The sequence below is a fragment of the Bacillus sp. AFS029637 genome, assembly GCF_002584985.1.
Classification (GTDB): domain Bacteria; phylum Bacillota; class Bacilli; order Bacillales; family Bacillaceae_G; genus Bacillus_A.
The window spans coordinates 229859-286526 of record NZ_NUPZ01000023.1; the positions used below are offsets into that span (position 1 = coordinate 229859).

A 56668-nucleotide genomic window follows, 5' to 3' on the forward strand; every position below is an offset into this window, starting at 1 on the left:
AGCATTAAATATAGCGGCAGATTTTTATACATCAATTTTCCGTGGTACACCACTTGTATTGCAATTAATGATTATTTATTTCGGTGTTCCGCAAATGATTGGATATGAAATGCCAGCCTTTTTAGCAGCGGTACTTGCATTTAGTTTAAATTCAGGTGCATATATGTCAGAAGTAATTCGTGCCGGCATTCAAGCGGTTGATAAAGGACAAACAGAAGCGGCTATGGCTTTAGGAATTCCTTACGGGAAAATGATGAGAAACATTATTTTTCCTCAAGCTTTAAAAAATATATTACCAGCACTTGTAAATGAGTTTGCGACTCTTACGAAAGAATCGGCTGTAGTAACTGTAATTGGAGCAACAGATTTAATGCGCCGCGCTTACATTGTAGGTGGTGAAACGTTTAAATATCTTGAGCCATTACTTTTTGTTGGACTGATTTATTATATGTTAGTTATTATTCTTACATTAGTCGGGAAAGCCATTGAAGGGAGAATGAAAAAAAGTGATTAAAATTGAAAACCTTCATAAATCATTTGGGAAAAATGAAGTATTAAAAGGAATTACAACAACGATTGAAAAAGGAGAAGTTGTTGCAATTATCGGACCGTCCGGATCAGGGAAATCAACATTTTTACGTTGTATGAATGTGTTAGAGGCACCGACAAATGGTCACATTTGGATTGGAACGCAAGAAGTAACGAATCCGAAAACAAATATAATGCATGTTCGTGAAAATGTCGGAATGGTATTTCAGCATTTCCACCTATTCCCTCACATGACTGTATTAGAAAATATTACGTATGCGCCTATTCAGGTGAAAGGTGTAACGAAACAAGAGGCTGAAAAGAAAGCAGAGAAACTTTTAGAAAAAGTAGGATTATTAGATAAAAAAGATACGTATCCGAATCGCCTTTCAGGAGGACAAAAGCAACGTGTAGCAATTGCAAGAGCGTTAGCGATGGAACCGGAAGTTATGCTGTTTGATGAACCAACATCAGCGCTAGATCCAGAGATGGTGAAAGAAGTGTTAGAAGTTATGAAATCATTAGTGACGACAGGAATGACAATGGCGATTGTTACACATGAAATGGGATTCGCAAAAGAAGTAGCAGATCGTGTGCTCTTTTTAGATGGTGGAAAGCTTGTAGAAGATAGTGCACCAGCAGAATTTTTTGCAGCACCGAAAAGTGAACGTGCGCAACAATTTTTACAAAAGATATTGTAATTTGAAAAGGTTATGTGAATAATAAGCGGAAAAGGATGACATTGTGTCATCCTTTTTTTATACTAACTGTAAATACATTTATACATATAGGGGTAATGATATGTTTAAAATTGGATATCGTACAGTCAAAACAGCGCTTGGAACAGGGGCAGCGGTTTTTCTTGCTCAGTTATTAGGATTAGAATTTTATAGTTCAGCGGGTATTTTAGTTATATTATGTGTACAAAATACGAAGCGTAAATCACTTCAAGTATCGTTACATCGTTTTTTAGCTTGTGTATTATCAATGGCATTCGCGTTTTGTATTTTTGAAACAATTGGTTATACACCACTTGCAATTAGTGTATTATTACTTACATTTATCCCGACTGCAGTTATGTTTAAAATTCAAGAAGGGATTGTCACGAGCTCAGTTATTGTCATGCATCTATATTCATTGAAACACATTACATGGCTTATAGTTGGAAATGAAATTGCTATATTAACGATAGGGATTAGCGTGGCGCTATTAGTGAATATGTATATGCCAAGCAGTGAAAATAAGCTAAGAGAGTATCAGGATACGATAGAAAGTAATTTTAAAACAATTTTGTTTGAAATGGTTGTTTATTTACGAAATAGAGAAAGTAGTTGGAGTGGGGCAGAACTCATCGAAACCGAGAACATGCTAAATGAAGCGAGAGATTTATCGTTTAAGAAACTTGAGAATGCATTTATGCGAGAAGATAACTATTACTATCGTTATTTCAATATGCGCATGCAACAATTTGAAATTTTGGAGCGGATGATACCATTAGCTGCGTCATTATCTTGGACGTATGAACAAGCTGATATGATTGCAGACGTAATTGAAAATATAGGGAATTCTATTCGTCCTGAAAGTACAGGGGTCATTTCGTTAAGACAACTTCAAGAAATGCGAGAAGTATTTAGAGAAATGCCTTTACCAGTTACACGAGAAGAATTTGAAATACGTGCAAAACTCGTTCAACTTGTTTATGAGATGGAGCAATATTTACTCATTAAAAGTCGTTTTAAGGGAAAGGATAATATAAAAGAACTTATATAGAAGGTAGGAATTATTTATGCCGTATCTTCTCTCTTTCATATTATGCCTATCTTTATCGCCGATTTGGCCTCTTGGTGATAATCCGCGTGCCGGGGACCCTTTCATTATTGTAAATAAAGCGACAAATAAATTAGCTTATATTGATGACGGTAAGATTCAAAAAGTTTTCCCAGTTGCTACGGGAAAAACGAATGAATTAACACCAGAAGGAACTTTTGATATTGTAATGAAAGCGAAGGATCCATATTATATTGCAAAGGATATTCCAGGTGGCTCACCTAAAAATCCACTTGGATCAAGGTGGATGGGATTTAATGCAAGAGGTACTGATGGGAGTAAATATGGAATACATGGAACAAACCAACCAAGTTCAATTGGAAAGTATATTTCACAAGGATGTATAAGAATGAAGAAAAATGATGTGGAGTATTTATTTGATCGTATTCCAATTGGAACGAAAGTATGGATTGTGAAATCGAAAAAATCATTTCAGCAATTGGCTAAAGAAAAAGGAGCCATTGCATATGAAAAAGTCAACGAAAAGGTTGGCTTTTTCTTTTGCAGTAAGTTGTCTTGACATGTGTACATAACCGTGCGTTAATGAAGATATAGAAAGATAAAAAAAGAAAAAGGGGTTGCTCATATGTACTTGAATCCAAAAATTTCGTATATGCAGTTTTTTATTGGTTTTCTATTTGTGATTACATTCATATTAGCAACTTTTAATATATGTTCTTACGTTGTAGCGATTGTATTGATGGCACTGCTTAACCTTACATTTGTTATTGGGGCCTTTCAGCAGAAACAGTATACGAGTTTTGTAATAGCATTAGTAATGTCATTTTCCTTTAGTATTGTAGCAATTGTGATTTATACAAAATAAACCATCTCGATTTCGAGATGGTTTATTTTGTCATGGATGAAAAGTAAAAAAAGGACGAACACGTCGTCCTTTTTACCAAAACATACTCGCGCCAGCAAGTAATGTTGTTACAAGCATAGAAATTAGCATTATATAAACCATAACTTTTTGAGCTTTTTTATGCATCATTATACCTCCTTGCAAATCAGTACTATTTCATTGTAACGAGAAATGAAAGTATGGACAAGGGAGAGAAAGGACAAAATTCGGGAAGGGGTTGCAATATATAACAGGAAATTAGCGTATGTGTAGAGAATATATTAAAAGATGGATGGTTAATTTTTTGTTACGCAGGCTGAAGAATGGAGATACGATGATGAAAATATATGAGACAAACCGTTTACATTTAAGGGAAATTGATGAGTCGTATGCGGAAAAAGTTCTTCAATATTACGACAGAAACCGTGAATTTTTAAAAGCTTGGGAAGAGTATAGACCAGAGGATTTTTTTACATTAGATTATCAAAAGAAAAGGTTACAAAAGGATAGAAAAGAGTTTGCAGCAGGAAAGATTATTAGGCTATGGATTTTTAAAAAGGGTGATAATACGAAAATAATTGGTTGTATTTCATTTAATTTAATCGTTCGTGGTATTTATCAATCTTGTGTACTCAGTTACAAATTAGATAAAGAAGAGCTGAATAAAGGCTATACGACAGAAGCGCTTAGAAAAGCAATTCAAGTTGCTTTTAAGGAATCACATTTACATCGTATAGAAGCGCCGATTATGCCACGTAATTTAGCATCTATACAAGTAGTGACGAAGATAGGCTTTCAATATGAGGGCGTATCTAGGAAAATGTTAATGGTAAATGGCGTGTGGGAAGATCATATGCGCTGGGTATTGTTAAATGAGTAATAGGAAGCAGATGGTTATCTAGACATATAAACCATCTGTTTTTTGTCTTGTATTTCGAAACTTTTGCGAAATTCTGTTATAATTAGTAGTGTTACATACATAATGGTAGTGCAGGAGGCGCAGTCTTATGATTAATCAAGAACGTTTAGTAAATGAATTTATGGAATTAGTACAAGTAGATTCTGAAACGAAATTTGAAGCAGAAATCTGCAAAGTACTAACAGAGAAATTTACAGCTTTAGGTGTAGAAGTATTTGAAGATGACACAATGGCTGTAACTGGTCATGGTGCAGGAAACTTAATTTGTACTTTACCAGCAACAAAAGATGGTGTTGATACAATTTACTTTACTTCTCATATGGATACAGTAGTTCCTGGTAATGGTATTAAGCCTTCTATTAAAGATGGATATATCGTATCAGATGGTACTACAATTTTAGGTGCGGATGATAAAGCAGGATTAGCATCAATGTTTGAAGCAATTCGTGTTTTAAAAGAGAAAAACATCCCTCATGGTAAAATTGAATTTATTATTACAGTTGGAGAAGAATCTGGTCTTGTTGGTGCAAAAGCGTTAGACCGTGAGCGTATTACAGCGAAGTATGGTTACGCATTAGATAGCGATGGAAAAGTTGGTGAAATTGTTGTTGCAGCTCCAACACAAGCGAAAGTGAACGCAATTATTCGCGGGAAAACAGCTCACGCTGGTGTAGCACCAGAAAAAGGTGTATCGGCAATTACTATCGCTGCGAAAGCAATTGCAAAGATGCCACTTGGTCGCATTGACTCTGAAACGACTGCAAATATTGGCCGTTTTGAAGGTGGTACACAAACGAATATCGTTTGCGATCACGTACAAATCTTTGCAGAAGCTCGTTCTTTAATTAATGAGAAAATGGAAGTACAAGTTGCGAAGATGAAAGAAGCATTTGAAACAACTGCAAAAGAAATGGGCGGTCAAGCAGACGTTGAAGTAAACGTTATGTACCCAGGATTTAAATTCGCTGATGGCGACCACGTTGTAGAAGTTGCAAAACGTGCAGCTGAAAAAATTGGACGTACACCTTCTTTACACCAAAGTGGTGGCGGAAGTGATGCAAACGTAATTGCTGGACACGGTATCCCAACAGTTAACTTGGCAGTTGGTTACGAAGAAATTCATACAACAAACGAGAAGATTCCTGTTGAAGAGTTAGCAAAAACAGCAGAATTAGTTGTTGCGATTATTGAAGAAGTGGCGAAATAATAAACAAAAAAAGCGTGTAAATCACAATTGATTTACACGCTTTTTATTTTGATTCAATTGCTTTTACAAGACGGATAAACCAGTATAGGAAAATCCATGGCAGTATATCAGTTGTTGCAATGCCCAGTAGACTTGGAAGGATCCCTGCTGCGTTAATATCAAAAATAGGGAGTAATAAATAATTAATTAAGATGATTAATATAATAATGAGAAATATATAGTTAAGTTTACGGTTTGATTTCATAATCAATCACCCCTTTTACAAAAATATCCATAACTCGTATTAAGTATAGCAAAAATAAGGATAAAAAGAATAAGTAATTATTATATTGTACATGAATTTGATATAATAAAGGAACGAATGTTCTTTGGAGGAGGTGAATACTATGCGAGAAATGTATCCGAAAAATGGTCGTGTTATTTTGCATGTAGATATGAATTGTTTTTTCGCAGCTGTTGAAATTGCTCATGACGCTTCATTACAAGGAAAGCCATTAGCGGTTGCCGGAAATGAAAAAGAGAGAAAAGGAATTATCATAACATGTAGTTACGAGGCGAGAGAATATGGAATTCATACGACGATGCCTCTTTGGGAAGCGAAAAGGTTATGCCCACAATTAGTTGTAAGGCGCCCTAATTTTACATTGTATCGCGAAGCTTCATTTCAAATGTTCCAAATACTGTCCCGTTTTACAGAGAAAATACAACCAGTTTCTATAGATGAAGGGTATTTAGATATTACAGAGTGTTATGCGCTCGGTTCACCTCTTGAAATAGCAAAGATGATTCAGCAGGTGTTATTAACAGAGTTACAACTTCCATGTAGTATTGGAATCGCCCCAAATCTTTTCCTAGCAAAAACGGCCTCTGATATGAAAAAACCTCTTGGCATTACGGTACTTCGAAAACGTGATATCCCAGAAATGATTTGGCCACTTTCAGTTGAAGCAATGCATGGAATTGGACAGAAGACAGCTGAAAAATTAAATGACATTCATATACTAACAATTGAACAGTTGGCAAAGGGAGACGAGCATATCATTCGCGCTAAAATTGGAAAACATGGTGTTGATTTACAAAGGCGTGCAAAAGGCATAGATGATAGGGAAGTTGATCCGAGTCAAATGGGACAACATAAAAGCGTTGGTAATTCGACGACTTTTTCAAAGGATATGGATGAAGAGAAAGAATTACTTGATATGTTAGAACGTTTATCAAAATCAGTGAGTAAAAGATTACAAAAGCGAACTCTTGTCAGCTATAACATTCAAATTACGATTAAATACCATGATAGACGGACGGTAACACGGAGTAAACAATTGAAAAATGCAATTTGGGAAGAACGAGATATTTTTCAAGCAGCCTCCCGTTTATGGAAGCAACATTGGGATGGGGATTCCGTTCGTTTACTAGGTGTTACAGCTACTGAAATAGAGTGGAAGACAGAATCGGTGAAACAATTAGATTTGTTTTCGTTTGAAGAGGATGCAAAAAAAGAACCGCTACTTGCTGTTATTGATCAAATTAATGATAAGTATGGGACACCGCTTTTACAGCGAGGTAGTCAACTATTACGTAAGCAAGAGAAGTCGTTTCAACAAAAATTAGAAAATAAGTTTATGTAGAAGGTATTATGAATATAAAACCTTCTTTTTTTAGATAGAACAGAGAATCCAGCCATGGGTAGAGGTGGTCAGATTCTTTTTTAGCCTCATACCAAGTTAAAACAAAAAGATTGAAAGCGTGTGGATATAAATAAAAAGCACTGCATGTAACCAGTGCTTTTTATTATAAATTACGAGATTGTAACATTTTCAAAAATAACAATTTCTGAACTAGTTGTTGTTGAAACGCGCTGTGCGTAATATGTTAAAGCTGAAGAAATATAAGCTGGTAACGTCTCACTTGTATGTGATGTTGTATATTCATGGATTAATTCTTTTAAAGTCGTCCATTCTAATTGTGCTGGGTGATCAGACACGAAAGAACTTACCCAGCGATCAAATGAAGATGAAAAATCAGTTTGTAAACGAAATACTTCTTTCATAATAAAACGCTCCCTTAAAATGTAGTATATTTATTTTAGCATAAAAAGCGAATGATTGATAAGTTTTTTGGTGTAACGTTCGTGTTATATAGTTGTCTAGATGGTTGGTTATGTAAATTCAATTTGCCATTTGAAATAACATTTCGTAAGATGAGAGATAGATTATATAAAGAGCTGGAGGAAAGAAAGTGGAATTTGTATTTTTAGGAACTGGTGCAGGTGTTCCTTCAAAAGGAAGGAATGTTTCAGCAATTGCTTTGCAGTTGTTAGAAGAACGAGGACAGACTTGGTTATTTGACTGTGGTGAAGCGACGCAACATCAAATATTACATACATCTGTACGTCCACGCCGCATTGAAAAAATATTTATTACCCATTTACATGGTGATCATATTTTTGGATTGCCTGGTTTATTAGGTAGTCGTTCGTTTCAAGGTGGGACTACACCTTTAACAGTATATGGACCAAAAGGAATTAAGCAATTTATTGAAGTAGCATTATCAGTAAGTACGACACATGTAAAATACCCACTTGAAATTGTTGAGATAACAGAAGAAGGTACAGTATTTGAAGATAATGAATTTCATGTGGAAATGAAAAGATTGTCACATGGTATTGAATGTTTTGGGTATCGTATTGTAGAGAAAGATATACAAGGTGCCCTTTTAGTAGAGAAATTGCTGGAAATGGGTGTGAAACCAGGTCCACTCTTTAAACGTTTAAAAGATGGAGAAGTAGTTGAATTAGAAAATGGTACAATGCTAAATGGAAAAGATTTTATCGGTCCACCTCAAAAAGGGAGAATTATTACTATTTTAGGTGATACACGATATTGCGAAGCGAGTAGAGAGCTGGCACAAGACGCAGACGTACTTGTTCACGAGGCAACTTTTGCGGCAGAGGATGAGCAACAAGCATATGATTATTTTCATTCTACATCTAAGCAAGCTGCGAGTATTGCACTTCAGGCAAATGCGAAAAGATTAATATTGACTCATATTAGTTCTCGTTATCAAGGAGATACATATAAGGAATTGTTGAAAGAGGCAAGAGAGCTATTTTCTAATACCGAAATAGCAATGGATTTGAAATCATTTCCAGTAGAAAGGTAATAATTTCAATAAAAAAATGGTAACTTATGTTTACCATTTTTTTCATTTTCAAAAAAATTAGTAAGCAACTGTTATCATTTTATAATTATATTTGTATAACACAGAATTTTATAATGCTTTGAATATACAGGGTGAAAATACGAAATATCGGTTGTTTAGAAAAACTGTTATATAAGTAGATGTACGTACAAGTGATACAAAGAAGAAAAGAAGGATTTTATTCAGAAACTTTAAAATTCAATAAAAGTAAGCGTTTTATAAAAAACAAGCTATAATGAGGGCACATTATAATTTATTTGGAATACCATTTTTAAAAGAGCTTGGACAATCAGTGGGTGACCCAGGAGGAGTAGCTGGTGAAAATTTAGTTGCATTTAGCGATAGGTATATCTCCTGTTTATGCTATGATTGTAGAGGTTTCTGTGTTAAACTTTGGATTGCTACCAGGCTTAATTGCTGGTTATCTTATATCATTTTAAATGAAAATAATGCTATATTTCGTATGTATTATGGTATCAGGTATTATTTCAGGATATATTGGTTCACTTTTATTTGAAAAATATCCAATTCGTATAGCGGAGCAAATTCGTGGTATGGCTGGAAAAGCAATAGATGCGGTAGCTTAATAGAATAGTAAAAAATTTTCATAGAGGTTTAGGGGGAGTTATGATGAAGTATCGCTCGGTATTTGATATTATTGGTCCAGTTATGATTGGTCCATCAAGTTCACATACAGCAGGGGCAGCAAGAATGGGGCAAGTTGCTCGCCAGCTGTTTCGTCATGAGCCAGAGAGAGTTAGCATTTCATTATACGGATCATTTGCAAAAACGTATCGTGGGCACGGTACGGATGTAGCGTTAATTGGTGGAATACTTGGATTTGAAACAGATGATTTACGCATTCCAGATGCACTAGACATTGCAAAAGAGCGCGAAATTGAAGTTGAATTCATTGAAGAAGATGCAAATGCACCTCATCCAAATACAGCGAGAATTCGTTTGTATAAAGGAGAGGAAGAAATTGAAGTTGTTGCATGTTCTATTGGTGGTGGTAAGATCGAGGTTGTAGAGTTAAACGGCTTTGATCTGCAATTATCAGGAACAAGCCCAGCACTTCTTATTGTAAATAACGATCGCTTTGGTGCTATTGCAGCAGTAGCTTCAATCCTTGCGAAACATGAGATTAACATTAGTACAATGAGTGTTTCTCGTAAAGAAAAAGGAAGAAGAGCGCTTATGGTCATCGAAACAGATGAGTTGTTAGCAGATGAAGTGATTAAAGAGATAAATGAGCAACAAAATATTTGTCAAGTAACTATTATGGAATAATTGCAGGGGGGACTCACCATGTTTCGGAACGCAGCGGAACTAGTGGCGCAAGCTAAAGAACAAAATGTAAAAATCGCAGAAATTATGATTCAATGTGAAATGGAAACAAGAAGTATTTCACGTGAAGAAGTAATTGCTGGTATGGAAAAGAACTTAGTCGTGATGGAGCAAGCAGTAGAACGAGGTATTCGCGGTGTGAAATCACCGACTGGTTTAACTGGTGGAGATGCTGTAAAAGTTCAAGCGTATATGAAGAGTGGAAAAGGCTTATCTGGAGATACGATTTTGGACGCAGTGAGTAAAGCTGTTGCAACAAATGAAGTAAACGCAGCGATGGGAATTATTTGTGCAACACCAACAGCAGGGTCTGCTGGAACAGTGCCAGGTGTACTGTTTGCACTGAAAGAAAAATTACAGCCTACACGTGAAGAGATGATTGAATTTTTATTTACAGCAGGAGCTTTCGGTATGGTTGTTGCGAATAACGCTTGTATTTCTGGTGCAGCGGGAGGATGCCAAGCTGAAGTTGGTTCAGCAAGTGGAATGGCAGCTGCAGCAGCAGTTGAGATGGCTGGTGGAACACAAGATCAAGCAGCTACAGCGATGGCCATTTCATTAAAGAACATGCTTGGTTTAGTATGCGATCCTGTTGCAGGCCTTGTAGAAGTACCTTGTGTAAAACGTAATGCAGCGGGCGCTTCCAATGCTATGATTTCAGCTGATTTAGCATTAGCTGGTGTAACGAGTACAATTCCATGTGATGAAGTAATTGAGGCAATGTTTAGAATCGGACAAACGATGCCAGTAGCACTTCGTGAAACAGCTGAAGGTGGACTTGCAGCAACACCGACTGGTCGCCGTCTGCAAGAAGAGATCTTTGGGAAGATTAATGACTAAAAATATATGATTATAAAAAAATGGAGCTCAAGTAAGATTGAGCTCCATTTTTTATTTTTCTTTTGTTAGTTGTTCTAATGTTTCCCCAAGATTATGTGATCGTTGCGCTGCTTGTGTAATACAAGAAATAAGTGCTTGTTGAAATTTATGTTCTTGTAATACTTCAATACCTGCTTCGGTCGTTCCACCAGGAGAAGTAATTTCCTTTCGCAAAATAGAAGGGTGTTTTTCACTCGCTTTTAGCATTTCAGCAGCACCAATCATCGTCTGAAGAATAAGTGACTTTGCAACATCTTCTTTTAAACCGATTTTTTTTGCGGCTTCTTCCATCGCTTCTACTACGTAATAAATATAAGCAGGCCCACTTCCAGATAACGCAGTGACAGCATGCATATCTTCTTCCTCTACAACAGAGACGAGACCGATCGTTTCAAATAAAGCTATGGCAGTCTGAATATGTTCCGTTGTTGCATGTTTGGAAGGTGAGATGGCAGTAGCTGATTTTAAAATAGCTGCAGATGTATTTGGCATTGCACGAATAATCGGAACGTTTTTTTGAAGTAGGTTTCTAATCGAGTGAGTAGAAACGCCTGCTAATAACGAAATAATAAGCAGATCATTATGTATATACTCTTTAAAAGGGATAAGCGCTTCTGCAACATCCTTTGGCTTCATTGCTAGAAAAAGAATATTGGCATCAGTAAGTAGTTCTTTTTTATTATGTGTACCTTTGACGCCGTATTTTGTATGTAGCTCCTGTAACCTTGTCTCGTTAGAACGATTACTTACGGTAATTTGTTCGCCTTTAACAACATTTGCTTGTACCAAGCCACCAATAATCGCTTCGGCAATGGAGCCTGCACCGAGAAAGGAAATATTTTGAATAGACATGATGTTCCTCCTTTAAATTTGGTTAGAGATTCTTATAAATGTACATACATTCGGTTTATTATAGAAAACACCTCTTTTTATCTGAAAATAATGACAAATTAATAAGGAAGTTGTAAACTGAAGAGGTATTCATTTTTGAACCGGAAAGAGACAGGGGGGCTAAGCATGACGGCGATTCACCGATTGGAGATTCCTGTGCCATTTGCAGTTGAAACTGTGAATGTGTTTGTAGTTGAGGGGGAGACGTTAACGTTAATTGATACAGGGACGAATACAGAAGGGGCAAGAAGTGCGTTAAAAAGTCAATTAGGTGCATTAGGGTATACGATAGAAGATATTAAAACAGTAGTGATTACACATCATCATGCGGATCATTGTGGGCTGTTAAATATATTCTCTGAGGAAACAAATATTATTGGACACCCTTGGAATGAGCCTTGGATCACACAAAATCCACAATTTTTAAAGTGGTATCATAAGTTTTTTAAAGAGACAGCCTTGCAGTTCGGCGTTCCAGCAGCATTTTTGAAAGATGAGGAATTATTGACGACAAAGACACTTAAATATTCTTGTAATAGATCGTTAACGCATACTGTGAGAGAAGGAGATCGTATCGATTCTTTACCTGGGTTTACAGTAATTGAAACGCCAGGTCATGCTTCTACTCATATTTCTTTATATAGAGAATCAGATGGAATATTAATTGGTGGGGATGCGCTCATTAGCCATATTTCTTCAAACCCAATATTAGAACCACCATATGAAGGGCAAACGGAAAGAGCACGTCCGTTACTACAATATAATCAAACGTTACAACGTTTAAGCGAAATGAATATTTCACGTATTTTATCAGGGCATGGAGAAGATGTTCTAAATGTGAAACAACTGATTGAAACGAGATTACAAAAGCAAGAAACACGTGCGTTTAAAGTACTTGAATTATTAAAAGAAAAACCAATGACAGCATTTGAAGTATGTGTAAAACTATTTCCCGTATTATATAAAGAGCAATTGCCGCTTACTATTTCAGAAACTGTTGGACAATTAGACTATTTAGCATATAATCAACAAGTGATGATTGATGAATCTTCGCAACAATTGATTTATTATGCAAAGTAGGTGACAGCAATGACAGGACGTTTACAAAATAAAGTAATCGTCATTACAGGTGCTTCTAGTGGAATTGGAGAGCAAATTGCAATGCAAGTTGCAGAGCAGGGGGCGACTCCAGTATTAATGGCTAGAACAGAAGAGAAATTAAAAGCGTTAGCAGACAAAATTAAAGAAACTTATAATACGCCTTGCTATTATTATGTATTAGATGTAAGTGAAGAGACAAAGGTACAATCTGTCTTTTCAAAGGTATTACAAGAAGTGGGATGTATTGATATATTAGTAAACAATGCGGGATTTGGTATTTTTAAAACGTTTGAAGAAGCGTCAATGGACGAGGTAAAGGATATGTTTCAAGTAAATGTATTCGGATTAGTAGCTTGTACGAAAGCAGTTTTACCGTATATGGTAAAAAGGAACGAAGGACAAATTATTAATATTGCTTCACTCGCTGGAAAAATTGCAACGCCGAAATCGAGTGCTTATGCAGCGACGAAACATGCCGTATTAGGGTTTACGAATAGTTTACGTATGGAATTATCGAATACAGATGTTTATGTGACAGCAATTAACCCAGGTCCGATAGATACGAACTTTTTTGAAATAGCTGATCAATCAGGTACATATGTGAAAAATATGGGACGTTACATGTTAAAGCCAACATATGTAGCAGAACAAATTGTAAAATCGATGCATACGAAAAAGCGTGAAGTAAACTTACCGAAGTGGATGGGCATTGGTCCAAAACTTTATGCTTTATTCCCAGGTTTATTTGAACGTGTAGCAGGTAAATCATTAAGTAAAAAATAGGAGGTTTCCATATGGAAACCTCCTATTTTTTATTGTTTTCCAGTTACATAATCATAAACGATATCCTCAATTGCCTCATATACATCAATTTCAGCATTTGAATAAATGGTCGTTTTAATATATTTCACTAGCATTTCTTGATCCTCTTTTGACGCAGGACTGCATTGATATTGCTGAAAACTTTTTGTAATCATTTTCTCAATTAATTTTTCATTCATGTTTCTCCCCGCCTGTATGTATACATGTATTATTTCATTGTACTTGAAGTGAAATGAAAATGCTATTATACATTGTTTTTGCATAAAAAACAGGTTGTAAATATTGTTTTCCTAGTAAAATTAAGTTTTTTAAGTTTTAAAAATTTATAAATATTTAATTGACTCTATAAATATACAATATTATAATCATACTTAATTTAAAGAATTGATTTGAGGAGGAGCTTATGAAAGTCGCGATTATTGGAGCAACTGGATATGGGGGCGTTGAGTTAATTCGGTTATTAGAGCAGCATCCATATTTTTCGATAGCATCTCTCCATTCTTTTTCGCAAGTTGGTGAGTGTATAACAAATATATATCCGCATTTTCGAAATGTTCTTGTCCATACGTTACAAGAAATTGATGCGGAGGAAATAAAGAAGGAAGCAGAAATTGTATTTTTAGCAACCCCAGCAGGAGTGTCGGCAGAGTTAACTCCTAAATTATTGGCAGTAGGTTTAAAAGTCATTGACCTATCTGGAGATTTTCGCATGATAGATCCTTCGACATATGAACAGTGGTATAAAAGGGCAGCTGCAAAAGAAGAAGTTCTTAGGGAAGCTGTATATGGATTAAGTGAATGGAAAAGGTCCGAGATTCAAAATGCAAATTTAATTGCAAACCCAGGATGTTTTGCTACAGCTGCATTATTAGCGATATTGCCGTTAGTACGTAGCGGCATGATTGAAGAAGATTCCATTATTATTGATGCGAAATCAGGAGCATCTGGAGCGGGAAAAAGTCCAACAACAATGACTCACTTTCCTGAGTTATACGATAACTTGCGTATTTATAAAGTAAATGAGCATCAACATGTTCCTGAAATTGAGCAAATGCTTGCAGAGTGGAATAGTGAAACGAAGCCAATCACGTTTAGTACACATTTAATACCGATATCAAGGGGGATTATGGTTACGCTTTATGCGAAAGTAAAACGAGAAATGGAAATAGAACAACTTCAAAAGTTATATGAAGAAACGTATGAACAATCAGCTTTTATTCGAATTCGCAAGCAAGGAGAATTTCCAAGTCCGAAAGAAGTGAGGGGCTCAAATTATTGTGATATGGGGATAGCTTACGATGAAAGAACAGGAAGGGTGACGGTCGTTTCTGTTATAGACAATATGATGAAAGGTGCGGCTGGGCAAGCGGTTCAAAATGCAAATATAGTAGCGGGAATAGAAGAAACAACAGGTTTACAGCATATGCCGCTTTATCTATAAGGGGGACATGATGATTAAAGTAGAGTCTATTACAAAATTAGAAAATGGTTCAATTGTAACGCCGAAAGGTTTTTCGGCAATTGGTACTGCGAATGGATTGAAAAAGGAGAAAAAGGATTTAGGCGCAATCGTTTGTGAAGTACCAGCAGCAAGTGCCGCTGTTTATACGACAAATCAAATACAAGCAGCTCCCCTGCAAGTAACGAAAGAGAGCATAGCGGCGGAGGGGAAATTACAAGCCATTCTCGTCAATAGTGGAAATGCAAATGCTTGTACGGGGATGAAAGGATTACAAGATGCATATGAGATGCGTGCATTAGGAGCAGAACAGTTTGGTTTGAAAGAAAATTACGTTGCAGTAGCTTCAACAGGTGTAATTGGTGTTCCTTTACCGATGGATATAATCCGAAAGGGAGTTGCAACTCTTATCCCGGCGAAGGAAGAAAGTGAAGCAGGTTCTTTTTCTGAAGCGATTTTAACGACGGATCTTATAACGAAAGAAACTTGCTATGAGATGATTATTGATGGGAAGAAAGTGACCATTGCTGGTGTTGCTAAGGGTTCAGGGATGATTCATCCGAATATGGCAACGATGCTTAGTTTTATTACAACAGACGTCAATATAGAGCATGGCGTATTGCAAACAGCATTATCACAAATTACGAATTATACATTTAATCAAATTACGGTAGACGGAGATACGTCTACAAATGATATGGTCATCGTTATGGCAAGTGGATTGTCAGAAACGAAAACGATGAGTATGGAACATAAAGAATGGGAAACTTTCGTATTTGCTTTACAGAAGGTATGTGAAGATTTAGCGAAAAAAATTGCACAAGATGGAGAAGGGGCTACGAAGTTAATTGAGGTGAATGTGCAAGGTGCGAAAACGAGTGAAGAGGCAAAAAAGATTGCAAAGCAAATAGTCGGTTCGAGTCTTGTGAAAACAGCAATATACGGTGAAGACCCAAATTGGGGACGAATTATTAGTAGTATGGGACAAAGTGAAATAGTTATTAATCCGAATACAATTGATATTACTCTTCAATCTATCTCGGTTTTAAACAATAGTGAACCTCAAATGTTTTCTGAGAAGGAAATGAAAAAGAGATTACAAGAAAATGAAATAGTCATTGATGTTTATTTACATTTAGGAGAAGAAAAAGGATCAGCTTGGGGCTGTGATTTAAGTTATGACTATGTGAAAATAAACGCTTGTTATCGTACATAAGGAGGGAGAAGATGAGCGGTTATATTGTAGTGAAATGCGGTGGTAGTATGTTAGATCAATTAAATAGTGTGTTTTTTGATTGTATAAAGAAATTGCAACAGAAGTATAAGGTAGTGATTGTCCATGGCGGTGGTCCAGAAATTGATGCCAAACTAGAAGCCTCTAATATTAAGGTGGAAAAGAAAGATGGATTACGAGTAACACCGAAAGAAGTTATAGATATTGTTCAAATGGTGCTATGCGGGAGTACGAATAAAAAACTCGTAATGAATTTACAAAAGCATAATTTACCTGCGGTTGGGCTTTCAGGGTGTGATGGTAAGTTACTTCAAGTTCAACCTGTCAGCGAAGAGATAGGATATGTGGGGGAAGTAAGTTATGTAGAAACATCATTATTAAAAGGGTTAATAAACTCGGATTATATTCCTGTTATTGCTCCAATCGGGGTAGGTGGTAATGAAATTTATAACATAAATGCTGATACAGCTGCAGCTGGAGTTGCAGCCGCGCTATCCGCAAAAGAACTCATTTTTATTACGGATGTAGATGGGATATTACATGAAGGGGATTTGATAAAGAAAGCGGATGAATCTGAGATTGTTACTTTTATAGAAGAAGGGGTCATTACAGGTGGGATGATTCCGAAAGTACAGGCTGCACTTACATCATTAAAGATGGGAGTACAAAAGGTAAGTATCGTAAATGGTACAAAAAATTTTACTGAGGTTACAGGAGAGTGTATTGGAACGACGGTAACGAAAGGCGTGAGTATCGTATGACAAGTCATCTTTTTCAAACGTATGGAAGAAGAAATATTGAGTTTGTAAAAGGAAAGGGAACGAAAGTTATTGATAATAACGGTAAACAATACTTAGATTTTACGTCAGGGATTGGTGTATGTAATTTAGGGCATTGTCACCCTACTGTTATGAAAGCTGTACAAGGGCAACAGGGTAATATATGGCATATATCTAATCTGTTTACAAACAGCTTACAAGAAGAAGTCGCGTTGTTATTAACAGAAGACATAGCATTAGATTATGTGTTTTTTTGTAATAGCGGGGCAGAGGCAAATGAAGCAGCTTTAAAGTTAGCACGTAAGCATACCGGAAAATCTTTAGTCGTCACATGTGAGCAATCTTTTCACGGTAGAACATTTGGAACGATGAGTGCAACAGGGCAAGATAAAGTGAAAAAAGGATTTGGTCCATTGCTTCCATCTTTTTTACATATCCCTTTTAATGATATACAGGCGTTAGAGGCAGTAATGAATGAAGAGGTTGCGGCGGTAATGGTAGAAGTTGTTCAAGGAGAGGGAGGAGTCATACCTGCTGATCTATCTTTTTTGAAAGCGATTGAAACATTATGTAATAAGTTCGGTTCCTTATTTATTATAGACGAAGTACAAACAGGAATTGGAAGAACAGGGACATTATTTGCTTACGAACAAATGGGAATAAATCCTCATATCGTTACTACCGCTAAGGCTCTTGGAAATGGCATTCCTGTTGGAGCGATGATCGGCCAGAAAGTACTCGGAACATCGTTTACTGCAGGAGCACACGGTTCAACTTTCGGCGGGAATTATATTGCGATGGCTGCAGCGAAAGAAGTATTGCAAGTAAGTAAGAAACCATCGTTTTTAAAAGAAGTAAAGGAAAAGGGCGAGTACGTATTAGAGAAGTTGCGAGAGGAATTACGACATGTCGACTGTATTCAAAATATTCGTGGTAAGGGGCTTATGATTGGAATCGAATGTAAGCAAGAAGTTGGGAGTTTTATAGAACAATTAGAAAAAGAAGGGCTACTCGTATTACAAGCAGGTCCTAATGTTATAAGACTATTACCACCACTCATTGTAACGAATGAAGAGCTAGAACAGGCAGTATATATGATAAAAAAAGTAGTTTGTACAAAAAACGCATCAATCATATAAGGGGGAAGTTTCATGTCAACTGTACAAGTACCGAAATTAAATACGAAAGATCTTTTAACACTAGAAGAACTGACGCAAGAAGAAATCATTTCTTTAATTGAGTTTGCTATATATTTAAAAAAGAATAAGCAGGAGCCTTTACTGCAAGGCAAAATATTAGGACTTATTTTTGATAAGCATTCGACTCGTACTCGCGTTTCTTTTGAAGCAGGAATGGTTCAGCTCGGAGGACATGGCATGTTTTTAAGTGGGAAAGAGATGCAAATGGGAAGAGGAGAGACCGTTTCAGATACTGCGAAAGTATTATCGCATTATATTGACGGGATTATGATACGTACATTCTCGCATGCGGATGTAGAAGAGCTTGCGAAAGAATCGAGCATACCTGTTATTAATGGATTAACGGACGATCATCACCCTTGTCAAGCATTGGCAGACCTAATGACAATATATGAAGAAACAAGTACATTTAAAGGAATAAAATTGGCTTACGTAGGTGACGGAAATAATGTATGTCATTCATTGTTGTTAGCGAGTGCAAAAGTCGGAATGAATATGGCAGTTGCAACACCTGTAGGGTATGAACCGAATGAGGAGATTGTAAAAAAAGCGTTGGCAATTGCTGAAGAAACAGGAGCTGAAATTGAAATTTTGCATAATCCTGAATTAGCGGTAAATAAAGCAGATTTCATTTATACGGACGTTTGGATGAGTATGGGGCAAGAGGGGGAAGAAGAGAAATATAAGTTATTTCAACCTTACCAAATAAATAAAGAACTTGTTATGCATGCGAAGGAAACATATCGTTTCTTACACTGTTTACCTGCCCATCGAGAGGAAGAAGTAACAGGGGACATTATAGATGGACCACAGTCTGTTGTCTTTGAGCAAGCTGGTAATCGATTACATGCGCAAAAAGCATTATTAGTAAGTTTATTTAAAAATGTAGAAGAGCCTTCCTAAAAGGGAGGTTTTTTGTGTTGAAATGTCATATGTATATTTGGTTAACCATTTCTATATCATTTATAATAAAAGAGAAAGTGAAATTTGTTTTTCAGAGTATGTAAGGGCATACTAGGAATAAAAATATAGTTAAAGAGATGATGAATTTGAAAACAACTAAGAAAACATATTCGTTTTTCCAGCGGATGTGGAGAATATTAAAGTTTCAATACTATAAGTTGCTTCGATCGCCAGAAGGAGCAAAGAAAGTATCATTAGGTTTTGCCATTGGCTTTGGTTTAGAAATGTTAGTAATTTATACGGCATCGCTCGTATATTTAATATTTTATCCGATCGTCAGGTTAGCAAAAGGGTCTTTTCCAGCGGCAGTCATTGGCAATATTATTGGGAAGATATCGTTTCTCCCAGTATTTTTATTTCCATTTGCGTATGCGTTAGGGAAAATGATTTATCCATTTCATGTTCAGAAAGTACATCATGAACCATTTACGATATCAGATTTGTTTTCGAGCCATATTTTCACAATGTTAAAGAGTGTATTACAGAGTGAAGTATATGTATTGATTGGTATGACGATAATAGGAGTTGTGTTTGGGGTAATCTCATATTTTGTTGTGCATTATTTATATGAAAAGAACCGGAAGTTACGTTTGAAGAAAAGAAAGAAACGAGTGCGAGAACCACTTGTGCAAATATAAAGAGTGTCACATTCATTTTCTCCTTTGAATATGTTTAAGAAAAAGGAGGAGAGAATAATGTATTATTATTACGTACCTCAAGTATATCCATATGTAAATTATTATTCTGTATATGATATGAATAGACAATACGAATTGTATCGGCAACAACAATTACAGCAATTATCACAAATACCACAACAACAGCCTACGCAGGAACAAAAACCATATTTAACAACATGGCCATATTCAAATGTATACTATGGTAATTATTACGAATCATAAAGCTGCTTCTATTTAGAAGCAGCTTTATGCGTTTGTTTTCAAAATTAAATTTTGAATGGTTTGAAGAGAATGAATGAGCTTCTCACGCTCTTCCTCAGATAATGTTTGGAAATTTTCTTTTAGTTTGTCTAAAATGAATTGCTGATACTGATTTACTAACAATTTCCCTTCACCTGTTAGGGAAATTAAAATGACCCGTCGATCTTTTTCGCTATAATGACGCTCTATTAGTTCTTCTTGAATCAGTTTGTTTAATAGAGGTGTCATGTTAGGCCGTGAAATCGCTAGCCGCTTGCCGATTTCGGAAACTGCTAATGTGCCATTTTCATGCAGAAGTAGTAATACTTGTGTATGTGATGGCGGCATATGTCTTTGAGAAGAAAATTCTCCAGGAAGCATAAATTTGCGATAAAAAAGAGGCACTAGCGAAAGAAGATGATCAACAATACGTTCCCACTCGCGTGATTCCATATAAAGGCCCCCTTCCACTCTCATTGTAACAAAAAAGGCATGGTATAAAAATAGAATTGTTTCATGGACGCTTTAATATTTGTAGGATAACACTTGCTTTGTAAATGTATTAGCAATAATGGCATAGCCGTTATCATTGGGATGTACTTGGTCAAATAATAATTCTTTTTTATCATTCGATATTAATTTTCGAATTGGTAAAACGATAGATGGTTGATTTGCTTTTGCAATGGAATAAACAGATTCATTCCAGCCATCTAAAAACATATCTGCATAACTTGCGATGGAGTCATCGAGTTGTAACGGGTTATAGAGTTCAGAGAGAATGAGTAAAGCGTTCGGATTTTGATCGCGAACTGTCTTTACAATGTTTTTTATATCCGCTTCAAAATGAGCTTTTTCTTTATTTAACATTTTAATACCGTCTATAACACCGACATCACGATTTAAGCGAAATAAATTATTTCCTCCGATATTAATCGTAATGATATTTGCTGCTCTAATTTTTTGCTTTATATCTTCTGATTGAACATTTTTAGCGAGACGATCTGTTGTAAGACCGTTTATCCCAAGGTTTTCTACTGTAATTGGTTTATGAATTTGTGCTTCTATTTGTTTAGAAGCTAATTCAGCAAATCCCCCTTGTGTCGATCCATATCCTTTGGCGAGTGAATCACCTAAAACAAGGTGATAAAAGGAATCGTTTGTTTGTTTATCAATCCAACTTGGAGTGGATGTTTTTGTTGTTTTTTCTTCGGCTTCGTTTTGTTTTGTCTCATCGTTCTTCTCAAAATAAGAATAAGAAATGATTAGAAGGAGGAGACAAACAATTGTTAAGATGACTTTTTTCATAAATTCATCCTCCTTGTAATTGGTAATTGTATCATATTCAGCAGTATTAACAATGTAAGGGCATATTATATATCTATGAAAATTTTACAATAACTTTACAGAAAATTTGTAGAAGCATGTCAAAAAATATTGACGATATGAAAGTACATTATATATGATAATGTCAGATAAGGTGAAACTAGGGTTAGTGGGAAGTCTATTTTCCGTTAATAGTTAGTCTTCAGCTATCGAGCTTTTGTGGGACTACCCGTTAAAGCGGAATGAAATAAAAATCGAATCTCTACTAGAAGAAAAAAATATGAGGTTAGAGATAGATAGAGATTTATTTCATTATATTGGGTAATTGTATAAGGGGGATTTTTTGTGAAAAAGTCAAAAAAAATGCTAGCTGGAGCAACTCTTGCTATTGGTGTGATAGCGCCACAAGTGTTGCCAACAACGGCTTATGCGGATGAGAAAACTGGGGAGAGTACAGTTAACTTACGAATTTTAGAAACATCAGATATTCACGTTAACTTAATGAATTACGATTATTATCAAACGAAAACAGATAATAAAGTAGGTCTCGTACAAACTGCAACACTTGTTAATAAAGCGCGTGAAGAAGCGAAAAATTCTGTCCTATTTGATGATGGGGATGCATTACAAGGGACGCCGCTTGGAGATTACGTAGCGAATAAAATAAATGATCCGAAGAAGCCTGTGGATCCTAATTATGTACATCCATTATATCGTTTAATGAATTTAATGAAGTATGACGTCATCTCTCTTGGGAATCATGAATTCAATTATGGTTTAGATTACTTAAACAAAGTGATTAGTAAAACAGAGTTCCCGGTTATTAACTCGAACGTCTATAAAGACGACAAAGATAATAATGAAGAGAATGACCAAAATTACTTTAAACCATATCATATTTTTGAAAAAGAAGTAGAAGATGAAGCTGGTCAAAAACAAAAAGTGAAAATTGGGGTAATGGGATTTGTTCCACCTCAAGTTATGAATTGGGATAAAGCAAATTTAGAAGGAAAAGTAAAAGCGAAAGATATTGTTGAAACAGCGAAAAAAATGGTACCAAAAATGAAAGCAGAAGGTGCAGATGTTATTGTTGCACTAGCTCATTCAGGTGTTGATAAGAGTGGATACAACGTTGGAATGGAAAACGCGTCGTATTATTTAACAGAGGTTCCTGGTGTAGATGCAGTATTAATGGGACATTCACATACAGAAGTGAAGGATGTATTTAATGGTGTTCCAGTTGTAATGCCTGGTGTCTTTGGAAGTAACTTAGGTATTATTGATATGCAATTGAAAAAGGTAAACGGAAAATGGGAAGTGCAAAAAGAGCAGTCGAAGCCACAACTTCGTCCGATTGCTGATAGTAAAGGAAACCCATTAGTACAATCTGATCAAAAATTAGTTAATGAAATTAAAGATGATCATCAAGCGACAATTGATTATGTGAATACAGCGGTAGGAAAAACAACAGCGCCAATTAATAGTTATTTCTCATTAGTACAAGATGATCCGTCTGTACAACTTGTAACAAATGCCCAAAAATGGTATGTAGAAAAGTTATTTGCTGAAAATGGACAATATAGTAAATATAAAGGAATCCCAGTTTTATCTGCAGGAGCACCATTTAAAGCGGGTGGACGAAACGGGGCTACCTATTATACTGATATTCCAGCTGGAACGTTAGCGATTAAAAACGTTGCAGATTTATACGTATATCCAAATACGTTATATGCTGTAAAAGTAAATGGGGCACAAGTGAAAGAATGGCTTGAAATGTCTGCAGGTCAGTTTAATCAAATTGATCCAAAGAAAACAGAAGAACAGCCATTAGTAAATATAGGATATCCTACATATAACTTTGATATTTTAGATGGCTTAAAATACGAAATTGATGTAACACAACCGGCAAAATACGATAAAGATGGAAAAGTTGTAAATGCAAATACGAATCGTATTATAAATATGACATATGAAGGTAAGCCTGTAGCTGACAATCAAGAGTTCATCGTTGCTACAAATAACTATCGTGGAAGTAGCCAAACGTTCCCTGGTGTAAGTAAAGGGGAAGTTGTATACCAATCACAAGATGAAACACGTCAAATCATTGTGAAGTATATGCAAGAAACACCAGTTATTGATCCAGCAGCAGATCAAAATTGGACGTTCAAACCGATTGTTGCAGATAAATTGAATACAACATTTGATTCTTCACCAAATGCCCAAAAGTATATAAAGAAAGATGGGAAAATATCATATGTTGGACCATCTGAAAACGAATTTGCTAAATATGCAATTGATATAACGAAGAAGAATGATGATAAGGAAACTGGTGGAGAGAATCCAACGACACCACCAACAGGTGAGGGCAATAATGGAGAGAATCCAACGACACCGCCAACAGGTGAAGGTAATAATGGAGAAAATCCAACGACACCACCAACGGATGAAGGTAATAATGGAAATAACGCAGGAACTGGACAAACGGATAATCAAGATACAAAAGAAACAACTGTAAGTGAAAATAAAGAAGCAGATAAAGAGGAACGTGATTTACCGAAAACAGGTGCAAGCGTTGCTTCTACAATCGGAGCAGGTCTGGCTTTTGTTGGTGCGGGACTACTTATGTTATTTAGAAGAAAGAAAGCGAATAGATAGTAGAGGAATATAAAAAGGATTACCTTAATTGGTAATCCTTTTTATATTATGAAACTGGTACTGTTTTTTCTTTCTTCCATGAAAGGCCAAATCCAGTAAAACCAACGATAATCGTTACGACTGGACAAGCTAGACAGAAGATTGCGTATGGAACATAATCGAGTGTTGGGACGCTGAGGACGTTTGTTAGGAATACGCCACTTACACCCCATGGTACGAGCGGATTAATTACTGTACCAGCATCTTCTAATACTCGTGATAAATTACGACGTTCTAAACCGACTTCATCGTATTTGTTAGCGAATGCTTGCCCTGTTAAAACGATTGATAAGTATTGTTCGCCAAGTAAGAAGTTTACACCAATTGCAGTTGAAGCAGTAGAAATAATTAAGCGTGTACTAGTTTTTACGAAGCTAGAGATGATATTCATTAGCTGCGTGATAATACCCATTCCTTGTAATAAACCTCCCATACAAAGAGCTAGGAAAATAAGAGCAATTGACATCATCATACTTTGTAAACCGCCGCGAGATAATAAGCTATCAATATCTTTTATACCAGTTTTAGAAACGTAACCGTCTTGCATAATTTTCATTAAATCAGCTAAAGAAGTGCTCGGTTTAAAAATAAAGAGAATAATAATCCCTACTACGATTCCTGCAAGTAATGTTGGAACTGCTGGAACCTTTTTAAATGCGAATAGGAACAGTAATAAAATAGGAATAAGAGTGACGATAGAAATCGTTGCATTTTTTTCTAATGTAGTAATAAATGCTGAGAAATCAACGTTTCCACCAGATCCACTTCCTAAAATGAAATATGCAATAAAAGCAATAATGAAAGCTGGAATTGTCGTCCAAAGCATGTTACGAATATGTTCAAATAAATCTACACCGGTTACAGCAGGAGCTAAGTTTGTTGTATCAGATAAAGGAGACATTTTATCTCCAAAGAATGCACCAGAAATAATTGCGCCAGCGATAAGAGCTGGGTCGTATCCAAGGGCAGTGCCCATTCCCATAAAGGCAAGACCTACAGTTGCAGCAGTTGTAAAGGCACTACCAATGCTTGTTCCAACAATGGCACAAACAACAAAAACAGTTGGAACGAAAATTTTTGGAGATACAAGTTGGAATCCGTATACCATTAAAGTTGGAATTGTTCCAGCTGCGATCCAAACACTAATTAATACGCCTACAAGTAAGAAAATAAATATTGATGGAATACCAGCTGAAATACTGCTTATCATTCCTTTTTCCATAGTAGACCAAGAGATTTTTTTTATAAATCCAAATGCTAATAAAAGAACGATACCAAATAAAATTGGGATGTGTGGTGAAACTTCTAATTGAATAACACTAAAACCAATACAGAAAAAGATAAAAATTGTTAAAAGAACAGATTCAATTTTTGAAACCATTGTTTTCCCCTCCTAAATAATCTAAAATAGCTCTTTTTTATATAAAATTCGCCAATATTGTTTATTTCCTTCTAAATTTTAGAATTTTGCGACAAATCACCGGTAATTGTCAATATCTCAATATGATACGGAAATGATTGGATAAAAAAACGTCCCTGCATATAATTATGCAGGGACGAAGAAATCGCGGTACCACCCTAGCTTGTGAAATGAATGTATCACAAAATAAAGGGTCATATGATATGCGCTAATAAAATAAAAACGCCCCTGCAATATATGCAGGGACGAAAAATTCGCGGTACCACCCTAAATTGTGAAACAGTGTCGTTTCACCACTCTTTAGACATAACGGTCTATAACCGTCTTTCACTACTCCTTACGTTTCGTAAAAGAAGCTCCAGGGGGTAATTCATAATTCGCTCTGTACTGGTTCGCACCGACCACCAGCTCTCTGAAATCAGAAATCGAAATACTACTAAATCCTATCAACGCCGATTCATATGATGTTAGTTAAATTTTTATCATATATTCGTCTTACATGTCAATAAAAATGTTTAATATTTTTTTAGGGAAATAAAGGAGAAAAGTTTTAATACTGCGAAAACGTGCGTTATAATGAATTTGAAAGGGGAGGAAAGAGTGAAGAAAAAAATAATTCTTTTTACCACCTTACTAGTCGTTGGAGGAAGTGCTGGAATTTACACAGCTTTTGCAGCTGAATCAGAGCAGTCAAAACAAAGTCAAACAAAGCAGTCAGAAGTGAAGAAAGTGAAAGAAACTGAAGAGAAGAAGTCGATGGAAAAAGCAGCTGCAAAACTCGGAGTTTCTACTGAAGGAAAGACAAAAGAAGAGATTACGAAAGAAGTAGACACGGCTAGGTTTGAGCAGCGCCATGAATTATTAATTGAGCATGCGAAGCAACTTGGAATTGATACAGAAGGAAAAAAAGATGAAGAGATTATTTTAGAAATTGGCAAGATACAACATGGAAAGTAGAACAACTTATCGTATGATAAGTTGTTCTTTTTTAAGAACTATTTGATTTAAAAATAATTGACAGTCATTTAATTTTAATGTTAACTATATTTATAAACTAGTTAACATTAGGGGTGGCAATTGTGACTATTAATAGTAATACGACTGAAAAATCGCCTTATACATATGAAGAATTATCGGAGAAAAATAAAGCTTACGTATGGCACCCATTTACACAAATGAAGGATTATTTAGAAGAAGATCCTGTCATTATTGAACGTGGAGAGGGAAGAAAGTTATACGACGTGAATGGAAATGAATACTGGGACGGTGTTTCGTCTATTTGGTTAAATGTTCATGGGCATCAAGTACCGGAACTAGATGAGGCAATTCGCGAGCAATTAAATAAAATTGCGCATTCTACTATGTTAGGGCTTGCTAATGTTCCATCTATTTTATTAGCAGAAAAAATAATTGATGTTGTACCAGAAGGGTTGAAGAAAGTATTCTATTCAGACTCTGGTTCAACAGCTGTTGAAATTGCAATTAAGATGGCATTTCAATATTGGCAGCATAAAGGAAAACCGAAGAAACAAAGATTTGTTACATTAAAAGAAGCGTATCACGGTGATACAATTGGAGCGGTTTCAGTAGGAGCGATAGACTTGTTTCACCAAGTGTATAGTTCACTATTATTTGAGGCAATTAAAATGCCGTATCCGTATACATATCGTTCTCCTTACGGAAATGACAAGGAAGAAATTGTGAATAGACATTTAGAAGAAATGGAAGAATTGCTGAAAGAAAAACATGAAGAAATCGCGGCAATTATTGTAGAACCTTTAATGCAAGGTGCTGGGGGCATGATTACAATGCCAAAAGGATATTTAAAAGGGTTACGTAATTTATGTACAAAATATAACGTTTTATTTATTACAGACGAAGTAGCGACTGGATTTGGGCGTACGGGGAAAATGTTTGCGTGTGAACATGAAAATGTGACGCCAGACATTTTAACGGCCGGAAAAGGTTTAACGGGCGGTTATTTACCAATTGCAGTTACAGTAACGACAGACGAAATATATAATGCCTTCTTAGGAGAGTATGAGGAACAAAAAACATTTTTCCATGGGCATAGTTATACAGGCAATCCTTTAGGGTGTGCTGTAGCAATCGCGAATCTAGAACTATATGAAAAAACTAAGTTAATAGAAGCTGTTGCGCATAAAACAGAATATGTAGCGGAGCAATTAGAAGCGCTTAATGAATATAAGCACGTAGGAGATATTCGTCAGTGTGGGTTAATGGTTGGAATTGAACTTGTGAAGAATAAGGAAACGAAAGAATCGTTTGAATGGACAGAGAGAGTTGGTGTTCAAGTATGTAAACGCTCAAGAGAGCTGGGCATGATTTTACGACCACTCGGTAATACGATTGTATTTATGCCTCCTCTTGCCTCTACAATTGATGAGATTGATGATATGTTACGCATTTTATATAAATCAATATCGGATGTTACGGAGGGAGAATCATGAGCGGTTTTTTCATAACGGCAACGGATACTGAAGTTGGAAAAACTGTAGTTGCCGGTGCATTAGCAGGTGTATTTAGAGAATTGGGATATAACATAGGGGTATATAAACCGTTGCAAAGCGGACATGTTGCATCAAACCTAGAGGGAGATGCAGCGAGGTTAAAAGTATTATCAGGTGTACCGACAAGAGAAGAAGAAATTTGCCCTTATTCTATTGAAGAACCGCTTGCTCCGAGACTGGCTATGAAAAGAGCTGGGAGGACAGTAACGTTAAAAGAAATTACTAGTCACTATAATGAACTACGAAAAGAGTTTAATAGCCTATTTGTAGAAGGGGCTGGTGGGCTTGCAGTCCCATATACAGAAGATGCTTTAGTGATTGATTTGGCAAAAGAATTACAGCTTCCTCTTATTGTAGTAGCGCGTCCTACACTAGGGACAGTTAATCATACTGTTTTAACAATTTCTTATGCAAAAGCACATGGCTTAACAGTAGCAGGTGTAATTTTATCTGGTTGTAAAGAATGTGAAAAAGAAAGAGTGCAAGAAAATAAAATAATGATTGAGGAGTTAAGTGGAGTGCCGGTTTTAGGGTTATTACCATTCCTTGAAGGAGAGTTTACAAAGGAAGAATTATTAGAAGCGGCAAAAGAGCATATTATGATTTCAAAATTAGAGGAGCTCATCCAAAATGAATCAAACATGGCGCGCGCATCTTCTATCTAAAGTAGAACAACTAAAGGAACAAGGGCAGTATCGCAATTTGCATGGAACAGAGCGATCCGAAGAGACATGGCTTATTCGAAATAAGAAAAGGATGCTAAATTTAGCATCGAATAATTATTTAGGATTAGCTGGGGATGAAAGGTTGAAAGAAGCTGCTATCGCCTGCACAAGAAAATATGGAACTGGAGCGACAGCATCTCGTCTCGTTGTAGGAAATTATCCATTGTATGAAGAGGTTGAGAGAAGTATATGCGATTGGAAAGGCACTGAAAAAGCTTTAATCGTAAATAGTGGATATACCGCAAATGTTGGCGTGATTTCTTCATTAGCCTGTCGTCACGATATTGTTTTTAGTGACAAATTAAATCATGCAAGTATCGTTGATGGAATTATATTAAGCGGGGCAGAACATAAAAGATATCGTCATAATGATTTGGATCATTTAGAGAAGCTATTGAAAATAGCGTCACCTGAAAAACGGAAATTAATCGTAACAGATACTGTTTTTAGTATGGATGGAGATACTGCATATTTAAGAGAGTTAGTGCAAATTAAAGAGAAATACGGGGCAATCATTATAGTTGATGAAGCACATGCAAGTGGAATATATGGCATCGATGGAGCTGGATTATCTCATATAGAAAAAGATATTGCTCAAAAAATTGATATACATATGGGGACGTTTAGTAAGGCTCTAGGGTGTTATGGTGCGTATTTAACGGGCGATTCCATTTATATAGAGTACTTACAAAATATGATGAGAAGCTTTATTTTTACTACAGCTTTACCACCAGGAACATTAGGAGCAGTGCAAAAAGCAATTGAAATTGTGAAAGAAGATAACGAAAGAAGAGAGCGACTGATAGCGAATGGTGCATATTTCAGGACGCATTTACAAGAAGCTGGTTTTGACATTGGGAATAGCTCAACACATATTGTACCGATTGTAGTCGGTTCAAATGAAAATGCTTTACGGTTTAGTGAAAGGTTACAAGAGGTAGGTATCGCAGCCATTGCAATTCGTCCGCCAACTGTTCCGGTTGGTAGTTCCCGAATTCGCTTTGCAGTTACGTCACAACATACAATAGCTGATTTGAAATGGGCTATTCAGCATATTGTACGCATTGGTAAAGAAGAGGGGTTTTTAGTATGAAAGAGCTAAAGATTATTTTTATTCCTGGGTGGGGAATGGAAGAAGGTGTTTGGACTTTAGTTCTACCGTACTTTAAAGAATATTCTGTTCGATGTATCAATTGGCGTAACGTGAAAGAACAAAGTGAATTTGCTGGGCGAATAATAGATGTAGCAAAGGATGAAAATGTAATTTTAGTTGGATGGTCACTAGGAGCGTTAGCGGCAGTTCAAGCTCATAAAAAGATTGAGGCGAAAGGTATTGTACTAATTGGTGGTACCGCTAAATTTACAAATACGAGCGACTATACGAGTGGATGGAATGATTTGCATGTAGAACGGCTGAAAAAGAATTTGGTGAGAAAGAAAGAAGATACGCTCAAGCGGTTCTATGAAAATATGTTTACAAAAAATGAGCTGAAGGAGAATACGAGTTTTGAAGAGATTGCGCTGCATTTTAAAGGAGACTCCATTCAGTCTTTACAATTAGGCTTAGATTATTTAATAGAAACAGATATGAGAAACGAATTAACAGATATCAAAGTCCCGTTGTTACTTCTTCATGGAGAGCAGGATGTGATATGTCCATTATCCGCAGCTCATAGTATGACAGAGAATACAAATGCTAAGCTAAAAATAGTAAGTGAGGCTGGACATGTGTTATGCGTAACGAATTTTGAATATTGCGCAAATGAAATCATTCAATTTGTAGAGGGGATACGACATGATCAACAAAACGTTACTACAAAAACGGTTTAATGGGGCGGCTGTATCCTACGATCAATATGCAAATGTACAAAAAAAGATGGCACATTCGTTACTTTCTATATTGAAGCGGCGATATAGTGAAACATCATCGATACGTATTTTAGAACTTGGATGCGGAACAGGTTATGTCACAGAGCAATTATCAGACTTATTTCCGAAAGCGCATATTACAGCTGTTGATTTTGCTGAAAGTATGATTGCAGTTGCGAAAACTAGACAAAACGTGAAAAATGTAACGTTTTACTGTGAGGATATCGAAAGATTACAACTTGAAGAAACATATGATGTCATTATTTCGAATGCCACATTTCAATGGCTAAATGATTTAAAACAAGTGATAAGAAATTTATTTCATCATTTGTCTATAGATGGACTATTACTCTTTTCAACGTTTGGACATGAAACATTTCAAGAATTGCATGCTTCGTTCCAGCGGGCGAAAGAAGAAAAAAATATACAAAATGAAACAGTGATTGGTCAACGTTTTTATTCGAAAGATCAGTTGTTTCATATATGCAAGATAGAAACAGGGGATGTGCATGTTTCTGAAACATGTTACATAGAGCGTTTTACAGAAGTTAAGGAGTTTCTACATTCTATTCGAAAAGTAGGAGCGACCAATAGTAATGAAGAGTCTTACTGTCAAAGTCCTTCACTCTTTCGTACGATGCTTCGTATATACGAAAGAGACTTCACGGAAAAAGAAGGGATAATGGCAACGTATCATGCTTTATTTGTGCATATAACAAAAGAGGGGAAGAGATGAAATGAAACAAGTACAAACAAAAAGGGATTGGAAGAAACTTGCATACGACGTAGTAGAAGAGAAAATGATTACGAAAGAAGATGCAATAGCGATATTAGAGGCTGACGATACAGAGGTTTTAGAAATTATGAATGCAGCTTATATTATCCGCCATCATCACTTTGGTAAAAAAATAAAATTAAACATGATTATTAATACGAAATCTGGATTATGTCCTGAAGATTGTGGGTATTGTTCACAGTCTATTATTTCAGAAGCACCGATTGATAAATATGCATGGTTAACGCAGGAAAAGATTGTAGAAGGGGCGCATGAAGCGATTCGCCGTAAAGCGGGTACATATTGTATTGTAGCATCTGGTCGTCGTCCGACGGATAAAGAAGTAAATCATGTAATTGGAGCCGTTAAAGAGATTCGTGATACGACAGATTTGAAGATTTGTTGTTGTTTAGGTTTCTTAAATGAAGATCAAGCAGGACGCTTAGCGGAAGCAGGCGTACATCGTTATAACCATAACTTAAATACGCACGCAAACAATTATGATAGCATTTGCTCAACGCATACGTATGACGATCGTGTTGATACAGTTCAAAAAGCGAAACAAGCTGGTATTTCACCATGCTCTGGGGCGATTTTTGGAATGGGAGAGACAATAGAAGAGCGTGCTGAAATTGCATTTGAATTACAACGTATAGATGCAGATTCAATTCCATGTAATTTCCTTGTGGCTGTAAAGGGAACGCCGCTTGAAGGACAAAAAGAGTTAACACCTGTAGAATGTTTAAAGGTGCTGGCGATGATGCGTTTTGTAAACCCAACAAAAGAAATTCGTATTTCAGGAGGACGCGAAATCAATTTGCGATCTGTACAGCCGCTCGGTTTATTTGCAGCAAATTCTATCTTTGTTGGCGATTACTTAACGACAGCTGGGCAAGAGCCGACTGCGGACTGGGGTATGATAGAAGATTTAGGATTCGAAATTGAGGAATGTGCATTATAAGATAGAGAAAAAGCAAACTTGTAAAAGAGTTTGCTTTTTTTGTAAATAAAATGTAATAAATAGTTGGGAACGCTTGATACTATTGGTTTTTGAGCGAAAAAAATAATTTTGGTGGACGAATTTTCCAAGCATTAGTTGTACATAGTAAATATGTAATTTATATTGGGTTGGAGGATTTTACATGTACAAATACATATTAGCGATTATGACTTGTCTAATTTTAATAAAAGCAATAAGTGCTGATCCAGTTAAGGCCGCCGAAAATCCTGAACAAAAAGAAATGCAACAAAGAATTGAACAACATTTTCGAACGAAAGCAGAACATTTTGGCTTGAAAACGGAAGGGAAAGATTTAAAAGAAGTACGAAAAGAAATTACTATTATAGAAGAAGCGAAAAAAAGAGAGAATGTATGGAGAACAGCGCAAACTCTTCGTATACAAACAGAAGGGAAAACGATGGATGAATTAATACAAGATGTACGGAAAAAGGTAAGGAAATAAAAAAAGAGGCCGTAGCCTCTTTTTTTATGCCCATTGTTTTGATAAGTGAGCCATTTCAATTGCAGCAACTGCTGATTCATAGCCTTTATTACCAGCTTTTGTACCTGCACGTTCAATCGCTTGTTCAATTGTTTCTGTCGTTAATACACCGAAAATAACTGGTATGTCTGTTTGTAGTGATAAAGATGCAACACCTTTTGCTACTTCATTACAAACGTAATCGTAATGCGTTGTAGCACCTCGAATTACAGTACCTAACGTAATAACAGCATCATACTTTCCGCTATTAGCCATCTTTTTAGCGATTAAAGGAATTTCAAATGCACCAGGAACCCATGCAACATCAATATCGTTTTCTTCTACACCGTGACGCTTTAATCCGTCTAAAGCACCGCCGAGTAACTTGCTTGTAATAAATTCATTAAAACGTCCAACAACAACCCCAACTTTTAAACCTGTACCAACTAAATGACCTTCGAATACCATAATAAATCTCTCCCTTAATTATAAGTTTAATAAGTGTCCTAATTTGTTTACTTTCGTTTGTAAATACGTTTTATTCTCTTTTTTTGCTGGCATTTGCAATGGAACACGCTCGATTACTTCTAAATCGTAACCTTGTAAGCCAGCAATTTTTCGTGGATTATTCGTTAATAGTCGTAAACTTTGTAAGCCTAAATCTTTTAAAATTTGAGCGCCAATACCGTAATCGCGAAGGTCAGCTGGGAACCCAAGCTTTTCATTTGCTTCTACAGTATCGAATCCTTCTTCTTGTAATTTATAAGCGCGAAGCTTATTAAGAAGGCCAATTCCTCGTCCTTCTTGTCTCATATAGAGAAGGACACCTTTTCCTTCTCGCTCAATTTGAGCAAGTGCAGCGTGTAGCTGTGGTCCGCAATCACAGCGGCATGAACCAAATACATCACCTGTTAAGCATTCAGAATGAACGCGGACGAGCATTGGTTCACCTGTTGAAATATCACCTTTTACGAGTGCGATATGTTCTTTTGAATCTAATGAATTAGAATAGCCAATTGCATGGAAAGTACCGAAATCTGTAGGTAGTGTAATTTCCACTTCTCTCGTCACAAGCGTTTCATGATGGCGGCGATAAGCAATTAAATCTTCTATTGTTATCATTTTTATATCAAATTGTTTTGCACACGCTATTAAATCAGGTACACGCGCCATCGTACCGTCCTCATTTATAATCTCGCAAATGACTCCAGCTGGCTCAGTTCCGCACAGCTTTGCCAAATCAACAGCAGCTTCTGTATGACCTGCACGGCGCAGTACACCGCCTTCTTTCGCAATTAATGGAAAGATATGCCCAGGACGATTGAAATCAGCACTTTTTGATGCAGGGTTTAACAATTCTTGTATCGTAGTTGCACGTTCGTGAGCGCTAATCCCTGTTGTGGTAGAAACATGATCAATGCTCACTGTAAACGCAGTATGATGCGAATCTGTATTATGAGATACCATTGGTTCTAATTGTAGGCGCTCCGCGTACCCTTCCGTAATTGGTACACAAACGAGACCGCGACCGTGTGTAATCATAAAATTAATCGTTTCCGGTGTAATATACTCTGCTAAAGCAATAAAATCACCTTCATTTTCACGGTTTTCATCATCACATACGATAACGACTTTTCCTTGTTTTAAATCTTCTAGAGCTTCTTCAATACGATGAAACATTATACTTCCCCCTTATAGAAATCCATTTTCTTGTAAAAAGCTCTCGGTCATTGAGCCTGTTCTTTTTACAGGTTTAGTAATAAAGCGTTCGATATATTTACCAATCATGTCACACTCAATGTTTACGATGTCTCCGGCATTCTTTTCTCCGATGACAGATTCGCTTACTGTGTGCGGGATGAGTGAAATTGTTATGGAAGATTCGTCTAAATCAAATATCGTTAAACTCGTTCCATCAACAGCAACAGACCCTTTATGCAAACAATAGCGCAGCAATTCATCAGAAATTGCTATTTTGTAATAGACGGCATTGTAATGTTGTTTTTTAGTTAAAATCGTCCCGATGCCATCAATATGTCCTGAAACGAAATGTCCACCGAATCGTCCGTTTGCAGCCATAGCTCGCTCTAAATTTACTTTAGAGTGGGATTTAAGCAGGCGAAGTGAGGTTGATTGCATCGTTTCAGGCATTGCATCAACTGTAAATGAAGTAGATGTAAAACTCGTTACAGTTAAGCAAATACCGTTAACCGCGATACTATCACCTAAGTGAACATCTGATAAAATTTTATTTGCATGGATCGTTAATTTCATCGCTTCTCCGCTTTGTTGCATGTTTGTTATCGTTCCTAATTCTTCTACAATTCCTGTAAACATTTCGTCACCTCACTTTGAGCATTCGCAACGATTTTTATATCATCGCCAATTTGTTTCATCTCTTGAATTTTCAAGGGAAGTGCATCTTGTAATTTTGAAAAACCATTTCCTCCAAATAGAGTAGGGGCATCTTTACCACCAATTAATTTCGGGCTTATATAGGTTACAATTTCATTGAAATTGTTTGTTTTTAAAAAACTTGCATGCACTGTTTGCCCACCTTCGACGAAAAGAGAAAGTATCTGTTTTTCGCCGAGTAGGTATAAGACATCTTGGATTTCAATTTGCTTTGTTCTCATTTGGAATATAGCTATATTTTCAGATTCATAAGAAGCTATTTTTTCTTTATTTACATCCTTCCCGACAATAATCCATGTCGGTGCTACACCGTCTGTCATGACATGGGAAGATGGTGGCGTTCGTAAATGGGTATCCAAAATAACGCGTATAGGATGTTTACCCCCGTTAGGAATTCTTGTTGTTAAATGCGGATTATCAGCTATAACCGTATTCACCCCGACAAGAATTGCATCATGTGTATGGCGGTATTGGTGAACATCAGCTCGTGCTTCTTCACCTGTGATCCATTTACTTTCACCAGTTGTAGTTGCTGTTTTTCCGTCTAAGCTCATCGCTGTTTTAATTGTTACAAACGGTCGTTTCGTTTTCATATAGTGAAAAAAGTATCGGTTTAGTAAAGTGGCTTCTTCCTCAAGAACACCGGTAGTTACTTCGATGCCAGCTTCTTCTAATCTCCTTTTTCCATTACCAGAAACGAGTGGGTTACAATCAAGGGTAGCAATGACAACGCGTTTGACTTCTTTTTTGATGAGTAATTCACAGCAAGGAGGTGTTTTCCCAAAGTGGCTACACGGTTCAAGTGTTACATAAACGGTAGCGTTTTTGGCGTTCGCACCAGCCATATGAAGGGCGTGAACTTCTGCGTGTTCTTCACCAGCATGTAAGTGAGCGCCCATACCGACGATGTTTCCATCGTTTACAACAACAGCACCAACCATAGGATTTGGACTCGTTTGTCCTGATGTAGTTTTTGCTAACTGCAAGGCAATCCTCATATATTCTTGATCTGTCATTCTCTTCACCTCTCCTAAAAAAATCAAAAAACCCCAAGGAATTAATATCCTTGGGGTTTGGGAGACGTGATTTCTAGAAATATAGTTCGAATACGAAAGTATAGGAAAGAAACCTAACGATGATTGATATTTTTGCATAAGGAAAAAACCTAGCAAAGATATCAAATTTTTTAAACGCTAGTTGTCTCTTTTTTATTTCAGTATAAAAAATGAGTATAGAAAACTAAGCATATATACAGCTTCAAAATGAAACTTTAAAAATATGCATACTGAAATAAAAGTGTATTCACTATATAAAAAACTAGAAACATATCCTTCTCCCATCCAGACTATACTGTCGGCCCTAGAGTTTCACTAGATCCACCGTTTTCGAGTTGAAAACGGGTCACGGACTTAGAAGTTTTCACTTCATCACCGCCGGTTGGGAATTTCACCCGACCCCGAAGGATGCTGTTTGGTCAAATTATAGCACAAAAAAGAAAAAAGGCTAGCAAAAAATATTCGAATGTGAAGAATTGTGTGAAAATACATAGAGGTTGGAATGGAGACAAAAGTATTAGAAATGTTGTTAGGGAAAGGGCTATACAGGTTTTGATTAAAAGAAAAAACATGCACAAAGAAATGTGCATGTTACTTGCCTTATTACTCTGCCTCTGGTGCTCTAACAACAGATTCGAATTTCCCTTTATGCGAAGCATCGCAATAAGGCATGTTTTTTGATAAGCCACAACGGCATAAAGAAAATGCCGGTTTTGCTGGGAATACATTTCCTTGTGAGTCGACTAGTTCCACGTCCCCTGTAACGCGAAAAGAGCCATTATCATTTACTTTAATTTGTACTTTTGCCAATGCTATCCCTCCTTTCCAAACGCTTAGTTTCATCATATAATCAAGGGAAGTACTTGACAATATAAAAAGAGCACTTTCTTTGGAAGAGAAGAGAGTGTTATAATGTTTTTTATAACTGACTAGAGTAAGGTGACGAAAGATGGATAAACAATTACGTACATTACGAAATATTGCAAATGAGCGCACGTGGGCATCATTTTTGAATGATAATCATCCATATAGTTTGTTACATTGGTCCATTGCAGGTGTAGGACAAGAAGTAAAAGATGTTTGGTTACTTCAAGATGAGGTAACGTTTCAAACGACAGAATTTCCAACACTAGATGAAGCGGTAAAGTGGATTTCTGAAAATATGGAACAAGTTACAGACGTTTTAGCGCAATAAAAAAACAGGCTTATGCAAGCCTGTTTTTTGTTTCTTTTACGTATGTGTTTAAAAATTGATCGACGGCTGTTTCATACTCTTCCTTATTTTCGTTATAAGAGCAAGCGTGTGCACCGTGTTCTGCAATATAAAGTTGTTTATTATTTTCTTTTGCTTCATATAAAGCTTTCGTCATATCAGCTAAAATATAATCGTCATCTTTACTATGAATAAAGAGAACGGGATTATTAATATTTTTGATACAGTCGATTGGTGAAACTTCACGAATCGTATAACCGTCACGAACTTTTAAAAAAGCATTTGCTAAAGGCAATAAAGGCCACTTTGGTAAATGGAATTCAACCTTTAAACGGTGCTGTAATTGTCCGTAAAAATCAGAGAAAGGACAATCTGCAATATAAAAATCGGCACCATCTTCTACAAGTCCTGCGTATTGAAGAAGTGTTGCAGCCCCCATGGATTCACCATGAATACCGAGTGTTATATTTGTGCCAAAACGACTTTTTAGCCAGTCAACTACGGATTTTAAATCATGTTTTTCATAGTATCCATAGCTTGTTGTTTTCCCGCCAGTTTTACCATGTCGACGATGATCGTAAATCAAGACGTTATATCCTCTGTTTAAAAATAAGTTTGCATATTTTACAGAGTTCATTTTATTTACAGTTACGCCGTGACAGAAAACCATAAATTTGTTGGAATGACCAGCAGGAATGTAATATCCATGAAGATCATATCCGAATTGCGAAGGAATATGAATTTCTTCTTTATGAAGAGCATCAAAATCTTCTATACGAAAATGTTTTTTCGTTTCTCGTTCTAGAACTTCTTCCTCTGTTTTTTTCTTTAAGTACATCACTTTATTTGTAAAGAAAATTCCAAGGGCAGTTATCGCACCTAGTATAGTAAACAATGCTGCAAAAAAACGTTTCATACTTTACCTCATCCTCCAAATACCGTTACATGTGATACACTTACATTGTATCACATGGATATAAAAGGGGAGAAATAGGAAATGCTGCATATACAAAAAATTACGCCAGCGATGAAAGAGACAATTCGAATGTTCATGTGTGAGAATTGGGGAAGCTCATTGATGGTTTCACGTGGTAAGGGGCATCAGTTAGAAGAGTTGCCAGGATTTGTTGCACTATTTGAAGACAGAATAATCGGAATTATAACGTATGAAGTGACCGGAAATATGTGCGAAATTGTATCGTTAGATAGCTTTGAAGAAAGAAAAGGAATAGGGACGAAACTTGTGGATTGTGTATTACAAGTTGCTGAAGAAGAAGGGTGCAGGCAGATTTGGCTCATTACAACGAATGATAATATGAATGCATTACGTTTTTACCAAAAACGTAATTTCATGATGACAAATTTATATGTGAACGCAGTGGAAGAGGCACGAAAAATAAAGAAAGAAATTCCACGTATTGGGTATGATCGAATCCCGATATTACATGAAATTCAGCTAGAATATCGTATAATGAAGTGATGTAACAATTTTCAGAAATATAAGTTATTACCCTTGACGGAAATTGTAATTTAAGTTACCGTAAAATTGTAATCTATTACCATATTAAGGGGTGACGATGTGGCAACTATACGTGATGTTGCAAAATTGGCAGGTGTTTCAGTCGCAACTGTTTCAAGAGTTATTAATGAAAAAGGATACGTTCATGAGGACACAGTAAAACAAGTAAAGGAAGCAATTGAGGAATTACATTATAGACCAAATAGTGCGGCAAAACCATTATTTAAACAAAACTCAACGATAATTGCATTACTTGTAGATAATTTATGTAATCCATCAAACATCACTTTGCTACATTGTATGGAAGAAATAGCATATGAAGAAGGATATCAAATAATTGTTTGTAATATAAAGAATAAAGATAAATATATACATATGTTAAAGCAAAATAACGTTGCAGGGGTTATTTTGACAAAATCAGTTTTTAAAAGTATAGGAGAAATTGCATTTCCGTTTGTAGTGATTGATGAAAAACAATCTCTTACAGAGTATTATGAAGGTGGACAGAGAGCTGTTTCTTTATTGAAAGAGAAAGGTTGTCACTTTCTTGCTTATATCGGTGAGGGAGATGAAAGCGAAGAAGTAGAAGAGCATATATCAGGATTTTTAGACGCTGTTTGGGAGGAAGGAATCTCTTATCGAGAGGAAAGTGTACAAGGGTATACGAATAAACAATTCATTACATTACTACAAAATCATCCGTATATAGATGGAATTGTAATCTCAAGTGATACGATTGCTATTGAGTTAATCCGAGCAGCGAAAGTTTTAAATATCCCTATACCAGATAAATTACAAATTATTGGACCTAACGGGAGTATAGAGTGTGGATGGATAGGTCCATCGCTACCGACGATTGAAAGATATGTCGAAGAAAATGGGAAAATAGCTTTTCAAAAATTAATTGGAAAAATAAAAGTAAAAGGTGCGTTGTAAAAAACGCACCTTTTATAATGTAATGGCCGCAATGAAGCCAAATATAAGTAACGGTATATTATAATGCAGAAAAGTTGGTACACATGTATCCCATATATGATGATGTTGACCATCAGCATTTAAACCGGATGTTGGTCCAAGTGTACTATCTGATGCTGGAGATCCTGCATCGCCTAGCGCTCCTGCTGTACCGATAATTGCAATGGTGGCCATTGGACTAAATCCGAGCTGGATGCAAAGAGGTACAAAAATTGTTGTTAAGATAGGGATAGTTGAAAAGGATGAACCAATTCCCATCGTAACGAGCAGTCCAATAACGAGCATAAGAAATGCAGCAAGTGGTTTGTTATTTCCGATTATCTGTGCACTCGTTTGCACAAGCGATTCAACATGTCCTGTTTTTCGAAGAACAGCGCCGAATCCAGCTGCTGAAATCATAACAAATCCGATAAAGGACATCATGCGCATTCCGCTCGTTAATATCGCGTCTGCTTCTTTAAGCGGTAGACTACCACTAACTGACAAGACGATAATCCCTGCTAAAGCACCGAAAATCATTGATTCTGTTGCTAATTGAACAGTCAATGTAGCTAAGATAGATACTAGCCCGAAAGTAATACTTCGCTTTGTATAGGGAACGATTTCATTTGCTGCAGTATGAATTTGTTCTGTTTCATACGTACGAGGTTTTCGGTACGTAATAAATACTGCTACACATAGCCCGATAATCATACCGATTGAGGGAATCGTCATCGCTTTTGGAATAAGTGTAACATCAAATGTAAGACCACTTTGTGCAGCATTTGTTTGTAATACGTCATGGAATATCTTTCCGAATCCAGCTGGAACCCACATATAAGGAGTAATCAACCCGAATGTAATAATACATGTAACAAGTCTGCGATCCACTTTCAACTCATTTAATACTTTTAAAAGTGCTGGAATTAAGATAGGGATGAAAGCGATATGAACAGGAATAACATTTTGTGAGAAACAAGCCATTGTTAAAATGATGAATAAAATAAGTATTTTAGAATAAATTTGTTTTTTTGTGTCTTGTTCGTTGCCAACCCATTTTAATGCGGTTTGAATCATAGCATCTGGAAGTCCTGTTTTGGAAAGGGAAATAGCGAAACCGCCAAGCATTGCATAACTTAAAGCGATAGGAGCACTGTTTCCAAGACCAGTTGTAAAAGTGTTAATTGTTTCTGAAATACCGAGTCCACCGATAAGTCCGCCTGTTAAAGCTCCAACAATGATGGCGACAATGACCTGGACACGTAACAAACTAAGCAATAGCATGACTGCTACTGCGACGAGTACAGCATTCATAATAAATGTAATCTCCTAATTTTTATTCTGTTAAAGCAAGTAAATATGAAGTACTTCGCTATATTTATACATACTTGCGACATATTATTATAAAATGTTTTCTATGAAATGTAAAAGAGCCTTTTGTTACTAATGCTGAAAAGCTAGCTCTTGTTTAATTGATTGCAAAGAATTAGCGAATAATTCCGGTTCTTCTAAATCAGGAGAATGTGCTGAATTTGGGAACCAAATCATCTTTTTTATGGGCGCTTCTATCACATCACAATATTCTTGAACGAGTGCATAAGGAGTTTGATAATCATAGCGACCAGAAAAAAAATAAACTGGAATAGATAAACTTGCAATAGAAGAAAAGAAATCAATTGTCAGCATTTCTTCCCATAAAACGCCAGATTTTAAATTTCCTGCGAGAAACTTAAACCAGTCTAATAGCGTATATTCAGGAGAAAAGAAACCTTTTCGTATGAAAGAAAAGGAAGATCCGTTTTGGATTGCTCCTCCGAATGTGCCAAGCCACTTTCTTTGAATAATGAGACGTCTCGTATCTAAAAATGGTGGTTTCCCTAATTTTAAAAGGGAAGCTAATGCTTTTTTATGATCATGTTTTTTAGCAGAGTTAATTAAATGCTGATATAGTAATTCTTCGTTTTGTTTCATATGTACAATCTGTCCAATACCGATGTAAGCCTCGATATACTGTGGATATTGATGTGCTATGTTAAGCCCGATAATACTTCCCCAAGAATGGCCAGCGAGAAATAGTTTTTGTTTGTTGAACCTTTTAAGTACATACTGAATAACTTCTTGTGCATCGGAAACGAATTGTTCGATTGTAAAAGTTGCCCCGAAATCTTTCATTGAAAAGGATTTACCCGCCCCGCGCTGATCCCAATTAATAACGATGAAGTGTTTCTCCAATTCTTTTTGAAAATGACGAATAAATCCGATTTGTGCCATGCCCGGTCCACCGTGACAGCATAATAAAATAGGTTGCTCTACGTTTTGCCCGCGCATAAGGAGAGTTTGTTTTCGATTATTAATCATAACGCTTTCCATCGTAGCGATACTATTAGGAATGAGTTGTTTATTTTCATTATAAAACTGTGGGGTATAGCTACGAAAAAGCATATTGAAACCCTCCTTTTCTGAAATCATACGAATCGCACAGGCTATTCGTTTTGCATATACTGTTAGAAAATCATTGTAACATACCATACTAGTGTCATTTCAACACGGGAGGAGGGAAATTGTGACGATTGGAGAAATTATAGATTGTCTAAATAGACGTGAATCAATCGCTATTATAGCAAAGCGCCTTGAAATAAGTCCCTATACATTATCGAAGAAATTGAGATTGATTGGATACGAATATGATGGAGAGCAGAAGAAACGTATTTTTGTAGGAGATGGAGAAGAACCACGTCACTTACAACTCCAAGAAGCGACCGCCCTTCAATATGCGAAAACAGATTATCAACTATTAATTTATGAGCAATTACAAAGTATTTATGAATTATTAAGCAAAAGAGAAGAAGTAAGTGCACCAATTATGAGTAAAAGTATAGAGAAAAAGAAACGTACCTTTTCTATTAATGTAGAAATATTAGCGAAATTAGATGTTATATCAGAATCGAAAGGGATTCAAAAATCTAAACTTGTCGAAGAGGCGTTACTACAATTTTTACAACAATATGGTGTTAGCAAAACATCACATTTTGGTAACTAAAGAAAAGGATACTATGTTCATTTTAAGAACGAGTATCCTTTTTGGGGTTCACATATATTACAAGTAAAATAAAGGTTGTTTGTACATAGCGTACTTAATTTATTTTTTGAATTCTTCCATCAATAACTGGCTGAATTGGTTCTTTTAATTGTTTCACATAATCGACTAGCGCTTCAAAGTCGTTTGGACCAGTTTCTGAATTCTTCCCATTTTTAAATGATACGAATCCGTCACCACCAGAAGCTAAGAAAGCATTCGCAACTACGCTGTATGTTTTAGATGGAGATAATTCTTCGCCATTCGTTAAGTTAATACTTGTCACTTTTTCACCGTTTGGTTTGCTTGCATCCCAAGTATATTGAATACCTGAAATTTGGAGCATTCTTGTTGTACCTTTTTGCCATTGTTGATTTAAAATATCGCGAATATCTTGACCTGTTAAATCCAATTTAATCAATTGATTTCCAAAAGGCTGAATACCGTATAATTCGCCCCATGTAATATCGCCAGCGTCTAAGTCATTACGAATGCCACCAGGATTCATAAGTGCGATTTGAGCTTGCATCGTTTGGCGCTGTGCATCGGCAATTACATTTCCGAGAGTGGACTCACCAGCATCGTTTTGTTTACGGTCAATAGGTGCTGTAGATTTTCCTACAACTTCATTTACAAGTGGTGCGATTTTTTCTTTATATTGATCTAGTTTTTGCTTTACTTGTTTATCAGGTTCTACACCTTCATGATATGTTGTAATAACTTCAGCTTTTTTCTTTACAATGTTTTTTGTTTTACGGTCAATCTTTACATCTACGTCTGAAAAAGCCGTTCCGTAAGAGTTCGCCTGTACGATAAGCTTATTATTAACTGTACCATTTACATACGTATGACTATGCCCACCGAAAATGACATCAACTTCTGGATCCGTTTCATTTGCAATTCGGTTAAGGTCGCCATTTGTTACACCAGATTCATCAGTCGTTCCGCCAACATGTGCAAGGACGACAATGGATTTAACGCCGAGACGCTTTAACTGTTGCGCTGATTTATTAATAGCTTCAACTTCGTCAGTGATCTGTACATTTTTAAGCATAGTAGGCATAACGACATTTGGTGTATCAGTTGTAACAACGCCGATGAATCCTACAGGAACACCATCTACCATTTTTACAGTAAATGGTGGTAAAAATAAGCGACCAGTTGACTTGTTATAAAAGTTAGCAGCTACATAAGGGAAGTTAGCACCTTTGAAATTCCCTGTTTTTTCGTGATATCCACCGTAAATGAGGCGTTTCATTTCATCGATACCTTCATCAAATTCATGGTTTCCGATTGTACCAACATCAAATTTTAAGTCATTTAAAAATTCAATTGTTGGTTCATCTTGTAACAATGCTGAAACTGGTGGACTAGCTCCGACAACATCGCCAGCATGTACGAGAAGTGTATTCGGATTTTGTTTTTTACGTTCTTTTAAATAAGTGGCTAAGTAATCAGCGCCACCAGCTTCTTTGTTATTAATTTTTTTTACAGTATCTAGTTGTCCATGGAAATCATTAATACCAAGCATTTGTACGTCTATGTAGCGATTTTGTTCAGCTGGAGTCTGAGATGGGGGAGCGGCAAATACGCTTGAAAAAGTAATAGTGCTTAAAACAGCAACGGCAGGGATAATTTTTTTCCACATAATTCATGTCTCCTTTTTTATAATCTGACATCATACGACATAATTTTAATAGATTCATAGGATTATATCCACAATAAAATTTAGTTTTTTCGAAAAATTAACATATTTACAAAAAAAGAATAATAGCGTAAGGAACCTTTTTTATTGTCGATTCTACCGAGTATCTACTATAATGGAGAAAAAAGTAAAAGGTGAGCAGCATGAAGAAAAAGAAACAAAGACAAATACAAAGACAATCTCAAGTGAATCAACAAAAGAATGAATCGCTAACATTAGGGGATCAATTAAATGATTCACTCATGCAACAATTAAAGAATAAGAAAAAAGAGTTGCAAGTGAGAGAAGAGAAAAAAGAGGCAGCAGAACTAGAAAGAAAGCGTCAAGAACAAAAAGAACGTGAAAAAAATAAATCATTTGAAGAACTGTTAAGTGAAAGCAATCTTACTTGGAAAGACTTTAAATAATAACAAAAATGATCAGTGAAATACCACTGATCATTTTTTGACGAGTTTGTAAGAAAAGGGGAGTTAAAATGAGAAAAATTGTAGTCGTTCCGTATGAAAATCATTGGAACGAAAAATTTCAAATGGAGGCTGAAAGATTAAAGTCAGCGATGCCAGAAATGGTGAAAATCCATCATATTGGAAGTACGTCAGTGCCAGGACTGGCAGCTAAACCAATTATAGATATGATTATGGAAGTAGAGAGTATCGATAGAGTAGATCATTGGAATGAACGTTTTGAAGAGCTTGGTTACATCGTCAAAGGGGAAAATGGTATTTCAGGACGCCGCTTTTTTATTCATGGAACGGAGGAAAAACGCTCGTATCATTTACACGTGTTTGAAAAAGGAAATCCCGAGATAGTAAGGCATTTAGCATTTCGTGACTATATGATGGCTCATTGTGAAGAAGCAGAGGCATATGCAACTTTAAAGAAAGAATTAGCCGAAAAATATACATATGATGGCATGCAATATACGGAAGGAAAAAATGAGTTTGTACGTAATGTGGATGAGAAAGCGAAAGAATGGAGAGAGGGAAACGTGAATAATTGAGTTCACGTGTTTCGTGTATAAAATTATTATGTAAACTGTACGTAAGTTTTGACTTTTGGGATAAATATTGTTGAAATAAAGTTGTGGTTTATAAAAATGTAACAATGAAAGGAAGACGACTGTGCATATTCCAACAATTACACTTCATAATGGCGTGAAAATGCCAATGATTGGCCTAGGCGTTTATAAAGCGAAAGAAGGCGACGAAGTAAAACAAGCAGTAAAAACAGCGCTAGAAGTTGGATATCGTTCAATTGATACAGCAACTGTATATGAAAATGAAAGCGGTGTCGGAGAAGCGGTTCGTGAATCAGGGATTCCGAGAGAAGACATATTTATTACAACAAAAGTTTGGAACGACGATCAAGGATACGAGGAAACACTTGAGGCATTTGAAAAAAGCTTAAAGAAATTACAAATGGACTATGTAGATTTATATTTAATACATTGGCCAATTAGAGGAAAGTATGTTGATACGTACCGAGCTTTAGAAAAATTATATGAAGAAGGTAAAGTGCGCGCAATTGGTGTTTCTAATTTTCATCAACATCATTTAGAATTGTTATTACCAAATTGTAAAGTGAAGCCAATGGTAAACCAAGTGGAACTTCATCCGATGTTAGCGCAATTTGAATTGCGTGCTTTCTGTCAAGGTGAGCAAATTCAAATGGAAGCATGGAGTCCATTAATGAGGGGCGGCGAAGTATTCCAGCATCCAATCATTCAAGCTATTGCTAACAAATATGAAAAAACACCTGCGCAAGTTATATTAAGATGGGATATTCAAAGTGGAATTGTTACAATTCCTAAATCTGTTACACCATCTCGTATTCAGGAGAATTTTACTATTTTTGATTTCTCCCTAACGGAAGAAGAGATGAATCAAATTAATACGTTAAATCGTAATTTACATGTAGGAACGAATCCAGATAAATATGATACGTTATAAAAAGACGCTACCAGTATGGTAGCGTCTTTCTAACGATGTAAAGCGTAGGTATCACATTTAGCAATTTGCTGAAGTTGTATATATTCTGCTGTTGTTAACTGTGTTTGTGTACTAGCCTGTACATTTTCTTGCAATTGTTGAATGGAGCTTGCACCAGGTATAACAGCTGCAATAGTTTCGTTATGTAAGCAATATTGAATAGCTGTTCCTGTTAAAGAGCGTTCTCCAATCGCTTCTTTTACACTCGCTAGTGTTGTATTTAATTCATCGTATGAATAAGAAAGGTAATCCTTTTCTTTTACTCTTTCTATCTTTCTTGCATTATTGTCAGTTAGAATTCCTTTTGCAAGTGGTCCACGAGCAATGACGCTAATTTGATGTTCAGTAAGAAGTGGGAACCATTCTTCTGGACGACGATTTAAAAGGCTATATTCCATTAGTACGCTAACGATATTTGAGCGTTTTGCATACTCACGGATGACATTTGGACGTATAGAAGAAATACCGTAATGGCGAATGATACCTTCTTGTTTCAATTCTTCAAAAGCTTCAATTGTTTCATCTATAGGATCTTCAATTGTCCCACCATGTAGCTGGTAAAGATCAATATAATCTGTTTGAAGTCTACGTAAACTTTCTTTTACTTCAGCCTTTATGTAAGCTTTGGAAGGATCCCAAGACCAGCCATTTTTTTCTTCTGTCCATCTATTTCCAACCTTCGTTGTGAGAACCAGTTTGTCTCGTTTTCCCTTTAAGGCTTTTCCAACAAATTCTTCATTTAATCCATAATCATATAAATCTGCTGTATCAAAAAAATTAATCCCTAAATCGATTGCTTCATCGATAATACGCATGGCTGCTGTTTCAGATGTACCGAGAGACATACAGCCAAGGCCCATTTCTGTAACAAATAAATCTGAGTTTCCTAATTGACGTTTTTTCATAAGTCAACCTCCTTCCCTTTATTGTACGAGAGGGAAAAGAGGTTGACAAACGTTTACTTTTGAAGACGCATGTTGTAAAAGTCCGATTGATGTGGGCTACTAATTAGAGGTGGATGGCCCCATCTGATTAATGTTTCACTTTATTTGCTGTAATCCACTCTTGTACAGTTGTATACTCTTTGCCATATTGTTTGAGCTTATGGCGAATTTGCCATGCTTTTCCGACTAAAGTGACGCGATTTGGTAAAATATAAACTTTCATTTCTATCACGCTCCTTTCAATGTGGTAAAATGTATGAGGAAAGAATAGGAAATAGAACAGGGAGATGAAGTAATATGAGTAATCTTGCAGAGAGAACGGTAAAAACTGAGCCGATTTTTGATGGTAGAGTTATAAAAGTTCGTGTTGATGATGTAGTATTACCAAATGGAGAAATGAGTAAACGTGAAATTGTAAATCACCCTGGTGCAGTTGCTATTATTGCTATTACTGATGAGGGGAAAATTGTGCTTGTTGAGCAGTATCGTAAAGCTCTTGAAAAAGCGATTATAGAAATTCCAGCTGGTAAGTTAGAACCAGGTGAAAAACCTGAGGTGACAGCAGTTCGTGAATTAGAAGAAGAAACAGGATATGTATGTGAAAACATGGAGCTCATTACTTCTTTCTATACATCTCCAGGATTCGCAGATGAAATTTTATATGTATATAAAGCGACAGGTTTGACAAAAAAAGAAAATAAAGCAGCTTTAGATGAAGATGAGTTTGTGGAGTTAATGGAAGTATCATTAGAAGAAGCGATTACCCTTATGAAGGATCTTCGTATTCATGATGCGAAGACGATGTTTGCAGTACAATATTTACAACTACAAAAATAAACACTCGCCAAAGGCGAGTGTTTTTTAATTAATTTTTGCATATACACGTGCATCACGTAAGCTACCATCCGGCGCTAGGAAATCATTTTCCATCGTGCCTTCTAAAATAAATTCTAAACGTTCTGCTAAGTTACATGCGTTTGTATTTGTTGCATCAGTACGAATTTCAATTCTTCTAGCACCTAGTTTATCAAAGGCAAATTGAATGGCACCTTTAATAGCTTCGGTCATATAGCCTTGTTTTGTATAAGCGCTATGTAGCCAGAAATGAAGTGAAAACTTTGGAATATCCCAGTTTTCAGGTTTAAGCGTAATCGCCCCGATGAATGTACCTGATACTTTATCGTATAAGTGAAAATCAAGTGTTTCACGAAGTAAAAACTGCCCGTGAGCGTTACGAACAATTTCTTCAGCACTCTCTTCTGTTTCAGCGTTAATTGGTATCCACGGCACTAAATCTTCTAGGGAAGCTTGGATTGCTTCATATACTTCGGCACCATCACCTGGAAACGGTTTGCGAACTTGTAAGCGTTCAGTTTGAAATAATGTTGGAAAATCTAATAATAATGGTTTCAAGAGAAATCCCTCCTATTCTCTACTTTTTAGTTTAGCAAAGTAGAGCGGAATTTCAATGTTAATTCGTCATACTTTTTTTCTTTCTTTCATACATTTTTAGTAATAGTGTGAACGGAGGGAAGAAAAATGTGGCGAAAAACTTGGCAAGACCGTGTAACGTCTCACATACTGGAAAACTCTTCATTATATATATTTAACGCTGTTTTATTATTGATGGGAGTAATATTTGGAGCCATTCTTGTGAATAGTTTACAAATAAATCAAAAACAAGATTTATCATTTTATTTACAGCGTTTTTTTGGACAAGTTTCTAAAGGAGAATTTGCTATCGCGGGCGAAATGTTTCGAGAAAGTTACTTTTCGCAGTTAAAATACATCGGCTTTATTTGGATTTTAGGGATTTCAATTATTGGATTGCCACTTATTTTTATTTTATTATTTGTAAAAGGAGTAGTTGTTGGATTTACAGTAGGTTTTTTAGTAAGTCAGCATGGTTGGAATGGATTATTACTTGCATTCGTATCTGTATTGCCACAAAACCTAATCATAATTCCAGTATTTCTCGTTATGACAACGATTGCCGCAAGCTTTTCTTTGCGAATGATTAGGCATCAATTTATCCGGAAAATAACGGAGCCACTATTACCATTATTAATTCGTTATACATGCTTTTTTCTTGTGATTGGAGCGGTGTTAGCTCTTGCTTCTAGTGTGGAAGCTTATGCATCGCCAGTTTTAATGAAAGAAGTCGTTGAAGCTATTAATAAAAAATAAATACTTTTTGAGAATAATTATCAATTTGTTTTTATTGTTTTTCTTTTGACAGAAGCCCTTCTTCTGATATAATGGTGTAAGAGTGGCGAGGAGGGAGTAGTACCGAATGGAAGAAAGAATTGAACGAATTAAGAAGCAATTACATGCAGCGAGCTATAAATTAACACCGCAACGTGAAGCAACAGTTCGTGTGCTGCTAGAAAATGAAGAAGATCATTTAAGCGCAGAAGATGTTTACCTCCTTGTAAAAGAAAAGTCGCCAGAGATCGGATTAGCAACCGTCTATCGAACTTTAGAGCTATTATCTGAGTTGAAAGTTGTCGATAAGATTAACTTCGGAGACGGTGTTTCACGCTATGACTTACGCCAAGAAGGTGCGCAGCGTTTTCACCATCATTTGATTTGTACACAATGTGGTGCTGTACAAGAAATACAAGAAGATTTACTTGGTGAAGTGGAAAGGAAAGTAGAACGAGACTGGAGCTTTAAGGTGAAAGATCATCGTTTAACATTCCATGGGATTTGTAAAAATTGTCAAGAAATTGAAACGGATGAAAAATAACCTTTTCCTATTTATCTAGGAAGAGGTTTTTTATTTGAATAAGGTATAAATTGGTGAAAGCTTGGCATATGTTGTAATAACTTATATTTTGGAGGAATTTACAATGCGCCGAGCTTTAAAATTAACTTTTGATGGAATAAAAGTATTTTTATTATTTACAAGTTGTACGATTTTGTTTTATTTCGCTATACTATGGATAAATGAAGAATATGAAAGCTATCATCGTTATGAAAAGCCAAAAGAAGAGACTGTAGAAAAAGTATCAGGGAATGAAGAGCCGGCAAAGGATGCTTTCGTAAATAGAATGATGTTTTTCTATGAAAGTGGGGAGTAGTGTAGATTGGAAGATCAATTAAAAGATTTTATTCATTATATGGTTGTCGAAAAGGGATTAGCGAAAAATACAGTAGTATCTTATGAACGTGATTTGAAAAGTTATGTAAAGTATTTGCAAAATGTAGAACAGGCAAAAACTTTTCATGAAGTGACACGCTTGCATATTGTTAACTTTCTACAACATTTAAAAGAAAACGGAAAATCTTCGAAAACATTAGCACGTCATATAGCATCGATTCGTTCGTTTCACCAATTTTTACTTCGTGAACGGGCGGTAGAACACGACCCATCCGTACATATTGAAACGCCGCAAGGAGAGCGGAAATTACCAAAAGTATTATCAGTTGATGAAGTAGAGGCGTTACTTCAGACACCAAAAATGACGAGTGCTTTTGGAGTTCGTGATAAGGCGATGCTAGAGTTACTGTATGCGACAGGACTTCGCGTTTCAGAATTAATCGCACTAAATTTAGAAGATGTCCATTTAACGATGGGGTTTGTTCGTTGCATAGGGAAAGGGAATAAAGAAAGAATTATTCCATTAGGAAGTTTAGCGACGGAAGCGATTCAAAAGTATATTGAAAAAGGAAGACGAGAATTGATGGGTAAAAAAGTAGTAGATGCACTCTTTTTAAACCATCATGGTAATCGATTATCGAGACAAGGTTTTTGGAAAATTTTAAAACGATTAGCGAAAGAAGCAAATATTGAAAAAGAGCTGACACCGCATACGTTGCGTCACTCTTTTGCTACGCATTTATTAGAAAATGGGGCAGATTTACGTGCTGTACAAGAAATGCTTGGACATGCCGATATTTCGACGACGCAAATTTATACGCACGTTTCAAAAACTAGATTAAAAGATGTATATAAACAGTTTCATCCGAGAGCATAGTTACTATGCTCTTTTTTTTCATAGATTCAGAAGGAAAGATCGTTTCACAGAAACTTCACAAACATTTCGTACATTGTTTTCAGTAGAAGACTGGAATATTACAATGTATTTCCTCTATACTAAATACAGTATGAAGGAGGAAATGATGATGAAAAAACTTATTATGACTTTATTTATCGCGATGCTAGCGTTGGCTGGCTGTAATACAAACAAAGAAGAACCGAAAAAAGAACAGAAACTTGAGGCTGTAAAAGTAGCGGTTCAAACAAATCCGAAAGAAATTAAACCAGGTGAAAAAACAGAAGTACAAGCACTTGTTACACAAGGAAAAGAGAAAGTAACGGATGCTGATGATGTAAAGTTTGAAATTTGGAAAGATGGCGACGAAAAGCACGAGATGTTAAATGGTAAGCATAAAGGGAAAGGTGTTTATGCAGTAGAGAAAACGTTTGAGACGGATGGAGTATACCATATTATCGCTCACACTAATGCACGTGAGATGCATGTTATGCCGGAAGTAAAAGTTGCTGTAGGAAATGCGAAAGTAGAAGATGCGAAAAAAGAAAGTAACGATCACGATGCAGGACACGGCGATCACAAAAGTGACACAATGATTCACCTTATGGCTGGTGATATAAAAGCAAATGCTGAATCAACGATGAAAGTTCATTTAAAGCAAAAAGAAGAGGCATTAACGGGTGCTGAAGTCCAACTTGAGATTTGGAAAGATGGTGTTGAAAAACACGAATTTATTCCTGCGAAAGAAGGGAATAAAGGAGAATATGAAAGTAAACATACTTTTAAAGAGAACGGTACTTACAAAGTGAAAGTGCATGTGAGAAAAGGCGAACTGCATGAACATAAAGAAGAAACAGTAGAAGTCAAATAATGAGCAGCTCTTTAGAGCTGCTTTTTATTTTGTATTATAAAGAAATAAGTCACAAAATAGTTAGCACTTCTTTGTATAATGGATTACAATAGAAGTGTGAAGAAAATGAGAAATTCTACGAAAATGTATTAAAAAGAAAGCGTAAACATGTTATGATATCAATATCAGATGTCTGACATCTGACTTAGAAAAAATTAGAAATGTTTTTAAGTCGTTTCCAGTAAAACAAAATAGGTTAGAGAATGATTGAAAGAAGTACTGTTTGACAATGAGAACGAAATATAATTCTTATGGATAACAGTTTCACTTTATAGCGTTTTGAACATACTACAAGAAGTAGAACTGAACTTATAGGAGGTCGCAGTTATGAATAAATATAAACGTATATTCTTAGTCGTAATGGACTCTGTGGGAATCGGTGAAGCACCGGATGCGGAGCAATTTGGTGATTTAGGTTCTGATACAATTGGACATATTGCTGAGCATATGAACGGATTACAAATGCCGAATATGGTGAAATTAGGTCTTGGAAACATTCGTGAAATGAAAGGTATCTCTAAAGTAGAAAAGCCACTTGGATATTATACAAAAATGCAAGAAAAATCTACGGGCAAAGATACAATGACAGGACACTGGGAAATTATGGGACTTTACATTGATACGCCATTCCAAGTGTTCCCTGAAGGATTCCCGAAAGAATTACTTGATGAATTAGAAGAAAAAACAGGCCGTAAAATTATCGGTAATAAGCCAGCTTCCGGAACTGAAATTCTTGATGAACTTGGTCAAGAGCAAATGGAAACAGGCTCTTTAATCGTTTATACGTCTGCTGATAGCGTACTACAAATCGCAGCACACGAAGAAGTAGTGCCACTTGATGAGTTATATAAAATTTGTAAAATTGCACGTGAATTAACATTAGATGAGAAGTATATGGTAGGACGTGTTATCGCTCGTCCATTCGTTGGTGAGCCAGGTAAATTCACACGTACACCAAATCGCCATGACTATGCGTTAAAGCCATTTGGCCGCACAGTAATGAATGAATTAAAAGATAGTGACTATGATGTAATTGCGATCGGTAAAATTTCTGACATATATGATGGTGAAGGGGTAACGGAATCACTTCGTACGAAGTCTAATATGGATGGAATGGATAAACTTGTAGATACATTAAACATGGACTTTACAGGTCTTAGTTTCTTAAACTTAGTTGACTTTGATGCATTATTTGGTCACCGCCGTGATCCACAAGGATATGGAGAAGCATTGCAAGAATATGATGCACGTCTTCCAGAAGTATTCGAAAAACTAAAAGAAGATGATCTATTATTAATTACAGCAGATCACGGTAATGATCCAGTTCACCACGGTACTGATCATACACGTGAATATGTACCGTTATTAGCATATAGCCCAAGCATGAAAGAAGGCGGACAAGAATTATCAATTCGTCAAACATTTGCTGATATTGGTGCAACAGTAGCAGAAAACTTCGGTGTGAAAATGCCAGAATACGGCACAAGCTTCTTAAACGAGCTAAAGAAATAGGGGGATAAAAAAATGAATCGTGAACTTATTACAAAATCAGCTTCATACTTAAAAGAGAAATTCCAAGAAACACCACAAGTAGGACTAATCCTTGGATCAGGACTAGGTGTATTAGCAGATGAAATCGAGAACGCAGTAACAGTACCTTACAGTGAAATCCCTGAATTCCCAGTGTCAACTGTAGAAGGTCATGCAGGTCAATTAGTATTCGGTACACTTCAAGGTGTTCCTGTAGTAGCAATGCAAGGACGTTTCCATTTCTATGAAGGATACGATATGCAAAAAGTAACATTCCCAGTTCGTGTTATGAAAGAACTAGGTGTAGAAACAGTTGTTGTAACGAATGCAGCTGGTGGTGTAAATACATCATTTGAGCCAGGTGACCTTATGTTAATTTCAGATCACATCAACTTCATGGGTACAAATCCATTAATCGGACCAAATGATTCTGAAATGGGTGTACGTTTCCCTGATATGTCTACATCATATACGACAGAACTTCGCGAAATGGCGAAACAAGTTGCAGCAGATTTAAATATTAAAGTACAAGAAGGTGTATACGTTGGAATGACAGGTCCTGTATATGAAACACCTGCTGAAATTCGTATGATTCGTACAATTGGCGGAGATGCAGTTGGTATGTCAACAGTACCTGAAGTAATTGTAGCGCGTCATGCTGGTATGAAAGTACTTGGTATTTCTTGTATTTCAAATATGGCAGCTGGTATTTTAGATCAGCCACTTCACCACGATGAAGTAATCGAAACGACAGAACGTGTTAAAGCTAACTTCTTAGCATTAGTAAAAGCAATCGTAAAACAAATGAAGGGGTGACTTCACAATGAGAATGGTGGACCTAATTGCAAAAAAACGTGATGGACATGCATTAACGACAGAAGAAATCAACTTTATCGTTGAAGGATATACAAATGGTGATATTCCTGATTATCAAGTAAGTTCACTTGCAATGGCAATTTTCTTCCAAGATATGAACGATCAAGAACGTGCTGATTTAACGATGGCAATGGTAAATAGCGGTGATACAATCGATTTATCAGCTATTGAAGGAGTAAAAGTAGATAAGCATTCAACAGGTGGTGTTGGTGATACAACGACACTTGTATTAGGTCCATTAGTAGCTGCTTTAGGTGTACCAGTTGCAAAAATGTCTGGACGTGGTTTAGGACATACTGGTGGTACAATTGACAAATTAGAAGCAGTTCCAGGATTCCATGTGGAAATTGAAAATGAAGAATTCATGCGTCTTGTAAATGAAAATAAAATTGCTGTAATCGGCCAAAGTGGAAACTTAACGCCTGCTGATAAAAAGTTATATGCACTTCGTGATGTAACAGCAACAGTAAACTCAATTCCGCTTATTGCAAGCTCGATTATGAGTAAGAAAATTGCTGCTGGTGCAGATGCGATTGTTCTTGATGTAAAAACTGGAGCAGGCGCATTTATGAAAACAGATGAAGATGCAAAACGTTTAGCAGAAGCGATGGTACGAATTGGTAATAACGTTGGTCGTAATACGATGGCAGTTATTTCTGATATGAGTCAACCACTTGGTGAGGCTATTGGTAACGCATTAGAAGTACAAGAAGCAATTGATACATTACAAGGTAAAGGACCGAAAGATTTAGAAGAGTTATGTTTAACACTTGGAAGTCAAATGGTATACCTTGCTGGACAAGCTTCATCTTTAGAAGATGCTCGTGAAAAATTAATTGAAGTAATGAACAACGGAAAAGCGTTACAATCATTTAAAACGTTCTTATCAGCGCAAGGCGGCGACGCATCTGTTGTTGATGATCCTTCTAAATTGCCGCAAGCACAATTTAAAATTGAAGTGGAAGCGAAAGAAGATGGATATGTATCAGAAATCGTTGCAGACGAAATCGGAACAGCAGCAATGCTTCTAGGAGCAGGACGTGCAACGAAAGAGTCTGAAATTGATTTAGCAGTTGGTTTAATGCTTCGCAAAAAAGTAGGGGACAGCGTGAAAAAAGGTGACTCACTAGTTACAATTTACGCAAACCGCGAAAATGTTGAAGATGTAAAAGCGAAAATTTATGAGAACATGAAGATCTCTAAAGAACACGTAGATGCACCAACTTTAGTACATGGTATCGTAACGAAGTAATAAAAGAGGCTGAGGAGATTTCTCCTTGGCTTTTTTTACTATTTTTTGTTTATAATAATAATGGGTGAAATTATGATTAGAATTTGTGCAATAACAAAAACAGACGAAGTATTATATGACGTTTCGCTAGAAGAAACAACGAAAGACCATATTGTATGGTATTGGCTCGATTTATATAAGCCAACGAAAGAAGAGTATACATATATTTTGCAAGATCATTTTAAGTTCCATCCCCTGGCAATTGAAGATTGTATAGAATATGTACAGAGGCCAAAAGTTGATTTCTATGATGGATATA

67 protein-coding genes, 1 riboswitch and 1 other annotated feature (2 of these 69 cut by a window edge) are annotated in these 56668 nt (G+C 36.2%); of the genes, 47 read left to right on the top strand and 20 right to left on the bottom strand.

Features of this window, described 5'->3' with window-relative positions:
* The 5 genes from COE49_RS12385 to COE49_RS12405 all read left to right on the top strand — a co-directional run.
* A protein-coding gene (locus COE49_RS12385) for an amino acid ABC transporter permease (RefSeq protein ID WP_088231004.1) crosses the window boundary here: on the top strand, positions 1-514 show its 3' portion. Its footprint begins 146 nt before the window's first position; the window shows 514 of its 660 coding nt (coding positions 147-660); its start codon lies off the left edge, out of view; it ends in the stop codon at positions 512-514.
* Positions 507-1229, top strand: a complete 723-nt coding sequence (locus COE49_RS12390; protein WP_088231005.1) for an amino acid ABC transporter ATP-binding protein — start codon at positions 507-509, stop codon at positions 1227-1229. Before COE49_RS12385 ends, COE49_RS12390 begins: the two co-directional genes overlap by 8 nt.
* Positions 1230-1329: 100 nt before the next feature.
* Positions 1330-2298, top strand: a complete 969-nt coding sequence (locus COE49_RS12395; protein WP_088231006.1) for an aromatic acid exporter family protein — start codon at positions 1330-1332, stop codon at positions 2296-2298.
* Positions 2299-2314: 16 nt separating this feature from the next.
* Positions 2315-2875: a L,D-transpeptidase gene (locus COE49_RS12400; RefSeq protein ID WP_088231007.1), complete on the top strand. Its 561-nt coding sequence runs from the start codon at positions 2315-2317 to the stop codon at positions 2873-2875.
* A gap of 66 nt (positions 2876-2941) precedes the next feature.
* Positions 2942-3181: a DUF3894 domain-containing protein gene (locus COE49_RS12405; protein ID WP_088231008.1), complete on the top strand. Its 240-nt coding sequence runs from the start codon at positions 2942-2944 to the stop codon at positions 3179-3181.
* A 72-nt stretch (positions 3182-3253) separates the two neighbouring features.
* Here the strand turns inward: COE49_RS12405 and prli42 are convergent, their stop codons facing one another.
* On the bottom strand, positions 3254-3346 hold the full coding sequence (gene prli42 / locus COE49_RS27635) for a stressosome-associated protein Prli42 (RefSeq protein WP_000549039.1): 93 nt from the start codon (positions 3344-3346) through the stop codon (positions 3254-3256).
* 187 nt (positions 3347-3533) lie between these two features.
* Between prli42 and COE49_RS12415 the strand changes: the two genes are divergently transcribed.
* Together COE49_RS12415 and COE49_RS12420 are read left to right on the top strand one after the other, a co-directional pair.
* On the top strand, positions 3534-4079 hold the full coding sequence (locus tag COE49_RS12415; protein WP_140417377.1) for a GNAT family N-acetyltransferase: 546 nt from the start codon (positions 3534-3536) through the stop codon (positions 4077-4079).
* 127 nt (positions 4080-4206) lie between these two features.
* Positions 4207-5325 carry a tripeptidase T gene (locus COE49_RS12420; protein ID WP_088231011.1) on the top strand — a complete coding sequence of 373 codons (1119 nt, stop codon included), beginning with the start codon at positions 4207-4209 and terminating at the stop codon, positions 5323-5325.
* A 43-nt stretch (positions 5326-5368) separates the two neighbouring features.
* Here the strand turns inward: COE49_RS12420 and COE49_RS12425 are convergent, their stop codons facing one another.
* Positions 5369-5569 carry a hypothetical protein gene (locus tag COE49_RS12425; RefSeq protein WP_088231012.1) on the bottom strand — a complete coding sequence of 67 codons (201 nt, stop codon included), beginning with the start codon at positions 5567-5569 and terminating at the stop codon, positions 5369-5371.
* A gap of 142 nt (positions 5570-5711) precedes the next feature.
* Here COE49_RS12425 and COE49_RS12430 point away from each other — a divergent pair, with 142 nt between their 5' ends.
* On the top strand, positions 5712-6950 hold the full coding sequence (locus COE49_RS12430; RefSeq protein WP_088231013.1) for a DNA polymerase IV: 1239 nt from the start codon (positions 5712-5714) through the stop codon (positions 6948-6950).
* Positions 6951-7120: 170 nt separating this feature from the next.
* On the opposite strand, the gene COE49_RS12435 is transcribed toward COE49_RS12430, so the two are convergent.
* Entirely contained in the window at positions 7121-7372 is a 252-nt protein-coding gene (locus COE49_RS12435; protein ID WP_088231014.1) for a DUF3932 family protein, read from the bottom strand.
* Between the two features lie 188 nt (positions 7373-7560).
* Between COE49_RS12435 and rnz the strand changes: the two genes are divergently transcribed.
* The 4 genes from rnz to sdaAA all read left to right on the top strand — a co-directional run bounded on the left by rnz (position 7561) and on the right by sdaAA (position 10710).
* On the top strand, positions 7561-8484 hold the full coding sequence (gene rnz, locus COE49_RS12440; protein ID WP_088231015.1) for a ribonuclease Z: 924 nt from the start codon (positions 7561-7563) through the stop codon (positions 8482-8484).
* Positions 8485-8972: 488 nt separating this feature from the next.
* Complete coding sequence (locus tag COE49_RS27640) at positions 8973-9110, top strand: hypothetical protein (RefSeq protein ID WP_176548473.1); 138 nt, start codon at positions 8973-8975, stop codon at positions 9108-9110.
* A gap of 43 nt (positions 9111-9153) precedes the next feature.
* Positions 9154-9813 (top strand): L-serine ammonia-lyase, iron-sulfur-dependent subunit beta, encoded by a 660-nt coding sequence (gene sdaAB / locus COE49_RS12445; RefSeq protein ID WP_088231016.1) that lies wholly within the window; start codon positions 9154-9156, stop codon positions 9811-9813.
* 18 nt (positions 9814-9831) lie between these two features.
* Positions 9832-10710 (top strand): L-serine ammonia-lyase, iron-sulfur-dependent, subunit alpha, encoded by an 879-nt coding sequence (sdaAA, locus tag COE49_RS12450; RefSeq protein WP_088231017.1) that lies wholly within the window; start codon positions 9832-9834, stop codon positions 10708-10710.
* Positions 10711-10761: 51 nt separating this feature from the next.
* Here the strand turns inward: sdaAA and proI are convergent, their stop codons facing one another.
* Entirely contained in the window at positions 10762-11601 is an 840-nt protein-coding gene (proI, locus tag COE49_RS12455) for a pyrroline-5-carboxylate reductase ProI (RefSeq protein WP_098253379.1), read from the bottom strand.
* A gap of 165 nt (positions 11602-11766) precedes the next feature.
* Here proI and COE49_RS12460 point away from each other — a divergent pair, with 165 nt between their 5' ends.
* Both COE49_RS12460 and COE49_RS12465 read left to right on the top strand, forming a co-directional pair.
* Positions 11767-12720 (top strand): MBL fold metallo-hydrolase, encoded by a 954-nt coding sequence (locus COE49_RS12460; RefSeq protein WP_088231019.1) that lies wholly within the window; start codon positions 11767-11769, stop codon positions 12718-12720.
* Positions 12721-12729: 9 nt separating this feature from the next.
* Entirely contained in the window at positions 12730-13524 is a 795-nt protein-coding gene (locus COE49_RS12465) for an SDR family oxidoreductase (RefSeq protein WP_098356838.1), read from the top strand.
* 29 nt (positions 13525-13553) lie between these two features.
* On the opposite strand, the gene COE49_RS12470 is transcribed toward COE49_RS12465, so the two are convergent.
* Positions 13554-13742 (bottom strand): YqzH family protein, encoded by a 189-nt coding sequence (locus COE49_RS12470; protein WP_088231021.1) that lies wholly within the window; start codon positions 13740-13742, stop codon positions 13554-13556.
* A 224-nt stretch (positions 13743-13966) separates the two neighbouring features.
* On the opposite strand from COE49_RS12470, the gene argC reads away from it, so the two are divergent.
* The 7 genes from argC to COE49_RS12505 all read left to right on the top strand — a co-directional run bounded on the left by argC (position 13967) and on the right by COE49_RS12505 (position 20099).
* Positions 13967-15004 carry an N-acetyl-gamma-glutamyl-phosphate reductase gene (gene argC, locus COE49_RS12475; RefSeq protein WP_098356839.1) on the top strand — a complete coding sequence of 346 codons (1038 nt, stop codon included), beginning with the start codon at positions 13967-13969 and terminating at the stop codon, positions 15002-15004.
* A gap of 10 nt (positions 15005-15014) precedes the next feature.
* Positions 15015-16238 (top strand): bifunctional glutamate N-acetyltransferase/amino-acid acetyltransferase ArgJ, encoded by a 1224-nt coding sequence (gene argJ, locus COE49_RS12480; protein ID WP_141556628.1) that lies wholly within the window; start codon positions 15015-15017, stop codon positions 16236-16238.
* An 11-nt stretch (positions 16239-16249) separates the two neighbouring features.
* The gene (gene argB / locus COE49_RS12485) at positions 16250-17017 is read left to right on the top strand and encodes an acetylglutamate kinase (RefSeq protein WP_098945910.1); all 768 of its coding nucleotides are present in this window, start codon (positions 16250-16252) and stop codon (positions 17015-17017) included.
* Complete coding sequence (locus COE49_RS12490) at positions 17014-18174, top strand: acetylornithine transaminase (protein ID WP_098945911.1); 1161 nt, start codon at positions 17014-17016, stop codon at positions 18172-18174. The genes argB and COE49_RS12490 overlap by 4 nt, the downstream gene beginning before the upstream one ends.
* 12 nt (positions 18175-18186) lie before the next feature.
* Positions 18187-19137, top strand: a complete 951-nt coding sequence (gene argF, locus COE49_RS12495) for an ornithine carbamoyltransferase (protein ID WP_098882460.1) — start codon at positions 18187-18189, stop codon at positions 19135-19137.
* A gap of 137 nt (positions 19138-19274) precedes the next feature.
* On the top strand, positions 19275-19835 hold the full coding sequence (locus COE49_RS12500; protein ID WP_088231027.1) for a DUF2062 domain-containing protein: 561 nt from the start codon (positions 19275-19277) through the stop codon (positions 19833-19835).
* A 57-nt stretch (positions 19836-19892) separates the two neighbouring features.
* On the top strand, positions 19893-20099 hold the full coding sequence (locus COE49_RS12505; protein ID WP_088231028.1) for a hypothetical protein: 207 nt from the start codon (positions 19893-19895) through the stop codon (positions 20097-20099).
* A gap of 24 nt (positions 20100-20123) precedes the next feature.
* Here the strand turns inward: COE49_RS12505 and COE49_RS12510 are convergent, their stop codons facing one another.
* On the bottom strand, positions 20124-20570 hold the full coding sequence (locus COE49_RS12510; protein WP_088231029.1) for a MarR family winged helix-turn-helix transcriptional regulator: 447 nt from the start codon (positions 20568-20570) through the stop codon (positions 20124-20126).
* 72 nt (positions 20571-20642) lie between these two features.
* The gene (locus tag COE49_RS12515) at positions 20643-21422 is read right to left on the bottom strand and encodes a GDSL-type esterase/lipase family protein (protein ID WP_088231030.1); all 780 of its coding nucleotides are present in this window, start codon (positions 21420-21422) and stop codon (positions 20643-20645) included.
* Between the two features lie 363 nt (positions 21423-21785).
* Between COE49_RS12515 and cpdB the strand changes: the two genes are divergently transcribed.
* Entirely contained in the window at positions 21786-24095 is a 2310-nt protein-coding gene (cpdB, locus tag COE49_RS12520; RefSeq protein WP_088231031.1) for a bifunctional 2',3'-cyclic-nucleotide 2'-phosphodiesterase/3'-nucleotidase, read from the top strand.
* Positions 24096-24141: 46 nt separating this feature from the next.
* Here cpdB and nhaC read toward each other — a convergent pair whose 3' ends face one another.
* Entirely contained in the window at positions 24142-25515 is a 1374-nt protein-coding gene (gene nhaC / locus COE49_RS12525) for a Na+/H+ antiporter NhaC (protein ID WP_088231032.1), read from the bottom strand.
* Positions 25516-25792: 277 nt separating this feature from the next.
* Positions 25793-26013 (bottom strand) — a binding site (T-box leader).
* Between the two features lie 141 nt (positions 26014-26154).
* Between nhaC and COE49_RS12535 the strand changes: the two genes are divergently transcribed.
* The 8 genes from COE49_RS12535 (at position 26155) to COE49_RS12570 (ending at position 32917) form a co-directional block, all read left to right on the top strand.
* Positions 26155-26511 (top strand): hypothetical protein, encoded by a 357-nt coding sequence (locus COE49_RS12535; protein ID WP_140417379.1) that lies wholly within the window; start codon positions 26155-26157, stop codon positions 26509-26511.
* Between the two features lie 122 nt (positions 26512-26633).
* Complete coding sequence (gene bioA, locus COE49_RS12540) at positions 26634-28025, top strand: adenosylmethionine--8-amino-7-oxononanoate transaminase (RefSeq protein WP_088231034.1); 1392 nt, start codon at positions 26634-26636, stop codon at positions 28023-28025.
* Positions 28022-28750, top strand: coding sequence for a dethiobiotin synthase (gene bioD / locus COE49_RS12545; RefSeq protein WP_088231035.1), 729 nt, complete (start codon positions 28022-28024; stop codon positions 28748-28750). The genes bioA and bioD overlap by 4 nt, the downstream gene beginning before the upstream one ends.
* On the top strand, positions 28716-29903 hold the full coding sequence (gene bioF, locus COE49_RS12550) for an 8-amino-7-oxononanoate synthase (RefSeq protein ID WP_098356840.1): 1188 nt from the start codon (positions 28716-28718) through the stop codon (positions 29901-29903). Before bioD ends, bioF begins: the two co-directional genes overlap by 35 nt.
* Positions 29900-30640, top strand: coding sequence for an alpha/beta fold hydrolase (locus tag COE49_RS12555; protein ID WP_098253383.1), 741 nt, complete (start codon positions 29900-29902; stop codon positions 30638-30640). Before bioF ends, COE49_RS12555 begins: the two co-directional genes overlap by 4 nt.
* Positions 30606-31415: a malonyl-ACP O-methyltransferase BioC gene (bioC, locus tag COE49_RS12560; protein ID WP_098253384.1), complete on the top strand. Its 810-nt coding sequence runs from the start codon at positions 30606-30608 to the stop codon at positions 31413-31415. Before COE49_RS12555 ends, bioC begins: the two co-directional genes overlap by 35 nt.
* Position 31416: 1 nt before the next feature.
* A complete protein-coding gene (gene bioB / locus COE49_RS12565) occupies positions 31417-32415 on the top strand; it encodes a biotin synthase (RefSeq protein WP_000815850.1) in 999 nt (332 codons plus the stop codon).
* A gap of 181 nt (positions 32416-32596) precedes the next feature.
* Entirely contained in the window at positions 32597-32917 is a 321-nt protein-coding gene (locus tag COE49_RS12570) for a hypothetical protein (RefSeq protein WP_088231039.1), read from the top strand.
* Positions 32918-32941: 24 nt separating this feature from the next.
* On the opposite strand, the gene ribH is transcribed toward COE49_RS12570, so the two are convergent.
* The 5 genes from ribH to COE49_RS27305 form a co-directional block, all read right to left on the bottom strand.
* Complete coding sequence (gene ribH / locus COE49_RS12575) at positions 32942-33403, bottom strand: 6,7-dimethyl-8-ribityllumazine synthase (protein ID WP_000230892.1); 462 nt, start codon at positions 33401-33403, stop codon at positions 32942-32944.
* Between the two features lie 18 nt (positions 33404-33421).
* Positions 33422-34615, bottom strand: coding sequence for a bifunctional 3,4-dihydroxy-2-butanone 4-phosphate synthase/GTP cyclohydrolase II (gene ribBA, locus COE49_RS12580; RefSeq protein ID WP_098356841.1), 1194 nt, complete (start codon positions 34613-34615; stop codon positions 33422-33424).
* A 12-nt stretch (positions 34616-34627) separates the two neighbouring features.
* Positions 34628-35272, bottom strand: a complete 645-nt coding sequence (gene ribE, locus COE49_RS12585) for a riboflavin synthase subunit alpha (protein WP_098356842.1) — start codon at positions 35270-35272, stop codon at positions 34628-34630.
* The gene (gene ribD, locus COE49_RS12590; protein ID WP_098356843.1) at positions 35254-36366 is read right to left on the bottom strand and encodes a bifunctional diaminohydroxyphosphoribosylaminopyrimidine deaminase/5-amino-6-(5-phosphoribosylamino)uracil reductase RibD; all 1113 of its coding nucleotides are present in this window, start codon (positions 36364-36366) and stop codon (positions 35254-35256) included. The genes ribE and ribD overlap by 19 nt, the downstream gene beginning before the upstream one ends.
* 308 nt (positions 36367-36674) lie before the next feature.
* Positions 36675-36818: riboswitch (FMN riboswitch) on the bottom strand.
* A gap of 190 nt (positions 36819-37008) precedes the next feature.
* Complete coding sequence (locus tag COE49_RS27305) at positions 37009-37215, bottom strand: CDGSH iron-sulfur domain-containing protein (RefSeq protein WP_001151582.1); 207 nt, start codon at positions 37213-37215, stop codon at positions 37009-37011.
* A gap of 139 nt (positions 37216-37354) precedes the next feature.
* Here COE49_RS27305 and COE49_RS12600 point away from each other — a divergent pair, with 139 nt between their 5' ends.
* Positions 37355-37600 carry a DUF2552 family protein gene (locus COE49_RS12600; RefSeq protein WP_088231044.1) on the top strand — a complete coding sequence of 82 codons (246 nt, stop codon included), beginning with the start codon at positions 37355-37357 and terminating at the stop codon, positions 37598-37600.
* Between the two features lie 10 nt (positions 37601-37610).
* Here the strand turns inward: COE49_RS12600 and COE49_RS12605 are convergent, their stop codons facing one another.
* Positions 37611-38534: an alpha/beta hydrolase gene (locus tag COE49_RS12605; protein ID WP_098356845.1), complete on the bottom strand. Its 924-nt coding sequence runs from the start codon at positions 38532-38534 to the stop codon at positions 37611-37613.
* Positions 38535-38615: 81 nt separating this feature from the next.
* On the opposite strand from COE49_RS12605, the gene COE49_RS12610 reads away from it, so the two are divergent.
* Both COE49_RS12610 and COE49_RS12615 read left to right on the top strand, forming a co-directional pair.
* Entirely contained in the window at positions 38616-39098 is a 483-nt protein-coding gene (locus COE49_RS12610; RefSeq protein ID WP_098253388.1) for a GNAT family N-acetyltransferase, read from the top strand.
* Positions 39099-39197: 99 nt separating this feature from the next.
* Entirely contained in the window at positions 39198-40073 is an 876-nt protein-coding gene (locus COE49_RS12615) for a LacI family DNA-binding transcriptional regulator (RefSeq protein ID WP_088231047.1), read from the top strand.
* A gap of 12 nt (positions 40074-40085) precedes the next feature.
* Here the strand turns inward: COE49_RS12615 and COE49_RS12620 are convergent, their stop codons facing one another.
* Complete coding sequence (locus COE49_RS12620; RefSeq protein ID WP_088231048.1) at positions 40086-41405, bottom strand: Na+/H+ antiporter family protein; 1320 nt, start codon at positions 41403-41405, stop codon at positions 40086-40088.
* 129 nt (positions 41406-41534) lie between these two features.
* Entirely contained in the window at positions 41535-42533 is a 999-nt protein-coding gene (locus COE49_RS12625) for an alpha/beta fold hydrolase (RefSeq protein WP_088231049.1), read from the bottom strand.
* Between the two features lie 121 nt (positions 42534-42654).
* Here COE49_RS12625 and COE49_RS12630 point away from each other — a divergent pair, with 121 nt between their 5' ends.
* Positions 42655-43131 carry a ribbon-helix-helix domain-containing protein gene (locus COE49_RS12630; protein WP_098356846.1) on the top strand — a complete coding sequence of 159 codons (477 nt, stop codon included), beginning with the start codon at positions 42655-42657 and terminating at the stop codon, positions 43129-43131.
* 94 nt (positions 43132-43225) lie between these two features.
* On the opposite strand, the gene COE49_RS12635 is transcribed toward COE49_RS12630, so the two are convergent.
* Complete coding sequence (locus tag COE49_RS12635; RefSeq protein ID WP_088231051.1) at positions 43226-44815, bottom strand: bifunctional metallophosphatase/5'-nucleotidase; 1590 nt, start codon at positions 44813-44815, stop codon at positions 43226-43228.
* A 200-nt stretch (positions 44816-45015) separates the two neighbouring features.
* On the opposite strand from COE49_RS12635, the gene COE49_RS12640 reads away from it, so the two are divergent.
* From COE49_RS12640 to COE49_RS12650, 3 genes are all read left to right on the top strand, one after another.
* Positions 45016-45279, top strand: a complete 264-nt coding sequence (locus tag COE49_RS12640; protein ID WP_088231052.1) for a YqkE family protein — start codon at positions 45016-45018, stop codon at positions 45277-45279.
* Between the two features lie 68 nt (positions 45280-45347).
* A complete protein-coding gene (locus COE49_RS12645) occupies positions 45348-45872 on the top strand; it encodes a GrpB family protein (RefSeq protein ID WP_088231053.1) in 525 nt (174 codons plus the stop codon).
* A gap of 121 nt (positions 45873-45993) precedes the next feature.
* On the top strand, positions 45994-46821 hold the full coding sequence (locus tag COE49_RS12650; RefSeq protein ID WP_088231054.1) for an aldo/keto reductase: 828 nt from the start codon (positions 45994-45996) through the stop codon (positions 46819-46821).
* Positions 46822-46850: 29 nt separating this feature from the next.
* Here the strand turns inward: COE49_RS12650 and COE49_RS12655 are convergent, their stop codons facing one another.
* Entirely contained in the window at positions 46851-47765 is a 915-nt protein-coding gene (locus COE49_RS12655) for an aldo/keto reductase (protein WP_088231055.1), read from the bottom strand.
* Between the two features lie 127 nt (positions 47766-47892).
* Positions 47893-48027, bottom strand: a complete 135-nt coding sequence (mciZ, locus tag COE49_RS12660; protein WP_000870296.1) for a Z-ring formation inhibitor MciZ — start codon at positions 48025-48027, stop codon at positions 47893-47895.
* Positions 48028-48101: 74 nt separating this feature from the next.
* On the opposite strand from mciZ, the gene COE49_RS12665 reads away from it, so the two are divergent.
* On the top strand, positions 48102-48641 hold the full coding sequence (locus tag COE49_RS12665) for an NUDIX domain-containing protein (protein ID WP_088231056.1): 540 nt from the start codon (positions 48102-48104) through the stop codon (positions 48639-48641).
* Between the two features lie 24 nt (positions 48642-48665).
* On the opposite strand, the gene COE49_RS12670 is transcribed toward COE49_RS12665, so the two are convergent.
* Positions 48666-49217 carry a GNAT family N-acetyltransferase gene (locus COE49_RS12670; protein WP_088231057.1) on the bottom strand — a complete coding sequence of 184 codons (552 nt, stop codon included), beginning with the start codon at positions 49215-49217 and terminating at the stop codon, positions 48666-48668.
* A 126-nt stretch (positions 49218-49343) separates the two neighbouring features.
* Here COE49_RS12670 and spoIIM point away from each other — a divergent pair, with 126 nt between their 5' ends.
* The 9 genes from spoIIM to corA form a co-directional block, all read left to right on the top strand.
* Positions 49344-49991, top strand: coding sequence for a stage II sporulation protein M (gene spoIIM, locus COE49_RS12675; protein ID WP_098945912.1), 648 nt, complete (start codon positions 49344-49346; stop codon positions 49989-49991).
* 106 nt (positions 49992-50097) lie between these two features.
* Entirely contained in the window at positions 50098-50553 is a 456-nt protein-coding gene (gene fur, locus COE49_RS12680) for a ferric iron uptake transcriptional regulator (protein WP_000392656.1), read from the top strand.
* A gap of 103 nt (positions 50554-50656) precedes the next feature.
* Positions 50657-50887 (top strand): YqzK family protein, encoded by a 231-nt coding sequence (locus tag COE49_RS12685; protein WP_140417380.1) that lies wholly within the window; start codon positions 50657-50659, stop codon positions 50885-50887.
* Positions 50888-50893: 6 nt separating this feature from the next.
* Positions 50894-51784: a site-specific tyrosine recombinase XerD gene (gene xerD, locus COE49_RS12690; RefSeq protein ID WP_088231060.1), complete on the top strand. Its 891-nt coding sequence runs from the start codon at positions 50894-50896 to the stop codon at positions 51782-51784.
* Between the two features lie 145 nt (positions 51785-51929).
* Positions 51930-52673, top strand: a complete 744-nt coding sequence (locus COE49_RS12695) for a FixH family protein (RefSeq protein WP_140417381.1) — start codon at positions 51930-51932, stop codon at positions 52671-52673.
* Between the two features lie 366 nt (positions 52674-53039).
* Positions 53040-54224, top strand: a complete 1185-nt coding sequence (deoB, locus tag COE49_RS12700; protein WP_088231062.1) for a phosphopentomutase — start codon at positions 53040-53042, stop codon at positions 54222-54224.
* A 12-nt stretch (positions 54225-54236) separates the two neighbouring features.
* Positions 54237-55058 carry a purine-nucleoside phosphorylase gene (locus COE49_RS12705; protein ID WP_088231063.1) on the top strand — a complete coding sequence of 274 codons (822 nt, stop codon included), beginning with the start codon at positions 54237-54239 and terminating at the stop codon, positions 55056-55058.
* A 7-nt stretch (positions 55059-55065) separates the two neighbouring features.
* A complete protein-coding gene (locus COE49_RS12710; RefSeq protein WP_088231064.1) occupies positions 55066-56370 on the top strand; it encodes a pyrimidine-nucleoside phosphorylase in 1305 nt (434 codons plus the stop codon).
* Positions 56371-56430: 60 nt separating this feature from the next.
* A protein-coding gene (gene corA, locus COE49_RS12715) for a magnesium/cobalt transporter CorA (protein WP_140417382.1) crosses the window boundary here: on the top strand, positions 56431-56668 show its 5' end (the start). The gene runs 725 nt beyond the window's last position; the window shows 238 of its 963 coding nt (coding positions 1-238); the start codon lies at positions 56431-56433; its stop codon lies off the right edge, out of view.

Excerpts from the sequence above, each read along its gene's own strand:
- COE49_RS12395 (WP_088231006.1), top strand. The coding sequence starts at position 1,330 with ATGTTTAAAATTGGATATCGTACAGTCAAAACAGCGCTTGGAACAGGG.
- COE49_RS12400 (WP_088231007.1), top strand. The coding sequence starts at position 2,315 with ATGCCGTATCTTCTCTCTTTCATATTATGCCTATCTTTATCGCCGATT.
- COE49_RS12405 (WP_088231008.1), top strand. The coding sequence starts at position 2,942 with ATGTACTTGAATCCAAAAATTTCGTATATGCAGTTTTTTATTGGTTTT.
- prli42 (WP_000549039.1), bottom strand. The coding sequence starts at position 3,346 with ATGCATAAAAAAGCTCAAAAAGTTATGGTTTATATAATGCTAATTTCT.
- COE49_RS12415 (WP_140417377.1), top strand. The coding sequence starts at position 3,534 with ATGATGAAAATATATGAGACAAACCGTTTACATTTAAGGGAAATTGAT.
- COE49_RS12420 (WP_088231011.1), top strand. The coding sequence starts at position 4,207 with ATGATTAATCAAGAACGTTTAGTAAATGAATTTATGGAATTAGTACAA.
- COE49_RS12425 (WP_088231012.1), bottom strand. The coding sequence starts at position 5,569 with ATGAAATCAAACCGTAAACTTAACTATATATTTCTCATTATTATATTA.
- COE49_RS12430 (WP_088231013.1), top strand. The coding sequence starts at position 5,712 with ATGCGAGAAATGTATCCGAAAAATGGTCGTGTTATTTTGCATGTAGAT.
- COE49_RS12435 (WP_088231014.1), bottom strand. The coding sequence starts at position 7,372 with ATGAAAGAAGTATTTCGTTTACAAACTGATTTTTCATCTTCATTTGAT.
- COE49_RS27640 (WP_176548473.1), top strand. The coding sequence starts at position 8,973 with ATGCTATATTTCGTATGTATTATGGTATCAGGTATTATTTCAGGATAT.
- sdaAB (WP_088231016.1), top strand. The coding sequence starts at position 9,154 with ATGAAGTATCGCTCGGTATTTGATATTATTGGTCCAGTTATGATTGGT.
- sdaAA (WP_088231017.1), top strand. The coding sequence starts at position 9,832 with ATGTTTCGGAACGCAGCGGAACTAGTGGCGCAAGCTAAAGAACAAAAT.
- proI (WP_098253379.1), bottom strand. The coding sequence starts at position 11,601 with ATGTCTATTCAAAATATTTCCTTTCTCGGTGCAGGCTCCATTGCCGAA.
- COE49_RS12460 (WP_088231019.1), top strand. The coding sequence starts at position 11,767 with ATGACGGCGATTCACCGATTGGAGATTCCTGTGCCATTTGCAGTTGAA.
- COE49_RS12465 (WP_098356838.1), top strand. The coding sequence starts at position 12,730 with ATGACAGGACGTTTACAAAATAAAGTAATCGTCATTACAGGTGCTTCT.
- COE49_RS12470 (WP_088231021.1), bottom strand. The coding sequence starts at position 13,742 with ATGAATGAAAAATTAATTGAGAAAATGATTACAAAAAGTTTTCAGCAA.
- argC (WP_098356839.1), top strand. The coding sequence starts at position 13,967 with ATGAAAGTCGCGATTATTGGAGCAACTGGATATGGGGGCGTTGAGTTA.
- argJ (WP_141556628.1), top strand. The coding sequence starts at position 15,015 with ATGATTAAAGTAGAGTCTATTACAAAATTAGAAAATGGTTCAATTGTA.
- argB (WP_098945910.1), top strand. The coding sequence starts at position 16,250 with ATGAGCGGTTATATTGTAGTGAAATGCGGTGGTAGTATGTTAGATCAA.
- COE49_RS12490 (WP_098945911.1), top strand. The coding sequence starts at position 17,014 with ATGACAAGTCATCTTTTTCAAACGTATGGAAGAAGAAATATTGAGTTT.
- argF (WP_098882460.1), top strand. The coding sequence starts at position 18,187 with ATGTCAACTGTACAAGTACCGAAATTAAATACGAAAGATCTTTTAACA.
- COE49_RS12500 (WP_088231027.1), top strand. The coding sequence starts at position 19,275 with ATGATGAATTTGAAAACAACTAAGAAAACATATTCGTTTTTCCAGCGG.
- COE49_RS12505 (WP_088231028.1), top strand. The coding sequence starts at position 19,893 with ATGTATTATTATTACGTACCTCAAGTATATCCATATGTAAATTATTAT.
- COE49_RS12510 (WP_088231029.1), bottom strand. The coding sequence starts at position 20,570 with ATGGAATCACGCGAGTGGGAACGTATTGTTGATCATCTTCTTTCGCTA.
- COE49_RS12515 (WP_088231030.1), bottom strand. The coding sequence starts at position 21,422 with ATGAAAAAAGTCATCTTAACAATTGTTTGTCTCCTCCTTCTAATCATT.
- nhaC (WP_088231032.1), bottom strand. The coding sequence starts at position 25,515 with ATGGTTTCAAAAATTGAATCTGTTCTTTTAACAATTTTTATCTTTTTC.
- bioD (WP_088231035.1), top strand. The coding sequence starts at position 28,022 with ATGAGCGGTTTTTTCATAACGGCAACGGATACTGAAGTTGGAAAAACT.
- bioF (WP_098356840.1), top strand. The coding sequence starts at position 28,716 with ATGAATCAAACATGGCGCGCGCATCTTCTATCTAAAGTAGAACAACTA.
- COE49_RS12555 (WP_098253383.1), top strand. The coding sequence starts at position 29,900 with ATGAAAGAGCTAAAGATTATTTTTATTCCTGGGTGGGGAATGGAAGAA.
- bioC (WP_098253384.1), top strand. The coding sequence starts at position 30,606 with ATGATCAACAAAACGTTACTACAAAAACGGTTTAATGGGGCGGCTGTA.
- bioB (WP_000815850.1), top strand. The coding sequence starts at position 31,417 with ATGAAACAAGTACAAACAAAAAGGGATTGGAAGAAACTTGCATACGAC.
- COE49_RS12570 (WP_088231039.1), top strand. The coding sequence starts at position 32,597 with ATGTACAAATACATATTAGCGATTATGACTTGTCTAATTTTAATAAAA.
- ribH (WP_000230892.1), bottom strand. The coding sequence starts at position 33,403 with ATGGTATTCGAAGGTCATTTAGTTGGTACAGGTTTAAAAGTTGGGGTT.
- ribBA (WP_098356841.1), bottom strand. The coding sequence starts at position 34,615 with ATGTTTCATCGTATTGAAGAAGCTCTAGAAGATTTAAAACAAGGAAAA.
- ribE (WP_098356842.1), bottom strand. The coding sequence starts at position 35,272 with ATGTTTACAGGAATTGTAGAAGAATTAGGAACGATAACAAACATGCAA.
- ribD (WP_098356843.1), bottom strand. The coding sequence starts at position 36,366 with ATGACAGATCAAGAATATATGAGGATTGCCTTGCAGTTAGCAAAAACT.
- COE49_RS12600 (WP_088231044.1), top strand. The coding sequence starts at position 37,355 with ATGGATAAACAATTACGTACATTACGAAATATTGCAAATGAGCGCACG.
- COE49_RS12605 (WP_098356845.1), bottom strand. The coding sequence starts at position 38,534 with ATGAAACGTTTTTTTGCAGCATTGTTTACTATACTAGGTGCGATAACT.
- COE49_RS12610 (WP_098253388.1), top strand. The coding sequence starts at position 38,616 with ATGCTGCATATACAAAAAATTACGCCAGCGATGAAAGAGACAATTCGA.
- COE49_RS12620 (WP_088231048.1), bottom strand. The coding sequence starts at position 41,405 with ATGAATGCTGTACTCGTCGCAGTAGCAGTCATGCTATTGCTTAGTTTG.
- COE49_RS12625 (WP_088231049.1), bottom strand. The coding sequence starts at position 42,533 with ATGCTTTTTCGTAGCTATACCCCACAGTTTTATAATGAAAATAAACAA.
- COE49_RS12635 (WP_088231051.1), bottom strand. The coding sequence starts at position 44,815 with ATGTGGAAAAAAATTATCCCTGCCGTTGCTGTTTTAAGCACTATTACT.
- COE49_RS12640 (WP_088231052.1), top strand. The coding sequence starts at position 45,016 with ATGAAGAAAAAGAAACAAAGACAAATACAAAGACAATCTCAAGTGAAT.
- COE49_RS12645 (WP_088231053.1), top strand. The coding sequence starts at position 45,348 with ATGAGAAAAATTGTAGTCGTTCCGTATGAAAATCATTGGAACGAAAAA.
- COE49_RS12655 (WP_088231055.1), bottom strand. The coding sequence starts at position 47,765 with ATGAAAAAACGTCAATTAGGAAACTCAGATTTATTTGTTACAGAAATG.
- mciZ (WP_000870296.1), bottom strand. The coding sequence starts at position 48,027 with ATGAAAGTTTATATTTTACCAAATCGCGTCACTTTAGTCGGAAAAGCA.
- COE49_RS12665 (WP_088231056.1), top strand. The coding sequence starts at position 48,102 with ATGAGTAATCTTGCAGAGAGAACGGTAAAAACTGAGCCGATTTTTGAT.
- spoIIM (WP_098945912.1), top strand. The coding sequence starts at position 49,344 with ATGTGGCGAAAAACTTGGCAAGACCGTGTAACGTCTCACATACTGGAA.
- fur (WP_000392656.1), top strand. The coding sequence starts at position 50,098 with ATGGAAGAAAGAATTGAACGAATTAAGAAGCAATTACATGCAGCGAGC.
- COE49_RS12685 (WP_140417380.1), top strand. The coding sequence starts at position 50,657 with ATGCGCCGAGCTTTAAAATTAACTTTTGATGGAATAAAAGTATTTTTA.
- COE49_RS12695 (WP_140417381.1), top strand. The coding sequence starts at position 51,930 with ATGATGAAAAAACTTATTATGACTTTATTTATCGCGATGCTAGCGTTG.
- deoB (WP_088231062.1), top strand. The coding sequence starts at position 53,040 with ATGAATAAATATAAACGTATATTCTTAGTCGTAATGGACTCTGTGGGA.
- COE49_RS12705 (WP_088231063.1), top strand. The coding sequence starts at position 54,237 with ATGAATCGTGAACTTATTACAAAATCAGCTTCATACTTAAAAGAGAAA.
- COE49_RS12710 (WP_088231064.1), top strand. The coding sequence starts at position 55,066 with ATGAGAATGGTGGACCTAATTGCAAAAAAACGTGATGGACATGCATTA.